The sequence below is a fragment of the Paenibacillus algicola genome, assembly GCF_005577435.1.
In the GTDB taxonomy this organism is placed as follows: domain Bacteria; phylum Bacillota; class Bacilli; order Paenibacillales; family Paenibacillaceae; genus Paenibacillus_AQ; species Paenibacillus_AQ algicola.
Genome location: NZ_CP040396.1, coordinates 598,872 through 655,982, shown reverse-complemented (window position 1 = coordinate 655,982; position 57,111 = coordinate 598,872). Strand labels below are relative to the sequence as shown.

Annotated in this window: 60 protein-coding genes and 2 pseudogenes (2 of these 62 running past the window's edge); 24 read left to right on the top strand and 38 right to left on the bottom strand. The window is 50.6% G+C overall.

Annotated features, from left to right (window positions below; translation table 11 throughout):
* Positions 1-351 carry the 3' end of an NAD-dependent malic enzyme gene (locus tag E6C60_RS02990; protein ID WP_138227601.1) on the top strand. The gene continues 1,065 nt to the left of window position 1, outside the view, so 351 of the gene's 1,416 nt are visible here — the last part of the coding sequence; its start codon lies beyond the left edge, outside the window; it ends in the stop codon at positions 349-351.
* Positions 352-463: 112 nt separating this feature from the next.
* Here the strand turns inward: E6C60_RS02990 and E6C60_RS02985 are convergent, their stop codons facing one another.
* Both E6C60_RS02985 and E6C60_RS02980 read right to left on the bottom strand, forming a co-directional pair.
* Positions 464-1,222 (bottom strand): MerR family transcriptional regulator, encoded by a 759-nt coding sequence (locus E6C60_RS02985; RefSeq protein WP_138224429.1) that lies wholly within the window; start codon positions 1,220-1,222, stop codon positions 464-466.
* 153 nt (positions 1,223-1,375) lie between these two features.
* Positions 1,376-2,182, bottom strand: a complete 807-nt coding sequence (locus tag E6C60_RS02980; RefSeq protein WP_138224427.1) for a hypothetical protein — start codon at positions 2,180-2,182, stop codon at positions 1,376-1,378.
* A gap of 256 nt (positions 2,183-2,438) precedes the next feature.
* On the opposite strand from E6C60_RS02980, the gene E6C60_RS02975 reads away from it, so the two are divergent.
* The 4 genes from E6C60_RS02975 to E6C60_RS02960 all read left to right on the top strand — a co-directional run bounded on the left by E6C60_RS02975 (position 2,439) and on the right by E6C60_RS02960 (position 6,492).
* Entirely contained in the window at positions 2,439-3,602 is a 1,164-nt protein-coding gene (locus E6C60_RS02975; RefSeq protein ID WP_138227600.1) for a Gfo/Idh/MocA family protein, read from the top strand.
* A 21-nt stretch (positions 3,603-3,623) separates the two neighbouring features.
* Positions 3,624-4,352, top strand: a complete 729-nt coding sequence (locus tag E6C60_RS02970; RefSeq protein ID WP_138224425.1) for a ThuA domain-containing protein — start codon at positions 3,624-3,626, stop codon at positions 4,350-4,352.
* Between the two features lie 38 nt (positions 4,353-4,390).
* Positions 4,391-5,455, top strand: coding sequence for a Gfo/Idh/MocA family protein (locus E6C60_RS02965; protein WP_138224423.1), 1,065 nt, complete (start codon positions 4,391-4,393; stop codon positions 5,453-5,455).
* A 191-nt stretch (positions 5,456-5,646) separates the two neighbouring features.
* The gene (locus E6C60_RS02960; RefSeq protein WP_138224421.1) at positions 5,647-6,492 is read left to right on the top strand and encodes a helix-turn-helix domain-containing protein; all 846 of its coding nucleotides are present in this window, start codon (positions 5,647-5,649) and stop codon (positions 6,490-6,492) included.
* A 23-nt stretch (positions 6,493-6,515) separates the two neighbouring features.
* Here E6C60_RS02960 and rbsB read toward each other — a convergent pair whose 3' ends face one another.
* Genes rbsB through E6C60_RS02930 form a run of 6 tightly spaced genes read right to left on the bottom strand, consistent with a single transcriptional unit; the run spans position 6,516 to position 12,178 of the window.
* Positions 6,516-7,433 carry a ribose ABC transporter substrate-binding protein RbsB gene (gene rbsB, locus E6C60_RS02955; protein WP_138224419.1) on the bottom strand — a complete coding sequence of 306 codons (918 nt, stop codon included), beginning with the start codon at positions 7,431-7,433 and terminating at the stop codon, positions 6,516-6,518.
* Positions 7,434-7,447: 14 nt separating this feature from the next.
* Entirely contained in the window at positions 7,448-8,416 is a 969-nt protein-coding gene (rbsC, locus tag E6C60_RS02950) for a ribose ABC transporter permease RbsC (RefSeq protein WP_138224417.1), read from the bottom strand.
* Position 8,417: 1 nt separating this feature from the next.
* Positions 8,418-9,899 carry a sugar ABC transporter ATP-binding protein gene (locus E6C60_RS02945; RefSeq protein ID WP_138224415.1) on the bottom strand — a complete coding sequence of 494 codons (1,482 nt, stop codon included), beginning with the start codon at positions 9,897-9,899 and terminating at the stop codon, positions 8,418-8,420.
* A gap of 17 nt (positions 9,900-9,916) precedes the next feature.
* Positions 9,917-10,315: a D-ribose pyranase gene (gene rbsD, locus E6C60_RS02940; protein WP_138224413.1), complete on the bottom strand. Its 399-nt coding sequence runs from the start codon at positions 10,313-10,315 to the stop codon at positions 9,917-9,919.
* Between the two features lies 1 nt (position 10,316).
* A complete protein-coding gene (rbsK, locus tag E6C60_RS02935) occupies positions 10,317-11,195 on the bottom strand; it encodes a ribokinase (RefSeq protein WP_138224411.1) in 879 nt (292 codons plus the stop codon).
* Entirely contained in the window at positions 11,195-12,178 is a 984-nt protein-coding gene (locus tag E6C60_RS02930) for a LacI family DNA-binding transcriptional regulator (protein ID WP_138224409.1), read from the bottom strand. Before E6C60_RS02930 ends, rbsK begins: the two co-directional genes overlap by 1 nt.
* Positions 12,179-12,606: 428 nt before the next feature.
* Here E6C60_RS02930 and cyoE point away from each other — a divergent pair, with 428 nt between their 5' ends.
* A complete protein-coding gene (gene cyoE, locus E6C60_RS02925; RefSeq protein ID WP_233281205.1) occupies positions 12,607-13,530 on the top strand; it encodes a heme o synthase in 924 nt (307 codons plus the stop codon).
* A 92-nt stretch (positions 13,531-13,622) separates the two neighbouring features.
* Here cyoE and E6C60_RS02920 read toward each other — a convergent pair whose 3' ends face one another.
* Positions 13,623-14,507: an exosporium glycoprotein BclB-related protein gene (locus tag E6C60_RS02920; RefSeq protein ID WP_233281115.1), complete on the bottom strand. Its 885-nt coding sequence runs from the start codon at positions 14,505-14,507 to the stop codon at positions 13,623-13,625.
* A 188-nt stretch (positions 14,508-14,695) separates the two neighbouring features.
* Between E6C60_RS02920 and E6C60_RS02915 the strand changes: the two genes are divergently transcribed.
* Genes E6C60_RS02915 through E6C60_RS02895 form a run of 5 tightly spaced genes read left to right on the top strand, consistent with a single transcriptional unit; the run spans position 14,696 to position 17,321 of the window.
* Entirely contained in the window at positions 14,696-15,058 is a 363-nt protein-coding gene (locus E6C60_RS02915) for an alpha-helical endospore appendage domain-containing protein (protein ID WP_138224405.1), read from the top strand.
* Positions 15,024-15,347, top strand: coding sequence for an alpha-helical endospore appendage domain-containing protein (locus tag E6C60_RS02910; RefSeq protein ID WP_138224403.1), 324 nt, complete (start codon positions 15,024-15,026; stop codon positions 15,345-15,347). Before E6C60_RS02915 ends, E6C60_RS02910 begins: the two co-directional genes overlap by 35 nt.
* Positions 15,348-15,383: 36 nt before the next feature.
* Positions 15,384-15,767, top strand: a complete 384-nt coding sequence (locus E6C60_RS02905) for an alpha-helical endospore appendage domain-containing protein (RefSeq protein WP_138224401.1) — start codon at positions 15,384-15,386, stop codon at positions 15,765-15,767.
* A 39-nt stretch (positions 15,768-15,806) separates the two neighbouring features.
* Positions 15,807-16,364 carry a hypothetical protein gene (locus tag E6C60_RS02900; protein WP_138224399.1) on the top strand — a complete coding sequence of 186 codons (558 nt, stop codon included), beginning with the start codon at positions 15,807-15,809 and terminating at the stop codon, positions 16,362-16,364.
* A 24-nt stretch (positions 16,365-16,388) separates the two neighbouring features.
* Positions 16,389-17,321, top strand: coding sequence for an MBL fold metallo-hydrolase (locus E6C60_RS02895; RefSeq protein WP_138224397.1), 933 nt, complete (start codon positions 16,389-16,391; stop codon positions 17,319-17,321).
* Between the two features lie 37 nt (positions 17,322-17,358).
* Here E6C60_RS02895 and E6C60_RS02890 read toward each other — a convergent pair whose 3' ends face one another.
* The 5 genes from E6C60_RS02890 to E6C60_RS02870 all read right to left on the bottom strand — a co-directional run bounded on the left by E6C60_RS02890 (position 17,359) and on the right by E6C60_RS02870 (position 22,333).
* Positions 17,359-18,438, bottom strand: coding sequence for a glycosyltransferase family 2 protein (locus E6C60_RS02890; protein WP_138224395.1), 1,080 nt, complete (start codon positions 18,436-18,438; stop codon positions 17,359-17,361).
* A gap of 51 nt (positions 18,439-18,489) precedes the next feature.
* The gene (locus E6C60_RS02885; RefSeq protein WP_138224393.1) at positions 18,490-19,515 is read right to left on the bottom strand and encodes a sugar phosphate nucleotidyltransferase; all 1,026 of its coding nucleotides are present in this window, start codon (positions 19,513-19,515) and stop codon (positions 18,490-18,492) included.
* Positions 19,512-20,510, bottom strand: a complete 999-nt coding sequence (gmd, locus tag E6C60_RS02880) for a GDP-mannose 4,6-dehydratase (protein ID WP_138224391.1) — start codon at positions 20,508-20,510, stop codon at positions 19,512-19,514. Before gmd ends, E6C60_RS02885 begins: the two co-directional genes overlap by 4 nt.
* 187 nt (positions 20,511-20,697) lie before the next feature.
* Positions 20,698-21,039: an alpha-helical endospore appendage domain-containing protein gene (locus tag E6C60_RS02875; protein ID WP_138224389.1), complete on the bottom strand. Its 342-nt coding sequence runs from the start codon at positions 21,037-21,039 to the stop codon at positions 20,698-20,700.
* Positions 21,040-21,211: 172 nt separating this feature from the next.
* Positions 21,212-22,333: a glycosyltransferase gene (locus tag E6C60_RS02870; protein ID WP_233281114.1), complete on the bottom strand. Its 1,122-nt coding sequence runs from the start codon at positions 22,331-22,333 to the stop codon at positions 21,212-21,214.
* A 144-nt stretch (positions 22,334-22,477) separates the two neighbouring features.
* Here E6C60_RS02870 and E6C60_RS02865 point away from each other — a divergent pair, with 144 nt between their 5' ends.
* Both E6C60_RS02865 and E6C60_RS02860 read left to right on the top strand, forming a co-directional pair.
* Positions 22,478-25,735, top strand: a complete 3,258-nt coding sequence (locus E6C60_RS02865; protein WP_138224385.1) for a glycosyltransferase family 4 protein — start codon at positions 22,478-22,480, stop codon at positions 25,733-25,735.
* Positions 25,722-26,531, top strand: a complete 810-nt coding sequence (locus E6C60_RS02860) for an FkbM family methyltransferase (RefSeq protein ID WP_138224383.1) — start codon at positions 25,722-25,724, stop codon at positions 26,529-26,531. The genes E6C60_RS02865 and E6C60_RS02860 overlap by 14 nt, the downstream gene beginning before the upstream one ends.
* A gap of 139 nt (positions 26,532-26,670) precedes the next feature.
* Here the strand turns inward: E6C60_RS02860 and E6C60_RS02855 are convergent, their stop codons facing one another.
* Positions 26,671-27,894: a TraB/GumN family protein gene (locus E6C60_RS02855; protein ID WP_138224381.1), complete on the bottom strand. Its 1,224-nt coding sequence runs from the start codon at positions 27,892-27,894 to the stop codon at positions 26,671-26,673.
* A 191-nt stretch (positions 27,895-28,085) separates the two neighbouring features.
* Here E6C60_RS02855 and E6C60_RS02850 point away from each other — a divergent pair, with 191 nt between their 5' ends.
* The 5 genes from E6C60_RS02850 (at position 28,086) to E6C60_RS02830 (ending at position 32,646) form a co-directional block, all read left to right on the top strand.
* Positions 28,086-28,520 carry a hypothetical protein gene (locus tag E6C60_RS02850; RefSeq protein WP_138224379.1) on the top strand — a complete coding sequence of 145 codons (435 nt, stop codon included), beginning with the start codon at positions 28,086-28,088 and terminating at the stop codon, positions 28,518-28,520.
* 23 nt (positions 28,521-28,543) lie between these two features.
* The gene (locus tag E6C60_RS02845) at positions 28,544-28,921 is read left to right on the top strand and encodes a hypothetical protein (RefSeq protein WP_138224377.1); all 378 of its coding nucleotides are present in this window, start codon (positions 28,544-28,546) and stop codon (positions 28,919-28,921) included.
* Positions 28,922-29,057: 136 nt separating this feature from the next.
* The gene (locus tag E6C60_RS02840) at positions 29,058-30,290 is read left to right on the top strand and encodes a glycosyltransferase family 2 protein (RefSeq protein ID WP_138224375.1); all 1,233 of its coding nucleotides are present in this window, start codon (positions 29,058-29,060) and stop codon (positions 30,288-30,290) included.
* A complete protein-coding gene (locus tag E6C60_RS02835; RefSeq protein ID WP_138224373.1) occupies positions 30,287-31,402 on the top strand; it encodes a glycosyltransferase family 4 protein in 1,116 nt (371 codons plus the stop codon). The genes E6C60_RS02840 and E6C60_RS02835 overlap by 4 nt, the downstream gene beginning before the upstream one ends.
* Complete coding sequence (locus E6C60_RS02830) at positions 31,399-32,646, top strand: sialidase family protein (RefSeq protein ID WP_175415162.1); 1,248 nt, start codon at positions 31,399-31,401, stop codon at positions 32,644-32,646. Before E6C60_RS02835 ends, E6C60_RS02830 begins: the two co-directional genes overlap by 4 nt.
* Positions 32,647-32,667: 21 nt before the next feature.
* Here E6C60_RS02830 and E6C60_RS02825 read toward each other — a convergent pair.
* From E6C60_RS02825 to E6C60_RS02815, 3 genes and pseudogenes are all read right to left on the bottom strand, one after another.
* A pseudogene (locus tag E6C60_RS02825) lies at positions 32,668-32,886 on the bottom strand (helix-turn-helix domain-containing protein); the annotation flags it as partial.
* A 72-nt stretch (positions 32,887-32,958) separates the two neighbouring features.
* The gene (locus E6C60_RS02820) at positions 32,959-33,567 is read right to left on the bottom strand and encodes a hypothetical protein (protein WP_138224369.1); all 609 of its coding nucleotides are present in this window, start codon (positions 33,565-33,567) and stop codon (positions 32,959-32,961) included.
* A 1-nt stretch (position 33,568) separates the two neighbouring features.
* Positions 33,569-34,105 (bottom strand): hypothetical protein, encoded by a 537-nt coding sequence (locus E6C60_RS02815; protein ID WP_138224367.1) that lies wholly within the window; start codon positions 34,103-34,105, stop codon positions 33,569-33,571.
* 578 nt (positions 34,106-34,683) lie between these two features.
* On the opposite strand from E6C60_RS02815, the gene E6C60_RS02810 reads away from it, so the two are divergent.
* A complete protein-coding gene (locus E6C60_RS02810; protein ID WP_233281113.1) occupies positions 34,684-35,049 on the top strand; it encodes a phytanoyl-CoA dioxygenase family protein in 366 nt (121 codons plus the stop codon).
* Between the two features lie 58 nt (positions 35,050-35,107).
* Here the strand turns inward: E6C60_RS02810 and E6C60_RS02805 are convergent, their stop codons facing one another.
* From E6C60_RS02805 to E6C60_RS02775, 7 genes are all read right to left on the bottom strand, one after another.
* A complete protein-coding gene (locus tag E6C60_RS02805; protein WP_138224363.1) occupies positions 35,108-36,526 on the bottom strand; it encodes a hypothetical protein in 1,419 nt (472 codons plus the stop codon).
* Positions 36,527-36,772: 246 nt separating this feature from the next.
* The gene (locus E6C60_RS02800; protein ID WP_138224361.1) at positions 36,773-37,690 is read right to left on the bottom strand and encodes an NAD(P)/FAD-dependent oxidoreductase; all 918 of its coding nucleotides are present in this window, start codon (positions 37,688-37,690) and stop codon (positions 36,773-36,775) included.
* A gap of 58 nt (positions 37,691-37,748) precedes the next feature.
* Positions 37,749-38,243, bottom strand: a complete 495-nt coding sequence (locus E6C60_RS02795; protein WP_138224360.1) for an RrF2 family transcriptional regulator — start codon at positions 38,241-38,243, stop codon at positions 37,749-37,751.
* A gap of 266 nt (positions 38,244-38,509) precedes the next feature.
* Positions 38,510-40,087, bottom strand: coding sequence for a tetratricopeptide repeat protein (locus tag E6C60_RS02790; protein ID WP_138224359.1), 1,578 nt, complete (start codon positions 40,085-40,087; stop codon positions 38,510-38,512).
* A 17-nt stretch (positions 40,088-40,104) separates the two neighbouring features.
* Complete coding sequence (locus E6C60_RS02785; RefSeq protein WP_233281112.1) at positions 40,105-40,785, bottom strand: ABC transporter ATP-binding protein; 681 nt, start codon at positions 40,783-40,785, stop codon at positions 40,105-40,107.
* 24 nt (positions 40,786-40,809) lie between these two features.
* A complete protein-coding gene (locus E6C60_RS02780) occupies positions 40,810-41,784 on the bottom strand; it encodes an ABC transporter permease (protein ID WP_138224358.1) in 975 nt (324 codons plus the stop codon).
* Positions 41,785-41,802: 18 nt separating this feature from the next.
* Positions 41,803-42,894: an FtsX-like permease family protein gene (locus tag E6C60_RS02775; protein ID WP_175415161.1), complete on the bottom strand. Its 1,092-nt coding sequence runs from the start codon at positions 42,892-42,894 to the stop codon at positions 41,803-41,805.
* A gap of 391 nt (positions 42,895-43,285) precedes the next feature.
* On the opposite strand from E6C60_RS02775, the gene E6C60_RS02770 reads away from it, so the two are divergent.
* From E6C60_RS02770 to E6C60_RS02765, 3 genes are all read left to right on the top strand, one after another.
* A complete protein-coding gene (locus E6C60_RS02770) occupies positions 43,286-43,657 on the top strand; it encodes a hypothetical protein (RefSeq protein ID WP_138224356.1) in 372 nt (123 codons plus the stop codon).
* Positions 43,658-43,694: 37 nt separating this feature from the next.
* A complete protein-coding gene (locus tag E6C60_RS21555; RefSeq protein WP_407669145.1) occupies positions 43,695-43,919 on the top strand; it encodes a S8 family serine peptidase in 225 nt (74 codons plus the stop codon).
* A 547-nt stretch (positions 43,920-44,466) separates the two neighbouring features.
* Positions 44,467-44,892: a hypothetical protein gene (locus tag E6C60_RS02765; RefSeq protein ID WP_138224355.1), complete on the top strand. Its 426-nt coding sequence runs from the start codon at positions 44,467-44,469 to the stop codon at positions 44,890-44,892.
* A 187-nt stretch (positions 44,893-45,079) separates the two neighbouring features.
* Here the strand turns inward: E6C60_RS02765 and E6C60_RS02760 are convergent.
* A pseudogene (locus E6C60_RS02760) lies at positions 45,080-45,444 on the bottom strand (NUDIX hydrolase).
* A 111-nt stretch (positions 45,445-45,555) separates the two neighbouring features.
* On the opposite strand from E6C60_RS02760, the gene E6C60_RS02755 reads away from it, so the two are divergent.
* On the top strand, positions 45,556-46,671 hold the full coding sequence (locus tag E6C60_RS02755; RefSeq protein ID WP_138224354.1) for an IS4 family transposase: 1,116 nt from the start codon (positions 45,556-45,558) through the stop codon (positions 46,669-46,671).
* A 195-nt stretch (positions 46,672-46,866) separates the two neighbouring features.
* Here E6C60_RS02755 and E6C60_RS02750 read toward each other — a convergent pair whose 3' ends face one another.
* Complete coding sequence (locus tag E6C60_RS02750) at positions 46,867-47,493, bottom strand: type 1 glutamine amidotransferase family protein (RefSeq protein WP_138224353.1); 627 nt, start codon at positions 47,491-47,493, stop codon at positions 46,867-46,869.
* A 110-nt stretch (positions 47,494-47,603) separates the two neighbouring features.
* On the bottom strand, positions 47,604-48,566 hold the full coding sequence (locus E6C60_RS02745; protein ID WP_138224352.1) for a helix-turn-helix transcriptional regulator: 963 nt from the start codon (positions 48,564-48,566) through the stop codon (positions 47,604-47,606).
* 254 nt (positions 48,567-48,820) lie between these two features.
* Between E6C60_RS02745 and E6C60_RS02740 the strand changes: the two genes are divergently transcribed.
* A complete protein-coding gene (locus E6C60_RS02740; RefSeq protein WP_138224351.1) occupies positions 48,821-49,318 on the top strand; it encodes a hypothetical protein in 498 nt (165 codons plus the stop codon).
* 360 nt (positions 49,319-49,678) lie between these two features.
* Here the strand turns inward: E6C60_RS02740 and E6C60_RS02735 are convergent, their stop codons facing one another.
* The 10 genes from E6C60_RS02735 to ctaD all read right to left on the bottom strand — a co-directional run.
* A complete protein-coding gene (locus tag E6C60_RS02735) occupies positions 49,679-50,980 on the bottom strand; it encodes an ABC transporter permease (protein WP_138224350.1) in 1,302 nt (433 codons plus the stop codon).
* Complete coding sequence (locus E6C60_RS02730; protein WP_138224349.1) at positions 50,973-51,875, bottom strand: ABC transporter ATP-binding protein; 903 nt, start codon at positions 51,873-51,875, stop codon at positions 50,973-50,975. The genes E6C60_RS02735 and E6C60_RS02730 overlap by 8 nt, the downstream gene beginning before the upstream one ends.
* Positions 51,876-51,893: 18 nt before the next feature.
* Positions 51,894-52,796, bottom strand: a complete 903-nt coding sequence (locus E6C60_RS02725; RefSeq protein ID WP_138227596.1) for an ATP-binding cassette domain-containing protein — start codon at positions 52,794-52,796, stop codon at positions 51,894-51,896.
* The gene (locus tag E6C60_RS02720; protein ID WP_138224348.1) at positions 52,777-53,199 is read right to left on the bottom strand and encodes a GntR family transcriptional regulator; all 423 of its coding nucleotides are present in this window, start codon (positions 53,197-53,199) and stop codon (positions 52,777-52,779) included. Before E6C60_RS02720 ends, E6C60_RS02725 begins: the two co-directional genes overlap by 20 nt.
* A gap of 55 nt (positions 53,200-53,254) precedes the next feature.
* Positions 53,255-53,980, bottom strand: a complete 726-nt coding sequence (locus E6C60_RS02715; protein ID WP_138224347.1) for an ABC-2 transporter permease — start codon at positions 53,978-53,980, stop codon at positions 53,255-53,257.
* 260 nt (positions 53,981-54,240) lie between these two features.
* On the bottom strand, positions 54,241-54,708 hold the full coding sequence (locus E6C60_RS02710; protein ID WP_138224346.1) for a DUF420 domain-containing protein: 468 nt from the start codon (positions 54,706-54,708) through the stop codon (positions 54,241-54,243).
* 54 nt (positions 54,709-54,762) lie between these two features.
* A complete protein-coding gene (gene ctaG, locus E6C60_RS02705) occupies positions 54,763-55,674 on the bottom strand; it encodes a cytochrome c oxidase assembly factor CtaG (protein WP_138224345.1) in 912 nt (303 codons plus the stop codon).
* Positions 55,675-55,864: 190 nt separating this feature from the next.
* Positions 55,865-56,188, bottom strand: coding sequence for a cytochrome C oxidase subunit IV family protein (locus tag E6C60_RS02700; protein WP_138224344.1), 324 nt, complete (start codon positions 56,186-56,188; stop codon positions 55,865-55,867).
* 3 nt (positions 56,189-56,191) lie between these two features.
* Positions 56,192-56,818, bottom strand: coding sequence for a cytochrome (ubi)quinol oxidase subunit III (locus E6C60_RS02695; RefSeq protein WP_138224343.1), 627 nt, complete (start codon positions 56,816-56,818; stop codon positions 56,192-56,194).
* Positions 56,815-57,111 carry the 3' portion of a cytochrome c oxidase subunit I gene (ctaD, locus tag E6C60_RS02690; RefSeq protein WP_138227595.1) on the bottom strand. 1,551 nt of this gene lie beyond the right edge of the window, so 297 of the gene's 1,848 nt are visible here — the last part of the coding sequence; the start codon falls outside the window, past its right edge; its stop codon occupies positions 56,815-56,817. Before ctaD ends, E6C60_RS02695 begins: the two co-directional genes overlap by 4 nt.

Genomic DNA, 57,111 nt, shown 5'->3' with positions numbered 1-57,111 from the left:
CCGGTCGTCTTCGCCATGGCGAACCCGGTGCCGGAAATCCAGCCGGAGGAGGTTGAGGACATCGCTGCTGTCATTGCAACCGGCCGCTCGGATTATCCGAACCAGATCAACAATGTACTGTGCTTCCCCGGCATTTTCCGCGCTGCACTGGATTGCCGGGCGTCCACCATCAACGAGGAGATGAAGCTGGCGGCGGCGGAAGCGATTGCCTCTGCCGTTCCTGCGGAAGAACTGAATGCCTCGTACATCATTCCGAGCGTCTTCAACCAGAATGTGGTCAAGGCCATTCGCGAGCGGGTGGTCAAGGCTGCCGTGCAGAGCGGCGTAGCGCGAAGAATTCCGCGGGAATAAAGAGGCCGTTTCTCTTGTAATCCGCCTCCCCTGCAAGTGTAAAGCTGATATAGCCCTCCTTGGCCTGCCTGATGATGACAGGCAGGCCAAGGAGGGCTTTTTAAATACTGATTTATTGACCGGTATAGACCAAGATCGCGTCTCTCAAAAAAGCCGCCGTGCCCGGCTGCTCCTGATCATAGTAGGCGGTGAACCGCTCGTCATCCACATACATCTGTGCAAGCCCTGCATGGGCCTCCTTGCTGTAGCTGTCCCAGTAAAAGCACAGCCAGCGCTTGTGCAGCTCCGCTGCCTGCTGAGCCTGCTCTCCGGCCGGGTCACCCGACTGGATCGCTGTCGCCAGCGTTGCCTTCAGCTGCTGCTCCAGCGCTGTTACGGCTTCATATTGCTCCGGCGACATGCCCTGAAGCTTGTGATTGGCCCGCGAAACCGTCTCCTCCCCGTACTTCGTCCGAAGCTCTTCCCCGTATTTCCTCTCATTCTCCTCCACCTGCTGACGCTTAAACCCTTCAAATTTGTCTACATCACGCATCGTCATGCTCCCTTCTGCTGCAGCAATGCTGCGCTCTACATTCTGAATCAAGAGGTCCAGCCGCTGCTTCTGTCCTAGCAGCTGCTCCCGATGTCCCTTCAGCGCGGCGAGGCTGTCAAAGCCCGGCGCATCCAGCAGCTCCTGGATGGTATCCAGCGGCAGAGAGAGCTCGCGGTAAAACATAATCTGCTGCAATCGCTCGACCTCCCTGCGGCTGTATATCCGGTAGCCGGAGGAGCTGATCCGGTTCGGGTGCAGCAGCCCGATCTCATCGTAATATCTCAAGGCTCTGGTACTCACACCCGCCATCTCCGCGAGCTTCTGTATCGTATACTCCACTCTCGATCACCCCCTGGCTTTGATCATAAACCTTGACGCTGCGTTAAGGTCAACCCTTCTTTTTTATCGTTTATGTTTCCCTCTGAACAGAAACAAAAGGACCCCCGCTGGAATATCCAGACGGCGGTCCTCTTGGTAATACTTATCATCGGTTTACAGTTGTTCGTTTTCAGCGGCTTCAGCTTCAGCCCCGGTCTCCGATGCTCCGCGCTTTTTGTTTACCCACTTCTGCAGAGGCTCGGTCATCTGCTCCTTCAGCTGCTCAATCAGCTGCGATTCAGAGATGCCCTTGGCTTCAGCCAGCTCGGCCAGAGATTTGCCTTCCTTCAGCCCGGCCTTCAGCTCCTCCTCTGTCATGCCGAGAATGTCTGCAGCCTTAGTCAGGCTGCCGAATTTGAAGCCGCCCTTGCCGTGACCCCGGCCAGCCTCTCCTTTATCCTGGGCAAAGCCGGCCTGATCCACCATTGTTGCAACCCGCTCGCTGAGTTGCTCCTTCTGCTGTGCAGCCTGCTCCTCGGTAAGCTTTCCTTCGCTTTGGCGTGTGTCAATTTGTTCTGTGAATGCTGCAGTCAGCTTAGCCAGCAAATCCTCCCGGGCAACTCCCTGTCCGTCCGCAATCTCATTCAGCGTCTTGCCGGCTTTCAATTGCTCCATCAGCGCGCTTTGCTCCAGGCTCAATGCAGCCGCTGCCGTCTCAAGCATATTCATATGTCCGCCGTGGCCGCCTCGCTGGCCCTCCTGACCTCCCTGGAAGCCGCCGCGCTTCATGCCTTCTCTTGCAAAGCCTCTTCCCTCGCGCTCTATGGAAGCCTCTCCGCTGCCCGAATCCGTTACGGTCGTGCCTTGTTCCTGTACTGCTGCCGCAAAGGTCTGATTCTGCATATATCCAGCTCCGCCCAGCAACAATCCCGCCGCCATGGTTCCCGCCAATACTTTCAAGCTCAATGTTTTGTTGTTCATGTGAATCTCTCCTTTAGGGTTGAATGATCTTACAGTTCACAGTATAGGTTTCCAACCTGAAAAAAAGCTTAACGAAACCTGATGCCTTCCTTAACAGAAGCTGAATGTTTACTGAATGTCTGAAACCAGCAATTTTTGTCCAATGCCCAGCATAAAGTGGCGAGCGGATGGCGGAACGTTTTTTTATAATGAAGACGTTATCATGATATTGCCAGTGCGCTGCAGCCTATAGACATGCTTGAACGATAAGGAGGAGATGCTTGTGTCGCTGCGAGTTGGAATGATCGGTTATAAATTTATGGGTAAGGCCCACAGTAATGCATACCGGGCGCTGCCGATGTTCTTCCCGAAGGCAGCCAAGCCGGAGATGGCCGTCATCTGCGGCCGCGACGGTCAGGCCGTACAGGAGGCGGCAGACCGCTTCGGATGGGCGGAGTCCGAAACCGACTGGCGGGCCCTCATTGCCCGAGACGATATTGACATTATTGATATTAATGCGCCCAGTGATGCCCACAAGGAGATTGCTTTGGCGGCCGCTCAGGCCGGAAAGCATATTTTCTGTGAGAAGCCGCTGGCGCTAAGCCTGAAGGATGCCCGGGAGATGCTTCAGGCTGCGGAGACTGCCGGCATCAAGCACATGACGGGCTTCAACTACCGCTTCTCCCCGGCCGTACAGCTGGTCAAAAAGCTGATTACAAGCGGACGTCTGGGGCAGATTTATCACTTCCGGGCCTGGTTCCTGCAGGACTGGATTCTCGACCCCAGCTTTCCGCTCGTCTGGCGCCTGCAGAAGGAGATCGCCGGCTCCGGCTCCCATGGTGATCTGGGGGCGCATCTGATCGATCTTGCCCATTACCTCGTCGGGGATCTGGAAGAGGTTATCGGCATGAGCGAAACGTTTATTAAGGAGCGTCCGCTCGCCGCCGAAATGACCGGGCTGAGTGCCAAGGGCAGCGCAGACGGTCCCAAGGGCGAAGTCACCGTAGATGATGCGACACTGTTCCTGAGCCGGTTCAAGAACGGCGCACTGGGCAGCTTTGAGGCAACCCGGTTTGCTGCAGGACATCGCTCGACCAATGCCTTTGAGATCAACGGCAGCCTGGGCAGCGTACGATTTGATTTTGAGCGGATGAATGAGCTGGAGGTTTATTTCACCTCGGATGCCGAGGACGTGCAGGGCTTCCGGCGCGTGCTGGCCACCGATCCTGCCCATGCGTATGCGGAGGCCTGGTGGCCGCCGGGTCATACGATCGGGTTCGAGCACACCTTTATCCATGAATTCCTGGAATTCACGACAGCTATTCAGGAGAATCGCCAGCCCGAGCCGAGCTTTGCAGATGGTGTGAAGTGTCAGGCTGTGCTGGAGGCTGTGGACCGCTCTATCGCGGAACGCCGCTGGGTATCCATTTCGGAAATGTAGAACACAGGAGAGTGAAACGACATGAAAAAAGCATTGATCGTATGGGGCGGCTGGGATGGACATGAGCCCGAGCAGGTCGCAGGTATTTTTGAAGAAATCTTGAAAGAGCATGAGTTTGAGGTCGAGGTGTCCAACACGCTGGATGCCTTCGCAGATGCCGCCCGGCTGAAGGAGCTGGATCTGATCGTTCCGGTCTGGACGATGGGCGAGATTAAAGAGGAATATGTCAAAAATGTTTCGGAAGCCGTCCAAAGCGGCACCGGACTTGCCGGCTGCCATGGCGGCATGTGCGATGCATTCCGTACGAATGTAGACTGGCAGTTTATGACCGGTGGACAATGGGTAGCACATCCCGGCAATGACGGCGTTGAGTATACGGTCGAAATCCGGCACAGCTCAAGTCCCTTGGTGCACGGAATGTCCCACTTCAAGGTCGTATCCGAGCAGTATTACCTGCACGTCGATCCTGCAGTGGATGTTCTCGCCTCTACCCGATTCCCCCTGGCAGACGGCCCGCACCGCCTGAATAACCCGGTCGATATGCCGGTTGTGTGGACCAAGCGCTGGGGCGTTGGACGCGTGTACTATAACGCGCTGGGCCATCAGGCAAACATCGTCGAGATGCCGCAGGTGAAGGAGTTAATGAGACGCGGCCTGCTGTGGGCAGCGGAAGGCAAACAGGCACCGGAAGCCATGGAAGCCGCCCAATCTCAAGGAACCTACACCGGGATGAGCGACAGCCAGCTGTAAATGCATTACACCTCATTCATTTAGGAGCTGAAATCAACATGAGCAAATTAAAGACAGGTATTATAGGCTGCGGCAACATCAGCGGCATTTATATGGAGAATATCCCAAGCTTTGATTCACTGGAAATTGTAGCCTGTGCGGATCTTGATGTGGAGCGGGCTCGCAGCCAGGCGGAGAAGTACGGGATCCCGGCAGCCTGCACGCCGCAGGAGCTGTTGGATCATCCCGATATTGATCTGATCATTAACCTGACCATTCCCGGCGCGCACGGCGACGTATGCCTGATGGCTCTGGAGGCCGGCAAGCATGTGTACGTCGAGAAGCCGTTGACGCTGACACTAGAGCAGGGGCGTCAGGTGCTGGAAACGGCCGCAGCGAAGGGCCTGTATGTAGGCGGCGCTCCGGATACCTTCCTCGGCGCCGGACTGCAGACCGCACTGAAGCTATTGAAGGATGGCGTGATCGGACGTCCGATCTCGGCGACCGCTTTCATGATGGGCCGCGGTCACGAGCACTGGCATCCCGATCCGGAGTTCTATTATGCCGAGGGCGGCGGTCCTATGTTTGATATGGGACCGTACTACCTGACCGCACTGGTGCAGCTGATGGGACCGATTCGTACCGTAGCCGGCATGACCAGCAAAGCATTTGAGAAGCGTGTCATTACGAGTGAGAAGAAAAAAGGGGCCGAAATCCCGGTTGAGATTCCGACCCACGTGACGGGGACACTCGCCTTTGAAAGCGGGGCGATTGCGACGATGATTACGAGCTTTGATATATTCGGCGGCAGCTCGCTGCCTCCCATCGAGGTTCACGGAACCCAGGGCAGCCTGAGAGTGCCCGATCCGAACTCGTTCGGCGGCACCGTACAATACAAGAAGCTCGGCGATGAGGAATGGACCGAGGTGCCGCTGATCGAAGGCATGGCTGCAAATGGCCGCGGGCTGGGCCCGGCCGACATGGCACAGGCTATTCTGGAGGGACGGCGGCATCAGGCCAGCGGTGAGCTGGCGTACCATGTGCTGGAAGCCATGTGGGCCTTCCATTTGTCTTCAGACTCCGGCAGCTTCTACGACATGAAGAGTTCATATACCCCAGTATAAGGAGCATGTATAGCGCACGGCGGTGACGGGATTTCTTCCTGAAGCTGCCGTGTTTCTTTGTGTGGTGATTGTTCTGGCCGCCAGCTACTGGACAAAAACGCCCCTGCTCTCTATGATGGAATGGACATGGTTAACAAGCAGTATTGCCCACGAAATGATGCGGAGACGATGCGAAAAGGCGGGAGAGCGGCATGAAATTCATTTACGAGAACTGGAAATTTGACAGTGAGCTTCCCTTAAAGATTTTCAGTCACAATAATATCCAGTTCTATGCCCACTGCCATCCCGAGGTCGAGATTATTTACGTTGAATCCGGCAGTCTGCTGCTGGGTGTCAATGAGGAGAAGCGGGAGGTTCATGCGGGAGATTTCGTGATCTGTAGCAGTAACGACATTCATTCCTTCGAGTATGGCGGCAAGGAATCCAGAGCGACGGTACTGGTCTTTAAGCCCGAGCTGCTCGGCTCCTCCCGGACATGGCCGGGCGACTTCCAGTTTACCTCTCCCTACTTCACCCCCGCTGAAAAAGACCGGAAGCGGCTGTATGGACTGCTGCAAGCCATCTACCAGGAATGCGAGGGCGGCGGAGCCGCTGCTCCCGCCTCGGCGCTCATGGTCCGCGGCCTCACGATGCAGCTGTGCGCAGACCTGCAGCGCTGCATGCCGGTGGCTCCCAAGGCTAAAGAGCCTTACGAGCAGCGGGCTCGCCTGCAGAAGATGCTGTCTTATATCGAGGAGAACTGCCGCACCGAGATGACGCTGGAGTCGATTGCCGGGCATTTCAATATGGATCCCTTCCATTTCAGCCGGACCTTTAAATCGACCCTGGGCCTGTCATTCAAAACCTACCTTAATATGGTGCGGGTGTCGCTGGCCGAAATCAAATTGGAAAACACCGACGACAGCATTATGGAGATCGCTCTGGAATGCGGCTTCAGCAGCATCCGCACCTTTAACCGGGTGTACAAGTCCATTAAAGGGCGGACACCGTCCCATTACCGCAAGCAGGGGGCTGCTCCCCAGGATTTCAAGTCCTGAAGGAGACAGCCCCCTGCTCTTTATTATTCTTTAATCACCAGCTTCAGCGGTGCCGGAATGACCTCCTCCACCTCTTTGCCGGAGGTGACATCCACGGCGGCCTGTACAGCCAGCTGACCGATCAGCTCTGGCTGCTGCGCAACCGTAGCCGTCAGCTTGCCGGCCTCAATGGACTTCAACGCATCGTCATTGCCGTCAAAGCCGATGACCATGATGTCCTTGCCGGAGCTTTGAATCGCTTCAATGGCTCCCAGCGCCATCTCGTCATTATGAGCGAAGACCGCCTTCACATCCGGGTTGCCCTGGAGCAGATTCTCCATAACGTTCAGTCCCTTCGTCCGGTCGAAGTCAGCAGCCTGCTTGGCAACGACATCCAGCTCCAGGTCGGCTACATCATGAAAGCCCTGACCGCGTTCGCGGGTAGCGGACGCTCCCGGCACTCCTTCCAGCTCAATGACCTTCGTGTTCTTGCCCAATTCTTTTACAATATGCTCTGCCGCCATCTGGCCGCCCTTTGCGTTATCGGAAGCGACGAGCGCTTCCACCTCACCCTGGTCCGCGGAGCGGTCAAGCGTGATCACAGGAATGCCGATGCTGTTCGCAGTCTGTACTACGGTCGAAATGGCCGCCGAATCGGTTGGATTAATGAGCAGGACATGAACGCCCTGCTGGATCAAATCATCCACGTCATTGCTCTGCTTCGCAGAGTCGTTCTGTGCGTCGACGACAATGACCTCCATCCCCTGCTTGGCGGCCTCCTCTACAACACCATCCTTCAATGAAACGAAGAAGGGGTTATTCAGCGTAGATACGGACAAGCCAATCTTGAGATCCTTCACATCGCCGCTGAGCTTGGGCTTGGCCCATTCAGGCGGCTCCATGGAACAGCCGGTGATGAACACCAGCAGGAGCGACAGGAGAAACAGGTTCGCTTTTTTCATCAGGAATTTCCTCCTTATACCGTTTTCTTCCGGTCGAGCAGAACGGCTATCGCAATAACAACGCCCTTGACGACCATCTGATAAAATGAATTGACGCCCAGCAGGTTCAGGCCGTTATTCAGCGTTCCGATAATCAGTACGCCGATTAATGTACCCACAATCCGGCCTCGACCTCCGGTCAGGCTGGTGCCGCCAAGCACTACGGCTGCGATAGCGTCCAGCTCATAGGAGGTGCCCGCTGTCGGCTGTGCCGAGTTCAGACGGGACGTCAGGATCGCTCCGGCCAGGGCGGACAGCATGCCTGCCAGGGAGTAAATCATAATTTTTACACGAGATACCTTGATACCGGACACAATGGATGCTTTCTCATTACCGCCAATGGCATAGGTTTTACGTCCGAAGGAGGTCTTGTGCAGAATGATCCACAGCACGGCGAAGGTAAGAATCATGGTAATCGCCGGAACCGGAATGCCGAGCAAGTAGCCGCGTCCAAACAGCTGGAACGGAAGGCTGTCGCCAAGGCCGGTAATCGGGTTACCCTCGGTATAGACCAGCGTGAGTCCACGGAATATAGTCATCGTCGCGAGTGTAGCGATAAATGGAGCCATTTTGCCTTTCGTAATGAGCAGGCCGTTGACCGCACCCATGATCCCCCCGGCTGCACAGCCGATAATAATCGCGAAGATCGGGTCCACGCCTGCGACCATCAGATTGGCAACGAGTGCGCTGGAAAGCGCCAGGATGGAGCCTACGGACAAGTCGATCCCGCCGGTCAGAATTACGAATGTCATCCCGAACGCGATCAGGGCGTTAATCGATACCTGACGCAGCAGGTTGAGTATATTCAGCGGCTCAAGAAAGCTTGGGTTCATGACAGAGACGATCACAATCAGGATGATCAGTCCGAGCAGCGGACCGAGCTTCTGGGTGAATTGGCCAAGCTTGAAGTTTCTTTCCGCTTTAGGTTCATTGAGGGTTGTCATGTTACTGACCTCCTGTAGCTAGTGTCATAATCTGTTCCTGGGTAGCTTCGCTGCCCTTCACTTCTCCGGCAATCCGGCCTTCATGGACGACCAGAATGCGGTCACTCATGCCGAGCACCTCCGGCAGCTCCGAGGAGACCATCAGGATGGCAACCCCGCGCTCGGTCAGCTCGTTCATCAGCTGATAGATTTCACGCTTCGCGCCGACATCTACCCCGCGGGTTGGCTCGTCCAGAATGAGGACGCTCGGGCCAATCCCGATCCATTTGGCGATGACCACCTTCTGCTGGTTACCGCCCGATAGACTGCCAGCCGGCGTTTCAGTCGTATGCGTCTTGATCTGCAGCCGCTTCACGAGCGTATCCACGAACTCCTGCTCCTTGCGGGTGGAGATAAAGCCCTTCGAGGAGAAGCTGAACAGATTCGGCAGTGCCATATTCTCGCGGACTGAGAAATCCAGTACGAGGCCCTCATCCTTCCGGTCCTCCGTAATCAGGCCGATGCCATGCTTTACGGCATCATCGGGCTTGCGGATGGACACCTTTTTGCCGCGAATCCACACCTCACCGCTGCTCAGCGGATCGAGCCCGAAGATAGCCCGCATCATCTCGGTGCGGCCTGCTCCCATCAGCCCGGATACGCCGACGATTTCTCCGGCTCTGACCGAGAAGCTGACATTCTCAAACCGGCCTTTGCCGCTGATGCCCTTGACCTCCAGCACGGTTTCGCCTGGTGACGGGCTGCGCGCCGGATAGCGCTCGGTCAGCTCCCGGCCGACCATTTTGCGAACGACCTCATCAAAGCTGGTGTCCGGGATGGGCTTGGTGTCCACGGTTTTGCCATCGCGCATAACGGTAATCCGGTCACACACCGCGAAGATTTCCTCCATCCGGTGGGAGATGTAGACGATGGACACGCCCTGCTTCTTCAAGGAGTCAATGACCTCGAACAGCTTGCGGATCTCCCGCTCGGTCAAGGCGGCGGTAGGCTCATCCATAATAATGACCTTGGCTTTCGTCATCAGCGCTTTGGCAATTTCAATCATCTGCTGCTGACCAACCGAGCACATTCCCGCCTCCTGGGAGAGAGGAATGCTGACCGACAGTCTGGAGAACTGCTCCTCGGCCATGGCCTTCATCTGCTTCTGGTTCAGCACCCCGAGCCGGGACGTAATCTCCTTCCCGATAAACAGGTTGTCCAGCACGGTCATGTCCGGCCAAATGTTTAGCTCCTGATGTATAAATGCAATGCCGTAATCCTCCGCCTCCCGCGGGCTGGAAAAAGCAATCTCTTGCCCGTCAATCGAAATGCTTCCCTGATCCCGGCTGTGAAGGCCGGTCAATATATTCATCAGCGTCGATTTACCGGCGCCGTTCTCGCCCATCAGGGCGTGAACCTCTCCCCCGGTCAAGTCAAAGTCGACACCGGTCAGCACCTGGTTTGTGCCGAAGGCTTTATGAATGTTGCTCATCTGGATATGCATAATGGTTAATCCTCCTCTTATCCAAAATGAACGCCCGACTGCAAAATACAATTCGCATAGGGCCTGGCTTCCCCGGTTCGGATGATAGCCTTCGCCTGCCGGGTCAGCTCCTTGAATTGCTCATGTGGAACCTGGGATAGGGTACTGTCCGGAAAGGCTCCCTCTATATATTGCATGGTTTCCATATTTACAGAATTTATCTCCTCAGCGACAATAACGCGTTCCACCACCATGTCCGCCGCCACGACGCTCACGACGTCCTGAAAGCCCGGAGTCCCTTGCGTCAACGCCAGGTCAATCTTCAGCACGCCCGGAGGCACCGGGAGCCCGAGATCGGCAATGACAATCAGATCGGTATGGCCAAGATCGGCCAGCACCTTGGCAATATGGCTGTTCACCATGCCCTGCTTCTTCATCTTAAAGGCTCCCTTCGACGTCGCTGCGCTGCGGCATTCCGCCTTGAGCGCCAAACTTGGTTACCGACAGCGCTGCTGCCCTGTTGGCAAACCGGAGGCTGTCCTGCAGACTCTGACCTTCCGCGAGTGCAGTGGCTAACGCCCCGTTAAAAGTGTCTCCTGCCCCTGTGGTATCTACCGCTTTCACCGCATATCCGGGCACGACAACCTCCTGCTCCCCATCAAAATACCGGACGCCCGCTTTGCCCTCGGTAACAATCAGCTTGTTCGGGTAGCGCCGCAGCACCTCGCCAAGCGGCATTCCCTGGAACAGGATGGCTGCCTCATGCTCATTCGGCGTAATATAAGCGGCACGCTCAATGACAGACGGCGGCACCGGACGTGCCGGAGCGGGGTTCAGCATCAGCGGCACGCCGTACTCCTGACACAGCTGACTCACATGAACGACCGTCTCTTCCGGAATCTCCTGCTGAATCATGACGATGTCTGCATCCCGGATCGCTGCGGACGCCCGGTCCACGTAAGCCGGAGTGATGCAGTCATTCGCGGCTTTAACGACGACAATGCTGTTATCACCTTCCGCGAGCACAATATGTGCTGTACCGCTCTCCATACCTGTAACCGGTTCCACATAGTCCGTATGAATCCCGTTCTCCTTGAAGTTATTCAAGATGATCTCACCTAGATGATCATCCCCGACACAGCCGACCATCGTAACGTCTGCCCCCAGTCTGGCCGCTGCAACGGCCTGATTCGCTCCCTTGCCGCCGGGCACCGTCTTGAAGCTGTCGCCCAGCACCGTCTCCCCGGCACCGGGGCGCTTGCTGGAGGTGACGACCAGATCCATTGAGGAGCTGCCGATTACCGTTATTCTTGCCATTACAATTCCACCTTTCGGGTTGTCTGCCGCTCGATAAAAGAGACTGCAAATTGGATATTTCTGCGTTCTACATAGGCTTCCTCGATCAAGGCAATGATCAAATCTGCCGCCGCCCTGCCCATCTCATAGGCCGGCTGATGAATCGTCGACAGGGAAGGGGTTAACAACCGGCTCAGCGGAATGTCGTCAAATCCGATGATCTGCACATCCTGCGGCACCTTCTTCCCAAGCCGTACAGCCTCCTGCAAGACAGCAAAGGCTACAATATCATTACTTGCAATAATGCCATCACTGTCCGGATATTGCCGGAATAGCTCCTGTGCCCACGCTTCTGCTTCTGTAAAAGAGAACGAGTCTGTCTTCAGCACCTGATAGGATGCTCCCAGCTTCTCAAGCTGCTCCGCCGCTCCCTCATAACGGTCCATGGCTGTCCTTACAGCAGCAGGTCCCTGAATAATGACGATTCGGGCGCTTCCGCGCTGAACCAGCTCACGGGCAGCCTGCCTGCCGCCCTCTCTGCCGTCTGCATAGACGCTCGGGCTGTCATTCACAGTCCGGTCCAGAAACACAACCGGGATCTTGAGACCTGTATACATTTCATGGTCAGGCGCATGGGTTGAAGAAATAACACCTACCACATTATTCTGCAAAAAGGTTTGAATATATTCCGTTTCCTTCTCCCGGCTTTCATCACTGTTGCCGAGAATAACCCGGTAGTCCTGCTCCTGCAGCCGATCCTCGACTCCACGGGCAAGCTGGGGAAAGTACGGGTTCGTGATATCAGGGAGCAGCAAGCCGATCAGCTTGGATTTTCGCTTGTACAGGGACCGAGCTACCTCATTGGGCGTATAATTCAGCTCCCGGACCGCATCCTCTACTCTGCGCCGGGTATCTTCATGAACGTAACCGCTCTCGTTGATGACCCGGGATACGGTTGCTACCGACACCCCCGCAGCCTGAGCCACTTGCTTGATCGTTGCCATCCTTGTTATCACTCCGTTTATAGGCATGTTTCATTCCATAGGTACGTGTGTCGTTACAAGCACGCTTCAACATACTATTCTCTATGTAACCCGTTACACACTGAGCGAAACTGAGACTGTAACCGGTTACAGGTATAAGTTAACACAATTGTTTTCTTGATGCAAGCGTTTCATTGATGGAAGATTCAACCTCTATTGGATCGAGAGCTATGTGCTTTTTGCGGAGCACGGGCTGCCAAATATGAAGCTTCATGCAAGAAAACGCTACTGCACTCCCTATACTTTGTGGTAAGATATTGATATTTGGGTAAAATGTCGGCTTAAAATTGACATTATTATTAATATTGTGACTTTATCGCAAAAAGCCGAAGCCGGAATGCTATAATTGTAAAGCACACGAATATTCTAAAATGGAAAGTGAGCAGATGATGATAAATAATAGATCACAGGCGAACCTTACACTAGAGTACAAGCCTTTCTCCAAAGCTCTAGGCGAAACCGTCAAAACCGGAATTATCCGCTCCAATATGATCGCCGTGTTTACCGGCCTGTGCATGGCGCTTTATGTTTATGATGCCTCCATTGGGGAGCACTGGCTCGCTATTCTCGCCTCCCTGGTCGGCTCCTCCTTCATCATTGGAGCTGCAGGTGCCTTTAACAACCTGTATGACCGGGATATTGACGCGGTGATGGAGCGCACCCGCAACCGGCCTACGGTCACCGGACAGGTCGACACCCGAACCGGTCTGGCGCTGGGGATTTTCCTTACCGTTGCCGGAACATTGCTGCTGCTGTTTGCCTCACCGATGGCTGCCTTGTTCGCACTGCTCGGCCTTTTTCTATATATGATTCCCTATACGATGTGGACGAAACGCCGCACCGTCTATAATACCGAAGTCGGAAGCATTTCCGGCGCAGTCCCCCCTTTGATCGGCTGGTCGGTCATTTCGCATGACTATGCCCATGCCGGAATCTGGGCGCTCGTGATTACGATGATTCTCTGGCAGATGCCCCACTTCTACTGTATCGCCATCCGGCGCTTTGACGAGTATAAAGCGGCGGGTGTCCCGATGCTGCCTGTGGTGAAAGGGATCAAACGCGCCTATACGCAGACGAATGTTTATCTGGTCCTGCTGAGCGCGTCCAGCTTCCTGTTCTGGTCGTTCAGTCCCATCGTAGCTGTCATTGTCCTCCTGATTAACCTGGCTTGGCTGGTAACCAGCTTCAAGACCTATAACCCAGCGGAGCAGAAGGCCTGGGCTACGAAGATGTTTATCTTCTCCATCCAGCACTTGATTCTCGTGTACCTCGTCATTGTGCTGTACTCCCTGATTGCTAAAGCGCTGCTCTAATGACGGACAGGCATACAGAATAAGCTCATCCTGCAGTTGATGCGGGGATGAGCTTATTTTTGCGGGGATGAGCTTATTTTTGCGGGCATCAATTAATTAATCGTAATCCCTGCTCCGGCATAGCCGACGACCAGGTTTATCAAGCTCAAGCCCGATGCTGTTGCTTCAAAGGCCAGCAGCAGCCGATCCTCAGCGGCAACCGGAATGGCCAATCCGGAATTCAACCCGTTGCTCGTCGCTCCAACCGCAACCGCGCCCGATAAAGCCGGTGCCAGCGTCACGAAGCCTCCTGGAATCGCGACAAAGGTGTTGCTTGGCGGCGAAGCTCGGTACAGCTGAGCTGTAATGGTAACCGTGCTGCCGATCAGGTTCAGGGCAACCGTCGTACTAAAGAAAGCCGCAATATCGGTAATTGTCCCTGCACGCGGAGCCGAGAATGCAAAATTCAGCAGGTTGCCGCCAACCCCTGTCAAATCTATAGTTCCGCCAAGCGCACTGACCCCGGACACGGAGCTGCCAAAGCCAATTAATCCGACCGTGCCTACAAGCCCCCCTGCAACCGTCGTCAGCGTGACTGGCAGCCCAGAAGCGTACGGAATGACCGCTCCGGCGCCCGGCGCCCCGGTTGCTCCGGTAGGTCCTGTCGGGCCTGTTGCTCCGGTAGTCCCTGTTCCCCCTCCTGATTCGACAGCACCTAATACACTTTCCAGCTTGTGCTGCAGCAGCATTTCCTTTTTGAGCAATTCCTGCATTGTACTCTTAACGCTGGAATTCACCGCAATCAGATCATTAATGGTGGAGGGCACGGTAAGTCCCGGAAGTGTGCCGACCGCGTATTGAATTTTTTCAGCCTCGGCATTAATGATGTGTCCCAAACCTAATTCTTCTATAGCAATGGAAGCAAGAAGCAGATTTAACGCTTCGTCTCTTGTGACTGTGATACTCGGCGTCACATTAGGAATATTCGCTTGCGACAAGGCCAGTCACCCTCTTTCGGTAAGATATTTACGCTATACGGTATGCTGCATCTGTCCATCAGGCTTGAGCCATTGTCCATATAAGCCAACAATAAATACTCGCAGCAGTAATAATCTGCCTGCTGTAAGACATAGGTATAAGTGCTTGCAGTATACGGTTATGGTACCCGAAGAAAGAGGTGAACCGCTTGTCACAGCCCAGCCTCTCTAATGCTCCTGATTCCGCTGTCAACGTCAGCATTACCATTCATGAGGCCGAAGCTTTATGTCTCATCGCCATTGCACTGACCGAGCTCTCGCTAGCTCACGTTATGCATTCAGAAGCGAAGAAGACTCAACGTCTGCTGGCAGCATACCCCCAGCATGAACAGGTTCAATCCCGGGAGCTGTGCAGGCTCCTCCTGAATGATACCGCGTCTCTGGACATGATGCAGAGCATTATTAAGCAAGAGATGCTGCTGCAGTCCAGGGTAGAAAGCATCGTGGAGCTTTACACAGAAAGAGAGGTGATCAAGCATGTCCATGCCCAACATTCCGGATATACGTCCTGAAATCACATTGAAGAGGAAAGAAGCGATCAACCTGCTGCTGTCCTCCATCGCTCTGGAAGAGATCGGATTGTCCCATATCATTAACGCTGAAGGCGAGAAAATCCAGCGCTTTGTAAAAGATCACTGCGTGGATCTTGAGGACATTTTAAGAATTAACCGCAGTGTCGAGCTCATGCTGCGCAATGTGATCAAGAACCAGATGCTCCTGCAGTTCAAGCTGGAGGATGTCATGCTACTCGATCTCAAAGAGCATATTGATTATGATGACGACTGCTACCCGGAGGAGTAGTACAAACGATCAGCCTAGTAACCAGGAGGTCATATTATGCCGTTCGATCCTTCCCTCCGCGAATCCGGGCACTGGGATGAGGCGGCAGCAAAGCTGCTGTCTTCTATTTCTGCCGAGGAGGAAGCTCTCGCTACTCTGATGAACGCCGAAGCTCAAAAAATTCTTGCCTTTATTCATCAGGATCCCGCCCTCTCTAATGCACCTTCCAGCCAAGAGTATATTCAATTTAATTATGCCATTACGAGAATGATGGATACGATCCTGATGACGAAATGGATGTTAATGAAAAAAATGGATTCTATTCTGTTTTTCCAGTCCTCTGAAAAAGAACTTAAGGAGTCGGGCAGAGCCATCCCGGACCCGAAGCGGATGCCGGAATACTGGGATGAGCTCGCCCGGGATGAAGGAATGGACTATTAAACCCTTCTTTGAGCTTCGTAATGTAAGGTGGGGAAATTATTGAACGATTCTCATCACAACAAGCCGAATTCCAGCGCATCTGTTTACGCGGAGGCTATTCTGCGCTGGGTCGGGCACTATGCCGACAAAGCCTCGGCGCTGCATGAGCAGGATCAAGTTATCGCCGTTCGCATAAGCACCAGGCAGCTGAGCTTACTCGAACGGCTTCTAGATTTACATGCTGTTCAAGCTCTACCTGGACAGGAGCCTCCTACGTGGAACGAGGGTTCACTTCTTGAGTTGAGAACACTTTGGGATCAATTAACGGATGATACCGGCCTGTTAAGGCCTTGCAGGTCTTTCTGGATCTCCATTCAACAGAAATTAAATATCCCGGCTGCAGTCAACAAGCCAAAGATAAGCTCACCCTCTTCCGCCAAGCCCGCCAAGCAGAGCAGCCCGAAGAAAAGTTCAAAGGCAAGGCCTAATCCCAAGCCTCCTGCAGCCCTGTTTATATCCACCCTTGGAGGACCATCCAAAAAACACAATCCGGACCGGAAAGAAGAAGCTGCGTTCATGGCCATGATAGGTTCAAAGAAATATAACATCAAATATTAATCTGATGGACAGGAGCGGAAGAAAATGTCTAAGCCTACTTTCATTCAAGTCGCCGGCAATACGTATTGCTGGTCTGGAAAATATGCGATCGGAGGATATCTGAATCCCTCAACCCGCGAAGCCCATTTGATTGACAGCGGTCCGGATTTTAAGACGGCCGAGCTTATAGAGCAGGATCTCACGGATAAGGGATATACTTTAAGCAGCATTCTTTTAACCCATGCTCATCTGGCGAGTGCCAAGGGAGCCTCTTATTTGAAAGAGAAGCATCCCTATCTGAAGTGCTATGCTTCCCCTCTCTCGGCTACCATTGTTAACGATCCCGGTGCCAGTGCAGTGATGAACATGCTAGATTATGCCCCGCAGCAGCAGGATGCCAGAGCGGAAATTCTCGTAACAGAAAGCATACCTTACCATGACGGCGTGTTTTTCATTCAGGGAGTCAAGTTTTCATTTGTGACCTTGCCCGGACACTTTCCGGGAATGTTCGGTATTCTAACCCCGGATCAGGTTTTATTTTGTGCCGACGCCCTGTTTGGAGCCCGAACCTTGTCCAAGCAGAAGCTGCTTATGTTTACGGACCCCGGTAACGCCAAGCAGTCCCTTCAGAAGCTTAAATCCATCCGGGCCAGCCACTATGTGCTGTATCACGGAGGGCTGGAGAAGGATATAAGCAGCCTGATTCAGCAAAATCTGCAATGTATCGATGATATGTATCAGCAGATCCAGGATATCATCAAGCATTACCAAGGCCAGACCTTTGATATTATTGTACAAAAGCTCATGCAGCGCTATGGCATTGATGACCATGAGGACCATTACGAGCTTGTAAGAGTGATCGCACGCTCTAATATCAACCAGCTGCTGAAAGAAGGCAGAATCCGTAAAAAGGTCGCCGGAGGCATCCTGATGTACAGTACTGAGCAGCCAGTTTACGATGGGGCCCCTTCTCTGTAGCTTCATGGAAGGGGCTTATCATACTGGGTATCCAGGTTCAATGACCCGCCTTATCCTGCATCATCTGCTTCATAAAATGATAATTGTACATAATAATAGGATGCTCCGGTTGATAGCTTCTTGCTTGTTCGTTGTGGAAATAAGCCTCGTCGAGCTTACCCATACAGCTGTAGGACAAGCACAGCTTGAGATGAGGAATCCATGTTGAATACGCTTCATTCACGAGAGACATATGCTCCTTAGGCAGCTCATAGGAAAGCGCCTGCTCAAACCAGTACGCTGCCGTACGATATTCACGCTTTTCCAGCAAATGCTCCCCGAATGCACAGCAAAACTCCGGCCGGGGCTGATCGTATTCCAGTGTCTGAAGCCAGGATTGCAGCGATTTTTCCTTCTGCCCCAGCTTTTGATAACAATCTGCTTTACGCATGCAGGCCTGAATTTGGTCCTCCACCCACCCCTGCTGCTTCAAGAAACGGTCATAATATTGTATGGCTTTCTCATGCTGCCCGTGCTCGCTTAATTCGTTACCGAAATAATACATATCTCTTGAGGAAAAAGGCAGGTTCTCCTCTTCGCGCTTCAGATATATCCTCAGATTGCGGTCTGAATGGCTCTTCATCTTCCCATGAACGATTGCTGGAGAAGCGTGATAGATGTTGCCTGACACCTCCAGATATTCATGCACCGCCCCAATCCATGTAAAACCGCGGTCTGAGCGCACGAGCCGATTACGGCGAAGAGAGGTCGCAGCGCCCCCAGAGGGATTCATGCTTAGATAATAGGGAAGTGTTACACTGTCAATGTCCTCAGGTAGCTGCTTCAATGCAAGAAAGGCCTCTTCGTCGCCTTCCTTCAAGTAATCATCGGCATCCAGCCAGAGAATATATGGCATAGTGGCGAGGCTGAAGGCATAATTCCGGGCGGCAGAGAAATCATCGATCCATGTGAAGTCGACAACCCGGTCTGCAAAGACTGCCGCAATCTCCTTCGTCCGGTCTGTGGATCCCGTATCAACGATAATGATTTCATCTACGAGGCGGTGAATGGAGCTTAAGCACCGCTCCAGCACCTCTTCTTCATCCCTGACAATCATGCATAGGCTGATCTGAATCATGTCCTCTCCTCCCCATAAAAGCTTCTTTATTTCCCAAGCCCTGTACGCACATCAGGGCTTGGGATCTTCCGTGATCTCGGGCTGCTCGGCGAGCAGCAGCTTGATGTCATCACAGGCCTCTCTGGAAGTTACCAGAATACCATGGTCCGTAGCCACAATCATCAAGTTTGACACACCTATACATACGACCGGAACATCCGTCAAATTCATGGCGGTAACAGCCTCGGTGTCTCTCCGGTAAACCTTGCTTTCAAAATGCGGGTGGCCCATCGTATCGACCAAGCGATCCAGACTTCCGATATCGGTCCATCGGCCATGGAACGGGACCACTACAATATCCGGGGTTTTCTCCAGCACTTCGTAATCAAAGCTGATGGCAGGCAGGCTGCTATAGCTGGCCAGGCAAGCCGGATAGCTTGCGGGATCCCCTTTGCTCTGTACATATTGCTTCATAAAAGACAAGCGAAACATAAATACTCCGCTGTTCCACAGCGCTCCCTCTGATATGAGCTCAGATGCCCGGTCCAGGGCCGGCTTCTCGACAAACTGCGAAATGCCATAAACCGGTCCTGCCGGATGAGCGGTTTCAAGCTGTGGAACAATATAGCCATATTTCCCGGAGGGCTCAGTCGGCTCAATTCCAAGCAGGGCAATGTTCACTTGACACCAGTCCAGCCGCTGCGGCATGGCAGCCAGAAGGTCCACGAAATCTTCTTCTATATACAAGTCGGCAGGACAGAAGCAGACCAGCTCATCCTCCGGCAGCTTCAGCTCATCCAGCAGATACAGCGAGCTCAAGCATATGCTGGGAAAGGTGTCCCTTCTTTCCGGCTCGACAATGATGCGGGGACCCCATGGCAGGCAGCTGGAGATCTGCTCTTCATGCTCCGCCATGGAGGATACCAGCACATCATCAGGGCTGAATTTCTGCAGCATCAGCCGGGCATTTCGGGCGAGAATCGCTTCCATATTCCCTGCTTCGTCCTGAAACAGAGGAATAAATTGCTTGGGCACCGACGATCTCGATAGCGGCCATAGCCTGCTTCCGGTACCTCCCGACATAAATACGACCTTCATGAGTCGTGGCAGCCTTTTTTCAGTTTCAGCTCCTCCTTGACCCGCCTCAGATCGCTCTCCACCATCATCCCTGCCAGCTGCTCGATGCGGGTTCTGGCCTTCCACCCCAGCTGCTGCTGTGCTTTCGAAGCATCACCGAGCAAAATATCGACTTCAGCAGGCCGATACAGCTTCGGATCCACCTGTACATGCTGTTTCCAATCCAGATTCACATAATCAAATGCCATTTTGCAAAAATCCTGCACGGATGTCGTCTGGCCGGTCGCAATCACGTAATCATCCGGCTGGTCTTGCTGCAGCATCAGCCACATCGCTTCTACGAAATCGCCGGCAAAGCCCCAGTCTCTCTTGGCCTCCAGATTCCCCAGCTGAACCTGATCCATGAGTCCGCAGCTGATTCTCGCCACGGCATCGGTAATCTTCCGGGTTACGAACTGAATGCCCCTTAACGGAGATTCATGATTAAACAGAATGCCGCTGCAAGCAAATAAGCCATGGCTTTCCCGGTAATTCACCGTCATCCAGTGGGAGAACAGCTTGGCTACACCATACGGGCTTCTGGGATAAAAAGGCGTCCCCTCCGTTTGCTGCTGATGCTGGATTTTACCAAACATCTCACTGGAGGAGGCCTGATAGAACCGGCAATCCGGTCTCACCAGACGCGCAGCCTCCAGTAAATTCAAGGCTCCCAGGCCTGTAATTTGAGAGGTTAGAATAGGCTGATTCCACGACGCCCCTACAAAGCTCTGGGCCGCCAGGTTATATATTTCGTCCGGCTTGTAGACCTCCAGCAGCTTGATGACCGAGGAAATATCCACGACATCTCCTTCTACAAGCTTGATCTGATCCAGAATGTTCAGCTCCTGCAGCCTCCACAGGTTCGGAGTGCTGCGCTGCGGATGCATTCCGATGACCTCATAGCCTTTGGATAGCAGTAATTGAGCCAGATAAGCTCCGTCTTGGCCGGTAATTCCCGTAATGAAAGCTGTTGTCATCGTGGTCCTCCTTCAATAGGCGTATGTGTATCAAACATCATCTGTTTACTTTATGCGCAGTAGGCGCCTGGTGTGCGGGAGCTTCTCCGGCAGTGGTGGTACAAAAAAAAGACCTGCATGTGTCAGCCATGCAAGCCACTCTCATAGGTTAAGCTGTGATGCCGTCAGGAACAGAGCCGCTTAAAGCTTAAGTTCCGAGAACGGGGTTCCCAGGGGAAATCTGAATCAAGTCCAGGACATTCTCGAACTTGAATTGCAGCAGCATTTCTTTTTTGATGACATCCTGCAATGTTCTTCTGACACTGGAGTTGACGAGCAGCAGGTTGGATATTGTAATATCTCCAGGAGCCAGCGTGGATGTGGTTGGTGTCAATGTGCCCAACACGAACTGAAGCTTCTCGGCTTCAGCATTAATAATATGTGCCAGGGCCAGTTCCTCCAGAGCAATGGAAGACAACAGTAAAGGTACCGTCTGGCCCAGCGTAATGCTGATGCTAGGGGTAATATTCGGGATGTTTGCTTGTGACATAACTCTACACCTCACTCAGTTTTTTTTACATGCTATTCAGGCTGTACGCAACGGGTGTACACTTATCTACCACGGCATTTGCGGAATATTGAGATACGAGCTCAGCTGCTGCTTTAGCACTCTGCATTATATTCCGCTTATGCAAAGATGACTTGGCGTTTGCCCAGAAGCGTCATTTTGATTTCAGCTTCAGCTTGTTTAAAGCCTCTATCGACTCGGCATGCTGGGGGTAGATCATTAGCGCCTGCTCATAGCACTTTTTCGCCTCTGGGTTATTTTTCAGGAGCTCCTGACACATTCCCTTATAATGCCAAGCCTGAAAGCTTCCCAGACCCTTCTGGGTGAGATGCGCCAGATTGGAATCCCCGATCTCAAGGCACTGCTCAAATGCCTCCAAGGCCGCTTCGAATTTCTTCAGCTGCATCAGTACAACGCCCTTGTAAAACACAAGATCCACATAATCCGGATACAGCATAATCGCCTTTTCAATCGCGGGATACGCGCCATCATAGCTCCCTACACTGATCAGAATGGAGTATTTCAGTTTGTACAGCAGCGAAGGCGGAGTCAGCCTGTTGCTCAGAAACGCCACGATCGAGCGATTGGTGTGCTGAAAAGATTCGTTCAGCTTCTTCAGCCGGTAGCACTCGGAGGCCATATGATAATGCAGCCAAGGGTCCTCCGGGTTATCGGACAACGCCTGCTGCAGCAGCTGCAGGTTTCGTTTGGCTTTATCCTTCACCTGGACCTGTGACTCCAGATAGCCGTAGTGCCACAGCGTTACCGGTGCATTGCCCATACGCTGAAGCATCTGACTGCCGCTGCCGAACACTTCTTCCACATTAAGTGCCTCATGGATTTTGTTACGGAATTGAAATCCGAGGCCATTCCGGAACATTCGGGGATGCGAGATCTGGATAATATGATGTTCATCCACTTCAGTGCCGTAATAATTGTTCAGTTCGAAAGAAAACAAATCATATTCCGCCTCCGTGGCCAGCTGCTTCAGCAGCTCGCCTCCTTCGCCCAGCTCTTCATCGGCATCCAGCCAGAGAATCCATTGTCCGCGGGCTTGGTGCAGCCCGAAATTTCTAGCCTCTGCAAAATGCTCATTCCATGTGTAATCAAGCACTTTCGCGCCATACTCCTTACAAATCGCCGGAGTGTCATCCGTTGAACCGGTATCCACAATGATCATCTCATCCACATAGGGGCTCACGCTGCTTAAACATCGGCCGATACAGTCCGCTTCGTTTCTGACAATCATACAAAGCGAGATTACAGGCGTCTCCACAATCAGTTCCTCCTCCTTTTTGTGTTATTTAGTTTATGTGCTGAATAACCATGAAGTGTAGATATTCGGAAATTAGCTCTCTAGTGTGATGAAGCCGCACTTCAACTGCCAGCCCGATCAAAACCAAAAGAAGGTGAAAAACCTGTGAGTAGAACCCTGAGCATAACTTGGGAAGGTGACTTCTCCAAAACCAACAGCCTGGCTCTAGTGAATGCCCATATCTATGAGCAGCTGGTGGAGGATTCCCGCTTTCAGCTGCATCGATTTCCGGAGGATCGGCCTGATCCGGCGGAAATCCATATTTCCCACTTATGGCCGCCCAGACTGAAGAGGCCGCCGGGCGCAGATTACTGGATCAGTATCCTGCCCTGGGAGTTTGGCGCCGTCCCTGTGACATGGTATATGCCCATGAAATACGACATGGATGAGATTTGGGTGTACAGCCAGCATAACAAGAACAGCTACATAGCATCCGGCATTCCGGGAAACAAGATTCGTGTGCTGCCCTTGGCGGTGGACCCGGGCATCTTCAAGCCGGAAGAGAAAGAAGAGTCCTTTGCCGCTATAGACACTTCCTTTCGCTTTCTGTATGTTGGCGGCAGCATTGCCCGGAAGGGCTTTGACATTTTGCTGGATGCGTATCTGGAGGAATTCAGCCCGGAAGAGCCCGTCAGCCTGATTGTGAAGGATCACGGAAACACCACGCATTATCATGGAATTTCCATGCAGCAGCGCGTGCTGGATGCCAAAGACAACCCGCACTCTCCGCAGATTCTGTATACCGATCTCCACTTAAGCAGCCAGCAATTAGCAGATCTGTACCGGAGCTGTGACTGTGCGGTGTTTCCGTTTCGGGGAGAAGGGTTCGGCCTTCCCATTGCGGAGGCTGCTGCCTGCGGCACTGCAGTCATCGTGCCGGACCAGGGGCCTGCCTCTGAATGGCTGAACCATGATGAGGCTATATTCGTTCCCTCCAGGCTGTTTAGACATCCGGAAGCGAAGATTGGGGATTTGGCGACACTGGATGAACCCACCTGGATTGATATCGACAAAAAAGCGCTGCAAGCTGCCATGAGATATGCCTTTCAGCATCGTGATACCATCCACTTGAAGGGCAGGCTGGCCAGCAGCAATATACGCTCCAGCTACACCTGGCAGCAGACTGCTTCTCTGGCAGGCCGCTATATCCTAGAGCTCTGGTCCAGGCAGTCTTCCTGGTGCGGTCCATCTGCAGAACAGCAGCTTCGGCGGGAGCTGTCAGCTGTAACCGCCTGCAGCCAACGGGAACAGGAGGTCAAGGCTGAGGGCCTGCTGGCCGCCCTCGTCCAGCGGTATCCTCACTATGCCTCTCTTCATATGCAGCTAGCCTCAAAATATATTGCAGCACGCCGGTTTCTGCAGGCGATATCCCTGCTCGTACCCATTACAGAACAAGCTACAGAGGAAGGACAGTCCCGTTATTCCGATTTGACGGATGAAAGCACCGGAACCGCCTGGATGCTGCTGGGTATCTGCTATAGTGAAATGCAGTCCTGGTCCCTCGCTATTCACGCCTTCAATGAGGCCAAGAAGCTTCATATTCCGGTGCATTCGTTACAAATCCCTTATTTTCAGGTGGCTGTAAGAGCGCTCCGGCTTCTACTCGGGGAGCTGCATAAGGAGATGGGGGAAACGTATCTTGATCTCAATGCCGATGTGAACGCGGTAGAGGAGTTTCAGAAAGCCCTGGACTGCGCTCCCGGGATGGAGAAGGCCGTGCAGCGTCTAGAAGAAGTGAAGGAGCTCAGAGAAGCCGGAGCCAAGAAGGTCTCCTCGTTATTTACCAATAATGGGCAGCTTCTCTCGGCGGCAAAAGGGGACTGCGAAAAGGTTCAGTGGGTCTGGTCTTCGCATTCGGAGGTTTCTTCAGACATTCAGCCTTTATGGGAGAAGGCCGCCATGTCGTGGTTTCATCCCGGTCAACAGGTCCTCTGGGCGGAGGCCGGACAGTCGCTCGCGGAATATGACGCCGCAAGCGTAAATGCTTCTGTTGTCCTGCTGCTGAGTGACGGTGTAGACACCCAGGAGCTTATTGACTGGACCACTTGGTGCTCCAGCCGCGCTGCCGCTGGCAGTACGCTCATCGTATACCAGGGTCAAGCCGCTACCGAGTCATTTAGCGCCGTATGCTCGCTGCTGGAATATGGCATCTGGAGCCTGAAAGGCCAAGGCACCCTTCATAACCCTGAGGATGGCCGGCTGAATGCCTACAAAGCATTTCAGCGTGAAGAGATTGGTATTCACTGGGACTGCCCGTTCTATAATGCGACTGGATATGCTTCGGAGCAGCGGCATTTTATCGAGAGCTTGAAACCGTACCCCTACCTGATCAAGGTCCGGGCTATGGATGCGGCAAGCTCTGTACCTGAACCGCCGGAAGAGCAGATCGGGAATGCGTACGCGGTATTCAAGCAGCCTCCGCTGATTCACATGCAAGCTGCCCCTGCCCACTTATTCAGCATGCCCCGCGCCCCGATCAGCATTGGCCGGACCATGTTCGAGACGGACCGAATTCCGGCAGATTGGGTTCAGGTGCTCAATACATTGACAGAGGTGTGGGTGCCTTCGCAGTTTAACTTTGATACCTTTGTAGCTTCCGGTGTGGATCCTTTGAAGCTTCAGGTGGTACCCGGTGTGCTGGATGAACGAAAATATTCTCTTACTTCACTACAACGCTCAGCTATTCCCGGAGCCCGCAGCTTTGCTTTTCTTTCCGTATTTGACTGGAGCATCCGTAAAGGCTGGGACTTACTGCTTCGAGCTTATTTATCCAGCTTCACAGAGGAAGACGATGTCACTTTGGTGCTGAAGGTGAGCCAGATTAATGAGCCCAATGCTCGAATATCCCAGCTCATTGAACAGTTTACAAGGGAGCTCCAGCTTCATTCTCCTCCGCATGTGCTAGTCCTTGATGCTCGCCTGACGGAGCAGGAAATGCTGGAGCTGTACGCTTCCTGTCATGCTTTTGTCCTGCCTACACGAGGTGAGGGCTGGGGGCGGCCCTACATGGAGGCTATGGCCCTGGAGGTACCGGTCATCGGGACGAATTGGAGTGCTCAGCTGGAATTTATGAATGAGCAGAACAGCTATTTAATTGATGTCGAGCGGCTGGTTGAAGTCCCCTCTTCCATGCCTGCTCACTTCAAGGGCCATCTGTGGGCAGAGCCCAGCATTGAGCATCTGATCCAGCTACTGCGCGATGTATATCGCCGCTATGATCAAGCCAAGCAGCGGGCGCAGATCGGAAGACAAAGTATTTTCCCTAAGTATTCTACACAGAGCATCGGCAGAATCATCCACCGGAATCTAGAGCGGGTCATCACCCAATATTACGAAACCGAGGTGTATCATGAGCAGAGTTAGCGCTTATCTTGGAGATTACACGTATCTAACCCAGCTGGAAGCAGGGCCCAAAATTTATGTCGATACCCGCGAGCTGTCCATGAGTGCCCATCTGATTGCTGATGGCTTCTGGGAGTCCTGGATTTCCAAGCTGTTCACCGCCTCCCTCTCTCCGGGAGCAACGGTTCTGGACATTGGAGCCAACTGCGGCTACTATTCGCTGATTGCTGCCCTGCATACAGGACCTGGCGGCAAGGTCCATACCTTTGAGCCTAACCCTTTCCACCACCAGAATTTATTAAAAAGCAAGCTTATTAACGGGTTCTATCATATGGAAATTCATAAAGCTGCACTGAGTGATCAGGAAGGCACGCTGTCTCTGTATTCTCCAACCATGCTGACGGCTTCAGCCAGCATCATTGAAAGCCTGGTTTCGGCCATTAAGGATACAGATCCTCTCCAGGCCATTGAGGTACGCACGGTCCGGCTGCGGGATTACCTGCCTGACATTGCTGCCGATGTCATCAAGGTTGACATCGAAGGTGCGGAGCCGCTCATCCTCGATGATCTTGTGGAAATTCTGGAACGAAAGCCGGGCTCCAAGCTGTTTATGGAATACAACCAGAAGGCGTGGGAGATGCAGGGCTATGACTGTCTCGCACTGCTGGACAAATTTCGAAGCAGGCAGTACAGCATTTATATCATCGGTCACGATCAGCTGCTGACGCTGGTATCGCCGGAGGAGCTGATTCAATTGACCGCAAATGCGACTCATTTCGACTTGTTCATTACCAAGCCGGCCAGCGCGGCTGGCTAAAGCGGTTGCGAGGAGATCTATATCGTTAAAAAAGGAGTCGCCATGGCAAGAGTATCTTGCCATGGCGACTCCTTTTACATATTGCTCCGCTATGCGTATATCGATCGTCTACATTAGAATATGATGCCCGTCTTGCACACTACTTCCGCTTCACCGTATAGCCCTTGTCCTCCAGCAGCTTGATGATTCCATGCTCACCCAGATAATGCGCTGCCCCAACGACAATGAAATACTCCTCATTCTTGCCGTTCCGGAGATAGCCATCAATCTTGTCGGCCATTCCAATGTTGCGGTCAATCAGCATCGCCTGAACATACTCTGCATCCTCCGAGACACTGTTTGTCAGCTCCAGCAGCTGCTCTTCGTTGCCCGTTTTCCACATCTGGGCCATCTGCTTCACACTCTGGTCCAGTTGGTTGAACTGCTCCAGCGCAGTGTTCAGGTTGCGCTCCTGCAGCTCCTGGGAGAAGCCGTTAAACATGCTCAGCTGGGATTCGTAGGATTCAAGCTCCAGCACAGGAATGCTCTTCTCCATGGCCTTCTGAACAAAATACAGATCAATCCCCGCTGCAGCCTCATAGCCCGCCGCCGACGCCTGCAGGCTGCCCAGCGTGCTCTCTACCACCCACGGCTTGAAGACATCCAGTGCATCCGGCGCAATACCGCTCTGACGGAGCACTTCTCCCAGCTTGGCATACGTATCTGCGGAGATATGATCCTTCAGGGTGGTGCCATCCTGGTACATACCGAGCTTCATGATAAGCTGCTGCTGAGCCTCATCCGCCGCTTTGCTTACATCAATCTCGACGCCCAGATAGTCCGCCTCGGCAAAAGCTTCATCAAACTCCGGGCGCAGCGGATAGAAGCTCTCGTCCGCAATATGCATGGAGCCGACCAAATATACGGTATTGCCACCGCTCTCTACCTCCCACATAAATCCGCGGCCCGCAGCAGCCTGTACCGCGTCCTTGACCGAAGCCGTAAGGATGACCGTACGGGTCTTGGCATCCCAGGCTACCGCATAGCCGGCAGCCTCTCCGACCACCCGGATCGGAGCGTAGGTGACACCGTTCATCTTCAGAAGCTTGGCTTTCAGAATCTTGGAATCTCCGTCCGTAATAACGTAGATCGTATCCTCCGAAGCCTGAGCCAGCTTGACGCCCAGCTCCTGCAGTGTCCATCTCAGGGGTACATACGTTGTACCCTTCTCCACCATCGGCTTGCTTGTGCTGTACTCCAGCACCTGTCCTTCCATACTGACAACCGGAGATACGGGTGCGGCAGCAGCCGGGGCTGCGGCCGTTGCCAGCAATCCGGCTGAGATCATCAGCGATAGCAACGCCTGATTCCAATTCTTTTTCATGAGGTACGCTCCTTTTCCTATGTATCTTCTATTAGACCCTGCTATTTTACCATATCCTTCATCGTCTTTCATTTGGGTGCATTGCCTTACGAGCTATCAAAGTCTATTAAATTGTACGCATTGCCCGCGATGAACATCCACGCTTTGTCTTGACCAGAAGCATACGATACCGAGAAAGGAGATGATCACTTATGCCTGCACAGTTTCTGGATTCAAAGACATCCCAGAATGCCAGCTACGCCAATTCCATTTCTATTCCGCTGTCCGCACTAGGTGCACCTGACCTCATTGCCCAGCAGACGCTTGATCTTTCAGCAGGTGCCTCCGGCTTGACCCGGGTTGAATTTTCCGGTGTGCTTGCCGTCCAGCTTCCGCTGCTGCCCGTAGCCACTACTGTAACCGTGTTTGTAACCCGGGGATTGACACCATCCGACACCATCGTATTCTCGGCTGCCCGAAGCCTGGATCTCTCAATCCTGGGTCCGCAATTAATTGCCTTCTCCGGTTCGGACTTCAATGCGCCCAATACGACAGCTGCTGCTTATTCTGTATTTGTAAGCACCACCGCCCTTGGCGTTACGCGTGTCGGACCAGAAAGCTTCAATTTCACCGGCACCTCGGACTAAAGTGAAAAGAGGAGGTCTGTACCATGGCGACCTTTACAACCAGCTTAATTACCAATACCCGGGCAACCGGAACTGCGGCTACGAACCTGATCGTTAACTCCAGAAACCTCGGCTCTTCCAGTGCCTCCATTGTAGTTGTCGTGTTTGGCGTTCCGGAGTCCACGCTGATTCTGACTCCCCTGTACGTCACCGGCTTTACACTGCCCGCCAATTCAGCAAACATCCGCCAGTTCTTCATTGCCGGCAATGTCTCTTATGAGGTTCAATACAGTATCACATCACCGTTCAGCCAAGTCGTGATGTCCAGCTATGGCATCGATGAGTTCGGAAATCTCGTTACAGACCAGCGGGTGCTGCAGTCCGAGCTGACTCCAACCAACAGCTTGTCGATCCCGGTCTAGGATTCACCTCGAAGAGAGCAGGCAGCTGCAGAGCATCCTGCTCTCTTTCTCATGAAGAGACGATTCGCACAGGCATCTTCCTGTGGCTGCCGTATACTGTGCTGTAACTGAATGTATAAAAAAAGAGGTGGCTTGCATGATCGACGTAGGTGTTGTGATGCCATTATACAAGCAAGAGCCCGAATTTCTACGAGCGGCTATAGACTCCCTTCGCAGCCAGCGCTACGAGCATTTTATCGTGATCGTAGTCATAGACGGGGCTCCGGAGATGGAGCCGCTTGTCCGGGAATATATCGGTGAAGACGACCGTTTCGTTCTTCTGCCGCAGCCGGAGAACCGAGGAGTTGCTGCAGCCCTGAACAAGGGCTTCGAGGAGCTGTTCACCTTTCCGAACATTCGATATGTAACCTGGGTCTCCAGCGACAATATTTATTATCCCGATTTCCTGCAGCGGCTTCGTCAGCGGCTGTCAGAGGGACCAGAGGAGCTGGGCCTGGTATACTCCTCCTTTCAGTCCATATCGAATGAGGGGACGCCCTTGCACAGTGAATATCAGCTGGCGGCCCAGCGCAAGTATCAATCCAGCGCTAAAGACAAGCTGCTGGATGCCTGTATCATCGGCGTGTCCTTCATGTACAAGGCTCAATATGCGAAGTGTATTGACGGATATCATATGGTACCTGTAGAGGATTATGAATATTGGCTGCGTCTGACCGAGCATTGTGATATCCGCTATTTGCCTGTAGAGCTGATGGACTACCGCGTTGACTCCACCTTCAGTGTATCCGCCTCCCTGAAGGACGAAGCCCGGCATCGCCAGTGGAGATATACGTACCATCTGGCACGCCATCAGGCACGAGTGCGCCAAGGCATTCCGCATGCCCTCACGGTTATCTACCCCCTGTCCACCGTCAGTCCTGTGGACGTGGCAAGAATCGAGAATTTGTATGATCAAAGCTTCAGCAATTACGTCACGGCCATTCTGGATTTAAGTCCAGATGAAAGTGTATCCGCCGCTCTATCCAATATTCCGCATCCACTGACCAAATTCATGTGGCTGCCGGGGGAACGAGAAGAGCAGGCAGTCTATTATGCAGCACAGATGATCGAGACTCCCTTCGCCATGATGATCGGCACTGAGCCTTTTGCTGCAGTCACTGATCTGGAGGTGCTCACGAAGCAGCTGCTCAAAGCTCCGGCCGAGGTGGAATCTAATTACTACAACAGCACTCATTCCGATGTCGATTACCGCTATCCGGGTGTGCCGTTTCAGTTTCGTGCGATCCAGCACGAGCTGTTTCGGACCGACTCGCTTCGGGCCCGGCTGAAGACGTACATGATGTCACAAAGACAGGAGGGCTTGCTATGAAGGTGCTCTTTACCTTTTTCAATCCCAGCGGCGGCATGGAAACCTTGAATCGGGTGCGTTGCAAAGCCTTAATGCAGCACGGCATCGAATGCCATTTGTTGTACACCCATGATGGAGAGGGACGAAAGAACATCAAGGGCATTAAGACCTTCATTCTGTCTAATCCGGAGCAGATTCAAGCTCTAATCCGCCGGGAGCATTACGATACCATTGTCATCTGTTCCGATATTCAATTAATGGAATGGATGCATCAATGGGGCTATACTGGCCATCTCATTTATGAAATCCAGGGACTCGGCACCGTGGAAACGGCCCGGGAAATTCTGGTGGATTACCAAGCCCGCATTGAAGCTTATGCAACGGCGCTGCTCTATCCCCGAACCTCTCATATTCAAAATATGATGAAGGAGCTCTTTCCCGGCAAGCTGCACTTCTGCTTTGACAACCCGCTCGATACCGAGCGCTTTCATTACATTCCTTATCCGCCTAAGCCCTTTCCTATTCTGGGATGGATCGGGCGAATTGAGAAGAACAAGAACTGGAGAGATTTTCTGAAGCTCGGCGCGGCCTTGAAGCAGCGGTATCCGGATATGTATCTATGGATGTTCGGCGATGATACCCTGTTTCATCCCCAAGAGCAGGCGGCGTTTCAGCAGATGGTGGCGGAACTGCAGCTGTCCGAAGCATTGATTCAGTACTCCAACGTCCCGCATGAGATTATGGCCGACTATTTATCCATCATTGGCGACTCCGGCGGTTTGCTGTGCTCGACATCCATCACGGAAGGGTTCGGATATGCAGTAGCTGAAGCGATGCTCTGCCGATGCCCTGTGCTGGCTACAGATTCCGATGGCATCAGAGCCTTTCTCTATCCCGGCAAAACCGGACTGTTCTACGAGATGGGGAATATTGAGCAGGCGCTACGTTCTGCTCTGTTGATGATGGAGAATGCTGTTCTTCGAAGCCTCATTGTAGATAGCGCCGAGGCATTGATGCACCAGCGATTCTCGGCTGCGCATTATGTCCGTCATTTTAATTCCATGCATAAGGTGCTGTCCCGAAAGCGCCGCGGAGAAAAAGACCACCCTAACAGAAAGGTGCTGGATCCATGACCATATTTAATTTTCAAGTGACTCCGGGCGGCCCGCCCCGCTTCGAGCCTACGATTGCTGTCAATTTGCTCAGTGTTAACAATATGGTGGCGACCTCCGTTTATTTTGAAGGCAATATCCCCTTGGTCGGGGCGTATACCTCGTTTGACGGCGGCGGCACCTGGAATGTGCAGGTTCTGCCTTTACCAGATGGCTTCACCGGTTCCGAGGCGCCATTTGTCGCCTATGCGTTCCCTTCTACCTTCGTCATCGCGGTGCACGCGTTTCCCGGCGCTTTCAGCGGCACGACGGTGGTCTACCGTTCTACAGATAACGGAGTCACCTTTTCTCCTCCGGTCACCGTAGCTCCGGGCTATGGGCTGTACATCAATAATGATGAGCCGGCGATTGAGGTGGACAATGCGACGGCCAGCCCTTTTATCGGCAATTTCTATGCTGCTTATAACCGCCAGTTCAACATTGAGGCCAATGCCCGATCGGTCGCTTTCTTTCAGCGTTCTCTCGATCAGGGGGTAACCTGGGAGCAGCCAGTGCTGCTGTCCAGCCCCAGCGATGTCGTAGAACGTCCTGATATTACCGTAAGCCAGACCGGCAGTGTGTTTGCAACATGGATTACGACGAATCCTCCCTCGCCTACCTTTTTTGTAAGGAGATCTCTGGATGGGGGGCAGACCTTTGAGCCGTCCGTCGTGATCTCCCCCGTGGATCTGGTGCCGATCGTGCTGCCGGTCCCCGGATACGGATTCCGCGTACTGACCTTTCCTAATATTGCAGCAGATATTACAACGCTTTCGACCTCCGGCAACCTGTATGCCGTCTGGCAGGATTTCCGCTTGGGCTATTCGGATATTTTCTTCTCGAAATCTACCGATCAGGGACAGAGCTGGTCTCCACCGGTTTCGATCACCGGGGCACCTGCCAATTCCCAGAGCTTTTTTCCGGCATTGGATGTGGATCCTTTAGTCGGTGTCGTGAATGTCATTTATTACTCAAACCGGATCGATGGCTTTGACCTGGATGTATTTACTGCGCGTTCCATTGACGGCGGCAATACGTTTACCAATCAGCGGGTCACCGCTCAATCCTTCAACCCCAACGAAGGCAGCCCTACCCCGGTTCCGCTCATTGGAGATTATATCGACATCAAAAGCGTCCCTCCCTACGGCTATATCGGCACCTGGACCGACACTGTAACGGGAACGCAGACGATTTTTGCCGGATTTAACACAGATCCGGTAGCTTGAAGCGAGCGGTTAATGAGTGCATTACAGGTGCGGAGATGAGCCTTGCCTGCGATACTTTCCGGGCGAGAGGCCCATGCGGGATTTGAACATTTTGGAAAAATGATGGACGCTGGAGAATCCGCAATATGCCGCGATTTCCTCCTGGGTCCAATCAGACTGCCGCAGCAGCTCGCAAGCGTGCTGGATGCGCATATGCAGTAAATACTGATGCGGCGACATGCCGTACTGCAGCTTGAATACGTCATGAAATCGGAATTAAATAATAAATTTAAAGCCCTAATCATAGGATTAGGGCTTTTGTAATACATAAAACTAATCAAATAATTGAACTATCTCTTTGACTATTAATTCTTTTCTGGTGACAAATTTATTTATGCTTGTAAAGAATAGCCTACTTGTATTCTTTGGAAACACTTTTTCAGGTTGTTTGAATAATAAAATTAGGTATAGAGAGTTTCCTTCACTAACCCCAATGTTTTTCTTGTAAAGTTCTTCCCAGATCTGATCAGAAATTTTTGGAACAAATAGATCCGTATAGTTTTCCATATAAGCCTTAATTCCATACTCGGACCACCACCACAAAGAGAAAGCATCCCACACCATTTCAGATGTATCAGATCCTGTATTATCTCTGAATAGTTTTGAATAACATTGTTTGAAATGAATCGAACTATGAGGATTCCCAGTTTTTTGTTGCTGTTTTAAGTCAACTATACTCTCATCCCAACACATGTTAAGAATTTCTGCAAAGCTATCAGATTGAAGTAATTCAGATTCATTTAAATTAAAATGTTTCCCTGGAAAAACGTCCTTTTCTTCATGAAAGCAAGTATAAACGCTCTCAATAAATAATAGAAAATTCAAATCCATTGGAAGTATATTTGAAATATTTAATTGCTTATGATGACGTGAAAGTGTCATATTAAATACTCAATCCTATTTCGCATGGTGGAACTACCCACGAAAATAGTCCAGAAGCATCTCTCGCTGTACCAGTCAAACTAATACTATATGATCCACTACTCAAACCCAATGGAACATAATCATCTCCACAGGCTCCACCTAATGCTCCAGTACAACTTACGGGTATAGTATCATTTAGTATAGGAAGTACTCCATAATACTTATACACCACAATAGCACCTGAAAACGTGTGAAGAGTAGAGAACCGTGGGTTAACCTCCCAACTGATTGCACCTCCTGGACCGAAAGCAGAATTTATACGAGCATATCCTCCACTTCCAGAACAAGTAGAAAGAGGATCAATTTGATTAACTGATACAACGGCCTGAGTATCGTCTACACAAACATATTGACCCTCTATTAAGTTATATTCATTAAGTAATGCAAAGTCCTCTGGGGCTTCCACTTTAGGTGACATATTATTTACTTCAGCGGCAAAAGCATTAATAGGCATAACTAATACCATAACCAACAATAATCCGATCATTTTCTTCAAAAGTATCACTCCTCGACTTATTTAGTGATGTGCATATCTACAAGTTAAAACTTTAGTATTAAACTATTATGTATAGACACTGGTGCAACTTCATACTTTGCCATTATCACTTACAGTTGTAAAAAAGCTTAAGCAGATATAATACATTATCACCCTCTAACTCTATTTATTTACATTTAAAATTAAAATATATTAAAATAGTTGTGAATGTCAATGAAAAAGTTGACTACTACGCTAATCAAAAAGTTGGGCTCATGGCTTCGCTATAGAATATAGGCGAATCGAAACAAAATATAACGACTCATGTGAAGACAATCCTTTAGACGCGGTCTTGTCGATCCCCTTCCTGGACTGGACTGATGAATAAGACGAACGCCAAAAGGCACCCCCGCGGCAGAGGATGCCGTTTTAGTTTATTATTGGGGAATATTTGTATGAAAAATACTGGCAGGTGGATATGTTCAAGGAGGCGGCCATACGCCGGGGCACCAGGACCAGATCTACTGGCCTTTGGATACGGGGCAAATACCATTACCATGTGGATGCCTCTCGTTCCGGTTCCGCAAGAGGTCGGCACGATGACATTTGCTTCAGGAAGCCACAAGCTGGGCTATGTGAGCCGCAAGGAAATTTCCGATGAGTCCCACACTACACTGGGTCAGTTCATTGAGGCCAAGCACATTCCGCAGGTCAACTACGGGGCGATGACTGCCGGAGATGCGACCTTCCACGCGGGGTGGACGATCCATAGCGCTCCCGGTAACCCGACAGACCAGATGCGTAAAGTGATGACGATCATTTATGTAGCTGACGGTACGGTGATCGCCAACCCGGAGAGTAAGGCGCAAGAGAGCGATTTGAACAAATGGCTGCCCGGACTGGCTCCTGGCGACCTCGCTGCCAGCCCCCTTAATCCTCTCGTCTATCAAGCGGACAGCAAATAAGCTGGATCAACCAAGAGCCGGAGCAGGCCTGCTCCGGCTCTTCCTGTTCAGAACCTGCTCAGATGAGAAAAATCGCGGCGGCTGTTGTCACCAGCAGCCCGATCAGCACCGGCTTGAGATTCCGGCGCGCCAGCTCAAACGGACTGACTCCGCAAATGGCGGCCGCAGGGATCAATGCCCATGGCACGAGCGTACCGCCGCCCACCCAGATTGCGGCCACCTGGCCCAGTGCCGTTAAGGTTGCTGCATCTGATCCTGTAGCTGCAGCAAAGAGCTGGGCAATAGATCCCGCGAGGGAAATGCCGGAGAAGCCGGAGCCGTCCAGCCCGGTGATGACTCCGGTGATCGTCAGCGTCACTGCACCGACGGCACCGTTCAGCGGTACAACGCCGGCCAAGGCCATCCCCAGATCGTTGACAATGCCCTGCGAGCCTTCCGGCAGGACGGCGCCATACAGCTCCGTCAGGGCCGCATCGCCAAGATAGAAGAACGCCGCGATCGGGATAACAGGGCCGAACACCTTGAAGCCGAATACCAGCCCGTCAATCATATAAGACGTTACCTTTTCCAGACCCTGGTTCCGATGTGCCAGCAGCGTGACCCCGACCAGAATGAAGACGGCCGTCCCGCCCACCAGCGCAGTCGCATCCCCGCCCTGGAGCCGAAACATGAACATTGCGGCGACATCGGCCACAAACAGCAGTGGAATGATCACAGCCAGAGCGCGCCGGAGATTTCGCGTGAGCACGGGCGGGGCTCCCTCATCCTGATCACTGCCGCGAAGCGCCCCGGCTGCTGACGGCACTGCTACCAGCCCATCCCGCCAGGTGCCGTTCTTCAGATCCCGCCGCATCATCCAGAAGGCTACGCTCGTAGTCACCAGCCCCATAATGATGACCAGCGGTACGCTTGCCTGAATGACACTGGACACCGGGAGTCCCGCAGCATCTGCCGTCAGCTTCGGAGCGCCCTGGATGATGTAGTCACCGGACAATGCAATCCCGTGGCCGAACAAATTCATCGCTACGGCCGCTCCTAGCGCAGGCAGGCCAACACGGGCTGCTACCGGGAGCACCACCGCTCCAATCAAGGCGACTGCCGGAGACGGCCAGAAGAAAAAGGAGGTCAGCATCATAATCAGACCAATCCCCCAGAAAGCCATCGCCGGGGTCTTGATGAAGCTCGTCAGCGGAGCCACCATCGTCTCATGGATGCCCGTGCGGATCAGCACCCGGCTCATGGCCACAATGATGGAAATGATCATAATGGTGCCCATTAGCTCCTTGGTAGCATAGATGAACGAATGAAATACCCCGGACACCGATCCAACCAGCGTCTCGGCTGCCAAGAATCCCAGAGCAAATAATCCCGCCACACAAATCATTGTTGTATCCCGCCGCCGGATCATTAGCGTCAGAATGAACACGATAAACGCCAGATATACATAATGAATGCCCGTTAATGAAATACCTACCACCCCGGTCACACCCTCTCATCATTCAAAAGTGGTGCTATACCGTATGCTTGGGCATAGGCAATGGTTCTTCATTTACGGGAGCATGGGCATTCGCTGATCCTGAAGAGAGATCAGCACCTTGCCGTAGCGTCCCCCCTCCTGAACCGTAACGGTGCCCGATTCATTCGCTTTACGCGCATGCTATCCAGCTTGACGTCACTCTCATCTTTCCAGGCTTTCCCCACATAGCATCACCGTAAAAATGGTTCATGCCTCTCTCCTCCAAGCCTCCATATTCAGTTCATTATTGAGGATCACCGCGGCCAGAGATCCTGACGATGCGGCAGCAATGGTCTGATGGAACGGGGATGCGGCATCGCCGGCACTAAACACCCCGGGAAGGCTCGTTTTGCCGAGCTCATTAACTACGACCGCTCCGGCCTCCGTCATCTCGCACCCGATGCTTTGCGGTAAATCCGAGCCTGTCATCAGCTGAGGCTTGAAAAAGATCCCCCGGCATGCCACGGCCGTTCCGTCTTCCAGCACCACCTCCTGCACAAGGCCGTCACGGGATTCAATCCTCCGGATTGGCGAATCAAACAGCGGCACCCCTTTTCTCTTCAGCTCCTCTCGCTCGGCATCTGTCAGCTCATCCGGTCCATTCGTGCAGACCGAGAAGACATCTGTCCATCCTGCGATCACAGGAGCAAAATGCAGCAGCTCCTTCCCTTTCTGAATAATAACGAGCGGCTGGTCTCTCAATTCCCATCCATCACAGTAGGGGCAGACAAAGGCGCTTTTTCCGTACACCTCCGCAAGTCCTGGAATGTGCAGCGGAGAGTCCTTCATTCCTACAGCGAACAGTATTTTTTTGCATTTGAATACTGTGCCTTCCGATGATTGAAGCTGGAACGCGCCGTCTGCCCCAGAGATTGACGTTACGCTTTCCCCGTAAATGGATACCGAAGGATAGGCGCCCAGCTCTTCTCTGGCCATTCTGCGAAATTCGCTCGGCGCAACGCCGTCACGGGTTAGAAAGCCATGCATCCGGGAAGTTACCGCATTCCGAGGGCGTTCTGCATCGATAAGTGCAACCTCTTTCCTTGCCCTACCCAGCACGAGAGCCGCGTTCATTCCGGCCGGACCGCCGCCAATCACAACAACATCCACGTGAATATTCTTCATTTTTCTCTAACCTCCAATATAGATCTATAATATCCATAATTAAAGCGCAAGAAGCTCATTACTTCTTGTCTTCTTGCGGGCTGCAGGAAGTCAGTGCCTCATCCAGAACCGACTGGATGGTATGCTCCTGCAAATACTGGTACAGCTGCTGTTCGGCGCCGAGCATGACTTTCTCAACCAGGCATACCTTCGGTTTGTGGCGACACTGGACATCCTCCGTGGCTGCACCCGGCTCCTGCCCCACTAGTAATTGGTGCTGCTGGGATCTGGAGTTCGAGCATTCAAACAGCTGCTGCCGTCCTTCGATCACCAGAATGACATCCAGAAAGGAAATCTGTTCTGCCGGCCTCGCCAGCTCATATCCGCCATTCACTCCGGGGACCGCACGAATGATGCCATCCTGCCTCAGCTTGGACATAATCTTGGACAGATAGCTTTCGGAGACGCCCAGCGTGCTGGACAGGGCCTTGATCCCTACATTCTGACTTTTCCCGGAAAGTCCCAGGTGGATTAAGGCATGCAAGGCATAGTCTGTGCTTTTGGAAAACTGCAAGGGTCTTCTCCTTTCCGTGTTACGTCGATGACTATTATAGATAGCTAGTATCCATAATATATGTTAGCAGGGATCGCGTCAACAGGATTGCCCGGCTGGTTGATGTGGCGGGACCGCGGGGGATAGCACAACCGCGGGGTATGGCTGTACCGGTGAGTATGGGGGGAGGTCATGCTTTTCCAGGTGAAGGTCAGGGTAAACACATAGCCGTTTGTAGCTTCGGCCTCGAAGCTTCAAACGGCTATGTAAGGATGAATCTATGCTTGTTACATACTCAGATCGGTCGATGGCTCGAAATGGTCAAGCAAGGCTAAAGCCTCCTCGTGATCCGGCTCCAGCTCTAACAATTCCCGCAAATACTGCACTGCCTCCTCCATCAGATCCAGCTCAAAGCAGCAGATCGCCAGGCAATAATAGACGGTGGATGGAACCTCATCATAGCGCTGCTGGACGGATATCTCCAGATAGCGCTTGGAGTGCTCATACAGTTCCATCTCAAACAGGATCAATCCCGCATCCAGTGCTACATCGTAGCGCTGTGCCAGAACGTAGTAGGAGGACCACATGCGTTCAATGCCGCTCAGCAAATCCTGCTTCTCCTCATCGTTCGCGTCCGGCAACAGCTCGGAGAGCCGTTTGGTGCTCTGCACGAAAAACTCTGTGTCATAGCCTCCTAGACGCCAGAAGCTGAAGATCTGCTGTAAGCCCATATGATCCAGACGGACATCCACCCATTCCTTCAGACTGAAAAACTCATCCGGACCAAAGCGTTCAATGCTTCGACGGTATGCTAAACGCGTATGTGCGTACTGCTTGGGATTGTTCAGGCTGAGAATACAGCCTACATTTAAATTCTTGTAGTGCTGAGAGGGAAATAACGCTTCTCCTCCTCTCTCCTCAAACACATGCTGAAACGCGTGGTAGTTCGCCGTCAAAGAAAAGCTGCCATGCAATGTCAAAATGGGCGGCTCTGCAAATTTCCAGCTATCAAGGAGATGATCTCCCTTATCAGCCGTTATGAGCAAAAAGCCTTGCTCCGATAACCGGGATAAACGCTCTAAACAATCCAGTCCGGCAGCAGGAAATAAAATATGCGAGTCCTCCAGCTCCTCCTGATACAACGCAATCGTACTGCGGTACGGGTAAGAAAGATGCTCGTACTTCGGTTCCCGCCGGTGCTCATAGCTCAGCGTGATTTGATCCAGCCACTCGGAAGGACGCAAGGAATTCGCTGACTGTACAGGCGCTTCAATATACACATCCGCTTCATAGATGCTCCCATCGCCAACATAAATCAGCTCTTGCGGGATGCTGTCAAAGAAGTAGTTTCCGATAATAATTAACGGCTGCTTCACATCCCCCGGATGCAGGGTAGCTCCCGATACAATCAGGTTCAGCTCGGTATCCCGGACAGCATCAAAGCGCGCAAAATCCAGAATTCCCTCAGTAATAAAAGACTGCAAGGCGGGATGCTCCCTCCAAGCCACCACATTACTCATGGGCAGATCTGTCATAATATACTGGAAGGGAGGCAGCTCCATTCCCGCATAATCCCGGAGCTCACATAATTCCTGCAGCACATGATAAGCCAGGCGTCCGGCGCCGGCGCCAAGCTCCACAATGTACACTACGGAGTCCGCACCGTCTTCCTGATTCATCCGATCCTGAAGGAATCCCAGAATCATCTCTGCATAGGCTCCGGCAATCATCGGATTGCTCGTTACATATTGAGGAACCTGGTCATTTCTCCAGGCCTCCGTGCCTTTCTCTTCATAATACTGTCGCTGCACATTCCATATAGGTGCTTCACTAAACCGGTAACGCTGCTTGCTTAAATCTGACATGTACACAATCCTGCTTTCTACAATAGGTTTAATCCTGTTTCACTTAAACGATACACTTTATTGGCCCGCTCAGCCACCTCTATGTCGTGGGTAACGATTACAAGGGTCAGCTTCTCCTCCTGATGCAGTCTTTGGAGAAGCTCCAGAATTTCATGGGTTATGTCAGAATCTAAATTTCCTGTAGGCTCATCCGCAATGAGCAGCTTCGGCTTATTGACCAGTGCTCTTGCAATGGCCACCCGCTGCTTTTGTCCTCCGGAAAGCTCACTCGGGAACACCCGCTCTTTATCCGATATTTGTAACTGCTCCAATACATCCATAATCCGCTGCCTCCGCTGGTGCTTATTCAGCTTGTTGGCATAAATCAACGGGATCTCTACATTTTCAAAAACGGTCATATCCGTAATAAGCTTGAAATCCTGGAACACGAAGCCGATCATTTCATTCCTTACCTTGGTATACTCTTTATTAGATAAAGTGTCAACAGCCTGATCATGAAGCCAAATGCTCCCGCGATCCGGCTTGTCCAGCAAGCCGATAATATGAAGCAGTGTAGATTTTCCCACTCCAGAAGTACCTAGAATCGCAATATAATCGCCTGACTTAATTTCTAGTGTAATGTCCTCCAGTACCTTCAAGGAGCTCTTTGGATTGCTGGTATGAATATAGGACTTGCATATATGAGAGAGGGTTAACATAAGCAGACCTCCTTATTCTCGGCTTCACGATAGATGGCTGATCAGTGGAGTATTTTTAAATTTGAAGAATGGCAGGATAGATAACAACGTCATGCATGTCAATACCAGCAGAGCAGCTAGAACGGTCCAGGGCAGCTGCTGTACATAATCAGGCTCATAGTAATAGACAACGAAGGATGACAATATGGTTGAACATAGTAGTATAGGCAGAGACATCATCATAAACTGCAGATTGTAGCTCAGTATAATATGTGTTCTGGAGGCTCCCAACAGCAGATGAATCGCCCAATTACTTTTGTTTCGCAAGTAGTCTAATAACACGGCTCCCAGATGACCGATGGCGAAGCATACCATAATCGATATCGTAAAGATCAGGAACACTAACGAAAGTCCTTTCGCGGTATTGAGACTTTCCTGGCTTGCACCCAGGACATTTTCCAAATGGAAGTACAAGTCTCCCCCATGCTGTCCCAGAATTTGAAGTAATGTACGCTTGGTTTCAGGGTTTACCTCCCCTTGGATCCAGGCATAAGTGACACTTGAGGAATGATTCGGCGGGAGTGAAGTCACTTCAGTGCTCTCCGATAAATAACGATAGCCCAGCCTCGATAATAGATCCCATTGGTTCCCTTTGCCTGATACTACTGTTTTGTAAAGCTCTTCGCTTAGTGATAGTATTGTCTTGCCGTCTTGCCGTGCTTCAAAGCTGCCAATGTAAACCTTGATCTTATCTACGCTCTGCAGCTGTGTCATCAGCTCACTGCTGAACTGAAACGGCTGCCTGCCGCTTTCTGAGGTCGCTCTGCCATGGACATTAATGGTGTATAAATCCGAACCAAATGCATGCTTGTACATCCGGATACTATGTTCCACACCAAGGTATATGGTGAGCACGGTAACGAAAAGCGTCAAAGCCATGCCCAATTGAAAAGCCGATAGCAGCGTTTTGGCCTTGGAGCGCATAATTCTCCGCCAAGCCAGTTGGAAGGTATACAGCAACTTCGATGCTCCTTTTCCTTAATGAAAATGTAATTCCTTGTGCAGGTTTCTTAAGTCAATGCTCCGAATCCAGATATAGCCGAAAATAATCGTAATCCCCATAGCAATAGCAATGATACCGCTAACTACAGACAGACTCATGTCCAACGGAATGTTCACCTGTTCCATGACAAGCTTGAGCACATACAGAAGCGGCAGCATAAGGATATACGCACAAAACGTATACACAAACAGCTCCACATATATCTGCCTGTACACACTTCTCTTACCGCCTCCAAACACAAACATCAACGACCACTTCAAATGATCCCGCTCAAACTTATACACTAGCAGGGAGATAATATTGACCAGAGTGAACAGCCATAACAATATGCAAAGAACGATAGCAATAGCATGGGATTTGTTGGCTTGTGCCATCTCTTCAGCCTTAAACGCCTCATAGCTCGACAGCGAGGCATCCGGATTATAGGACTTCAGCACGTCTAGCACTTCATCATACACCGATTGGGAAAAAGAACTGAACTGAATGACCGCCGTAGTCATTGTTGGTGATACGTTGTCCGGGCTTACCAGCATATTGGATTCTAGAAGTGTGTCAAAGCGAACAGCCTTTTCATGGTAGACTTCTTCGACCAAAAGTGACTCCCCAAGAAGCTCCAGAGCTTCTCCTTGGGGATGTATTGCGGGCAATAACTTCTCCGCGGTTTTCGGAGTAATATGTATTCGATCACTATGAGTCTGGAGTACGCGGAGTTTCTCCTTGTCTACGCCTTCGAATAAGAGCAGATCTTCATTAGCCCAGCGAACAGGCAGCTCCTCCACCGTATATTTTGAAAACACTTGTACTGCTGTATTACCTCCATACCCGAATCCGAGCACGCCTTCGATCTCCAGGAGCTTCTGATGGAGACCCCGGGCATTAGCCCAGCTCAAAGTCGATATACCATCTTCATTGAGCAGATAATAGTTCTCCCCTTGATAAAAAGAGCTTTGCTGATCCTGATAGTTACTATACACATTCATCAAAGTAGCTGAAGGAAACAGCATCGCAGCGACTAAAACGACAATGATCACAATGCTGAACACTTTGTTTCTCACTATGCTCTGCATTGCACTCCTAAATTCATAATATAATAGGTTTTTCATCTTCCATATTATAGCAATGATTACAGGTATGATCAACGATAACTCCTTATTGAATAGAGCTCATCAGCTCATAGAAACAGCCAGGCTGTGAGTGTATTTTTGTCATCTACATAATCATGCCATAGTGTAGCAAATCCGTTATTGAAAATTACAGGTATCATATGTTGATTCTACTAACCGCGTAAGAGGTACGCATATTTATGCAGGTAATTTGAACGCAGCGCTTGCCAACTAACCGACAGCAAGAGCGGTAATTGGTGGTACGGTTTATTACAGGTGATTAATAGTTTAAAATACCAATATAAGTAATATAATTAAATACTTCCTAAGAAGTAAGATTAGGAGTAATTGCCCTATGGAAAAGAATAAAGAAATTGTCTTCAATGCTACTATTTTTTCTGCAATACTAGCTGTAATTGTAGGATGGTTTATGGCCTCCGTCAGTGCTAGTAGTCAGGGGCTAAATCCTGATGATCGGTTTATTCCATTTATTATTTTATTCCTGATTTTGTACGTCTTCAATGTAGTTGTTAGTATTATTAATTATGTGCTAGGACGGATAATTAATAGTTTAGCAGTACGCCTCCTGATCTTTAATGCATTTGGGATAATTATTATTTTAGGAATCAGATATATCCTTGATGATCCCATCTTTTTAGCAGCATATTCAACATTCGTGTTGTTTTCTTTTATCACGGTGTATTTTACTAAGTCAAAAAAAATATAATCTTCAAAAAAAGGCAGCTTCGGAGTGATAACCGAAGCTGCCTTTCCTGAATTCACTTACCACAGATATTCTGATATGTGTTCTAAAAAAAGCTATAGATAGTGGGATAATAATCATTACTTCTGCAGGAAATGATATGACTAAGCAAGACCTATATCCTTCCGTATACCTAGGAGTCATAACTGTGACGTCTTTAGATAAAGAAAATAACCATTTATATACAAATAATTTTAATGATCATCTAACAGTGCTCCTGGAGTAGGTATTTCAACCTCTTTAGTAGTTAAGAGAAAAATGAAGTTACTTTGTCTGGAACTTCCGCTTCGAGTGTGCTGGTGTCAAGCTTGATAGTACTATTAAAATAAAAACAATAGATCCAGATTTGGAAAATCAAGAACTATTAGATATTTTCAACTAGACATATGTTGATATTGGAAAATAAGGAAAATATCCACATTACGGTTATGGTATAATAAATGTCAAAAGATATTTGAATATATGAATAATAACTAAAATAAAGTAATATAATTGAGCATTTTGCATAATTCTAATTTTGACGTAAAGACAGCAGGGTTCACTCGGATCAAAGCGGATCCAGTAGCTTGCTTCTAAAAACCCCGTCATTGACATGGGCCGGCATGACTTCTAGAGAGCAGCCAAAAGTGCACGCAAAATGCCTTCTCTGCAATGCCCGCCAGCCCCTCGGGTGAACGACTTCTCAGTTCTTTCATGTACGGACGAAGACCAGACTTTCTTGGAAAATATAAACATTTATAACCTAAGACAATACATTAAAGGGGGAAACGAAGATGAAAACTAAGTTTTTATTTATATTGTTCAATTCACTTTTTATATTTTTATTGCTTGTATCATGCAGTCCAGATAAAGACCAAACGGAGTTAGACCTATTGATCGATGCTATGCATGATTCAAGCTTGAAGCTTGAAAAAAATCACCCTTCTATTGAAACCACACATTTTGCATACAATTCTGATGAGAACACATTTTATTTAGGGTTAACATTTAAAGATGACAAAGTCCCGTCACTTGACCAACTAAAAGCTATATTTGATGAATACTTATTTAAAGCAGCCGAAGTAACAAATGAAAATGACTGGAAGATTGCCTTTGAGAATTATGCTATTAATTTTGAACAGTTGCTTACAGACAACAAAACAAAACTTCTTGCAATCAAAAAAATCAATTCTGAAGAAATTGAATTACAGAGTAATTAAAGCTTGCTTCCTCGCTACACTAAGTGGCTAAAGTCTGATTGAGTATGAAACCGCCTCCTTGTAGCATGGCGGCGGTTCTATACAATATATGACACATACAAGATAACTGCTTCTTCGCTCTTCCTGATGTTTAATAGCAGACTCTGGATGGTTCCTGTACTAAATTATAGATCTAGATTGTTAACACTTAACACTCACCTTGAAAAGTGTAGGGAGATGACGATTTCAGCAGTCCTTCCACTCCATTTTTATGGTAAGGCATTAAGTGGTTAGCAGTATTTATATCCACCCATCTCATCTCTACAATTTCATTCTCGTCTTCGACGGTGACTTCTCCTTCGATGACTTTCGCACGGAAGGTAATGATTAGAGCATGATGTCCTTGATTTCCGTGTTCTAAAAAAAAGCTTCATTAACCGCAATTACATTCCCTACTTCGATTGCTAAACCAGTTTCTTCTTTCGTTTCTCGAATAACTGCTTGCTCTAACGTTTCCCCTTTTTCTACAGCCCCACCTGGTAGAGACCATCCGCTACCTTTGTTATGTACCATTAGAACCTTTTCTACCCAGGCCTGTTGATTAACCACTAAATGGTAGAAAAAGAGCCGTCAACCCGATAAAATGTTTGTACCCCTACAAACAATTGGGAAGGTGACGACTCCATGAAAAATACTAACACGATTCTTCCCATTCTACAAACACTCCTTACGACTGAAGAAGTCGATCATATCGTCCAGGCGACCGGTTATGTGGATAAAGCTCGAAAGTTCACGGTTCATCATTTGCTTCAATATTGGTGCGCCGCAGCGAGTGAAGAGTGGTCAGGATATCGCTCTGGCGCAGATCGCGCCGTCCGTAGCGGCTTAAGCCCTGTTCATTATTCCTGTTTCTCGGGCAAAGCAGCAGAGGTTCCATTTGAAATATTCAAAGAGCTGTTTCATCTACTTGTCCGTAAATGTAACCGTGAAACACGGCGAAAGCTCGCCCTCCCAAAAGAACTGCTACTCATTGATTCGACAACCATCACGGTAGGGAAAACTCGCTTGCCATGGGCTCCCTATCATGGAGAACGAGCGGCGGTTAAATTACATGTAGCATTACGTGCCCTCAACGGGCAACCGCTTAGCGTCACAGAAACCGTTGGTTCAAAGCACGATAGTCCTGTGTGCGAAACGCTGGAAAACATTGATTTTATTTTGGTTATGGACCGAGCCTACGGCAAGTTGGAGCGGTTGGATCGTTATAAACAAGAGGGGCAATCCTTCGTCATCCGTCTTCGTGACAATGTTCATATCGAGAAACCCTACACCTTGCGGCGTCAGTCCCAGGCCGATTCTTCAGTGATTGGTGATTTCACCTGTCAACTCGGAACGCCTCAGTGTCGCTCTACACAACGTCATCGTGTAGTCATCTTTAGGGATTTTGAAGGAAGAGAGATTCGCGTCGTTACTGACTTGATGAGTATAAGTGCGGAACAGATTGCTTTGATCTATAAAGCCCGCTGGCAGATTGAGGTGTTCTTTCGCTGGATCAAGCAACACCTTAATATTCCGACGTTATTTGGCACGACAGAAAATGCCGTTTATGGCCAATTGTTCTGCGCGTTGATCGTCTTTGTGCTACTCAAATGGTTGTTTGATGGGACCCGTCATGGAGTTCCTCGTCATGCTAACCTTAGTTTCGTTCGGTTCGCTCGCTTGCTGCTCTTGAACGACTTGTCCGCAGAGTGGCTGATTCGAATACAACGTTTAATGTCGTGTTTTTCCAGGCTGAGTTAATTACATATATTGGTTAATCAACAAGCCTGTTTTCTACCCTATCATCATAGATCAACGCATAAACAACATCTACTCTCTTCAAATCATCCACGCCTTCAATTCTATTCATCTTGATTAAGATGGTTTATGATTTATGCTATAAAATTTATATTCCAGATTATAGCGATGATTACAGGTATGATCAACGATAAATCCTTACTGAATAGAGCTCATCAGCTCATAGAAATAGCCAGGCTCCTGAGTTTTATTCAGATGATACCAGGCATGTAGGGTTTGGGGTGACCATACATTTAACGCCGTTAATACATGCAACGAGAATTCTAGTGGAGCTACGCCGGAGGCCGTGATTAACATTCCATCTGTGACAGCAGACTCCGCTTTGTAATAGGCTTCGCCTGTATAAGAAGGACAAATCATCTTCAGGTAGGACAGATCATTGCTAGTGTGTGCACGTGAGTCTAACAAGCCTGCTAGAGCCAGTCCCATGGTAGCACCGCAAATGGCTCCAACTAAGATATTCTTCCTTAAACACAGTTCGGCTATCTCTAGGATGGGAGCGTGAATAGCTTCTGTCCACGTATTCCCACCAGGCAAAATCAGAGCATCTATGCTTGTTACGCTGCACTCATCTACGGTGAGATCAGGTACTATGGTCAATCCCCCCATGGTGGTCACCGGCGTCTTCTCGATCCCTACCGTTACTATTCGCGCCGGGGTCACCCCTTGTCTGAAGTATCTTCCGGAATTCAGCTCCGCGGTTACATAACCGATTTCCCAGTCAGACATCGTATCAAATACATAAAGATATACCGTATGATTCATTTCCAATTCTCCTCATCAAGTTCGTTGTATGTACAGCACCATTCATCAGTCGTGAGTGGATGTTATCATCATAAAACAACTTCACTGACAGCTGCTGTCAGTGAAGTTGTTTAGCCTTGATAATATTCCATCAAGTCTGAGGCAACCTCCACAAGTTTATTTTTCAAACCCTGCGGCTCTATGACTTGAATGGATTTCCCGTAAGGAAGAATAATAGATGGAACGTAGGTATACAGTGCCTCTTCTTCCAGTACAAACACAGCTTGCGTGGATGTCCGCTCTAGTAGATGATGCTCCAAAAACCAATGCATACATAGATTATCCAGCGCTCCGGCCCTGCCACGAATCTTACATGCAATGTATCCGGATTTATCGACTGCGTCAGGCAATAGATTGTTCATAAAAAAAGAACGCACCGAGAAATCCTGAGGACGCCTGAAGCTGCAGTCCGTGGAGGTAACGCTCAGAATACATTCAACTCGAAAGCTGCGAATCTCCTTTCGCAGGCGGCAAAACGCAATGATGTACCATTTATGATTCCAATTAACGACGCCATAAGGGTCGATTACCCGATTAGGAGACCGCTCTTCATAACGGTTACGATAAGTAATGTCTACAGACCTTTCATGGGCGACAGCTTGCTCCAATTGCTGCAATACCGGCTGTATAGCCGGGTTCCCCTTGCGGTTAATAACTTCAAATCCGGCTAAATGGTGGCTAAGTATATGTTCCTGCTCATGATTGGAGTACATTTTCAGCTTGGATGCTGCCTGCTCTAAGGCCTCACCTAAAGGGTACCCGGCTTCTTTGGCAAACAGAGCGGCCTGGAGCAAGGCCTTGTTCTCATCCATACTGAATCTCAGTGGAGATTGGATGAAATGATGCAGCAAGCTGTATCCACCATGATGCCCGGCATCAGAAATGATCGGAACACCGCTGGCACATAGTGCATCAATATACCGGTAAACGGTTCTAATGTTGATCTCCAGCTTTTCTGATATTTGCTTTGCAGTACATTTCTTTCCCGAATTCAGCATCCATAGAATGGCCAGCATGCTATCATTTTTTGGCATAAAATAAACCTCACATGGTTTCCATTGATTCTTCTATATCCATCATACTACTATATCCTCTTTCATTAAGACATCGATTTCTATGCAGCTGAGAGCATAAGTGACCTGTAAGTTTTGATGTCGATCAACAAAAGTCAGTAGAATCAAATCACATTTTCTCCCAATATATGGTATGATAATCACGCATATAAATCTAAATCGGTATATTACAATTTGTAAAGTTATTCTCAAAAAATTGTTAAGGAGCAGATTGAATGAGAAAATCTATTTTGTTGGTGCAGATGATATTATGCAGTATGCTTCTGATCTCATGCTCCGTTCCAGAGCGCACAAATCAAGACAATGAGTCAGAAGAAGTTTTGTCAGGGATAAATATATCGATTTACAACGATAATTCGATTAAGCCACAACCTGAGTTATTTGATGTCGAATCCGAAGCAAACCTATTAAGTACTACCGTTCGTGAGATCGAAAACGCTGATCCTGCCCCAGTAACTATACCAACGATAGATGAAATAAATAGAATTTTGATTCTCGAATTTACCTATGAGAAGAAAGGGAAGACTACTTCTAAGACAGACTACTACATAATGATTTGGGATAATAGCGAAAAGTACTATATTAAAAAGTTTACAATGACACGTGATTTTTATTACGATAAATACGACGAACAGGCGAAAGAAAAGATCCTCCAAAGCGTAGGTTCTGATAACTGGAGATCCATTCTCCCATTAACGATATTGACGAATTAAGTTTGAATCAGCAGCTTACTGGGAAGTTCGTGTTCAAGATCAGCAAAGTATGACGATCAGGACCCTCTTGCGATGAGCAGGGGGTTCTTGTGTTGGCGGCTATTCTTGTTTCCGGTATTTCAGTATAATGGAGGCTACGTTTTACCAGATACCCCTTTCCACTACTTTTTGCATTGAGCCAGGATTAAACAAGTTATTTTATATTTTGTTCTGAACATAAAAAAGACCAGCTAGATCAAGAATCTGAATAAGCTGGTCTTTCCATTTAGTCTCATTTTATTAATGATATAAAAAGTCTCATTTAAAACTAAACTCTTACTCTTTGATAAAAATTACTCACAATATATTACACCACACCGCCTAAATCTTATACGCCTTCATCGCCTTGCGCAGCTCTTTAAAGCTCGGACGCTTGCCGTACATGAGGACGCCGGTCCGGTAGATTTTGGCTGCAAGCCAGCCGAAGACCAGGATGGAAACCAGCAGAATGCCCAGGGATACAAGAACTTCCCACAGCGGGGCATCGCCCAGGCCAATCCGTACGATCACGGAGGTCGGGGAGACGAATGGAATGTAGGAGGACACCTTCATCAATGTAGAATTTGGAGCTCCCAGGCTGAAGATGGCAATGTAAAAGGCTGCCAGGGACAGCATGGTGATCGGCATAATCGCCTGTCCCAGATCCTCGGTGCGGCTTACGATCGAGCCTACGGCTGCGAACAGCACCGCATACAGGAAGTACCCGAAAATGTAGAACAGCAGGCCAAAGACCAGCAGCATCGGATCAACTGCACCGAAGTTGAGATCCAGAGAAGCCATAGCGTCTGTATTGTGCGGCAGCATCAGATTCACTACGGCGACAATGACAAAGGTCAGGATTTGCGTAAGCCCCAGCAGGAACATCCCAATGATTTTGCCAAACATCTGGCTTAGTGGTGAGACGCTTGTGATCAGAATCTCCATAATTCGGGAGCTTTTCTCCGTTGTGACCTCGGAAGCAATCATATTGCCTGTGCTCATCAGGGTGACGAAGAACAGAATGACCAGTGCATACACGATAATGAAATTAATCGGCTCATTGGATGCGGCTTCCTCCGCTTCTGGCTCGCTGTTACCTGCTCCCGCTTCCTCTACACTGCGGGTGCTAATCTGAACCGGCGTGTTAATCTCCTGAATCTGCTCATCACTCAAGCTAAGATCATTCAGCACCGCACGAGTCTTTGCGCCTTGAAGCGCGGCCTGCAGAACCGCCTGCAGCTGAGGCTCCAGCACGTCATCCTCCGAGCTGTAGATGACCGCCGGGAAGCTTTGACCTTCCTGGGCCTCAAAACGGATATAACCGTCAATCAGCCCGCTCGAAACGTCGGAATTCAGCATCGTCTCGTCGAGCGTATCATACTGGATCAGCTTATACTGTGCCGCCATCTCCTCCATCGTGCTTTGGAGCTCTTCGGCGATGGCTGCCTGCTCACCATAGACAAGCCCAATTTGCTGCGGGGCTCCGCCCTGGTCTTCCTGATCACCGCTGAACAGCTGAATGAAGAATGGAATATTAATACCAATCGTAATTAACAGGGCAAAGATCAAGGTCGATACCACAAAAGATTTCGTTCGAACCTTATTCATAAACGTAAACCGGATTACCGTCCACATGTTATTCATTGGATTCACCCACCGCCTTGATAAAGATTTGATTCAATGTCGGCTCCTTCACCTCAAACCGGTGCACCGTACTCTGCGCCATCGCCAGCTGCAGTATCTCCTGGGCTGCGCTCTCTGCTTGAATGCGAATCAGATAGCCGTCCTCCAGCCGATCAACCTGGGTAACACCGGCAATCTCGTCCAATCCATTAACCTCTCCCGACGTGCCTAGTGTAACGTCTTCTCTCGGATACCGGGATTTGATCTCCTTAATGCCGCCCTGAACAACCGTATTCGACCGGTGCAAAATCGTAATATTCCGGCACAGCTCCTCAACATGCTCCATACGGTGAGTCGAGAACAAAATGCTGGTGCCTTGATCCCGCAGCTCTCTCACCGTAGACTTCAGCAGCTCTACGTTCACCGGATCCAGTCCGCTGAAGGCTTCATCCAGAATCAGAATTTGCGGCCGATGTACGACTGCGGCAATAAAGCCCATCTTCTGCTGATTGCCCTTAGACAGCTCTTCGATCTTCTTGTTGTAATACTCCGGAACCTCAAACCGATCCAGCCAGTAGCGGATGCTCTGGTCGGCGTCCTTGGATGACATCCCCCGCAGCTGAGCCAGGTACGAAATCTGCTCACTGACCTTCACCTTGGGATACAGACCCCGCTCTTCCGGCAAATAGCCCATGATCTGGCGAAGCTCCTTATTGTAAGGCTGACCGTTGTACAAAATCTTCCCTTCATCGGGGTAGATCAAGCCAAGCACCATCCGCATCGTTGTCGTCTTGCCGGCTCCGTTGGCACCCAGCAGCCCGTAAATCTCTCCTTCCTCCACCTGAAGTGAGATTTGGTTTACTGCGGTTTTGTCCGCGTAAATTTTTACGACCTCTTCCAATTGCAATCGCTGCATCCTTCTGGTCTCCTCTCTTTATGGCCGAACCGCTCCGGGCTCACTGCCTTGAATCCACAGATCCAGTACTTCATCCAGTTCTAATGCTCTTGTCTTCAGTAGCTTCAATCCTGACGATTGCAGGATCTGCTCCACCGCCATACACTCTGTTGTAACAAAAGAAATCTTCCCTGCGCCCTCCGGCTTCCAGCTCACAATGCCCGGAAGCTCCTCCACCAGCTCAGCGTCTGCACTGATCCAGCATTCCTTCCAATTGTCCAGCAGGCTGTCCTTCTCCACCATCCCGAGCACCTTGCCGTGATGCATGAGCACAATATAGTCTGCCAGGCGGCGCACTTCATCCACGATGTGCGTGGACAGGACAATCGTCGTTTCGCCGCCCTTCATGCATTCCTGCAGCTGATGAATCATCTCTTTCCAGGCGAATGGATCAAGCCCGGAGGAGGGCTCATCCAGCAGCAGCAGTCTCGGCCTTGGCGCCAGCGCGGCCGCAATTTCGAACTTGCGGCGCTCCCCCTTGGACATACTGCCCAGCTTGACCCCCCGGGGCACCCCGAATACCGACAGCAGCGCGTCAAAATAATATCCGTCCCACGTATCGTACCACTGCGACCGGAAGGCCGCGGCAGCCTCCACAGTACTATGCTTCTCTTCCAGACTAAGCTGCTCCGGCACAAAGCCAATCTGCTTGCGAATATGTAAGGGAAGCTCATTACAATGGCTCTCATGAAGCCACGTAATCTCTCCTTCATCCGGAATGACCGCTTGAATGAGCATATTCATGAGCGTGCTTTTGCCCGATCCGTTTGGACCCACTATAGCGACAATATAGCCTTCCGGAATAGACAGTGTAATAGGCCCGATCCGCTTCGTGCGCCGATGCTTCGTTACACCATGCATTTCAATCAGTGCCGGCTCCATCATCCTTCCCCCCTTTTCCCTGGTACTTCTGCTGCAGCATGGCCTCAAACAGGACTCGAAGCTCCTGCTCGCTGCAATGGACCGACAAGGCTGTATTCACGGCTCCCTCTAGCGCCTGAAGCACCGCATCCTGCTTGAACTGCTGCCTTGCCTCCTCACCAACCCCGGCCACAAACGTTCCCGTCCCCTGCCTCGTTCTAAGCAGCCCTTCATTCTCCAAATCCTGATATACCCTTCTGACCGTAATCACACTACAGTTCAGTCCGCTTGCAAATTCCCGAATCGATGGCAGCATGGTGCCCTCCTCAACCTCACCGGTAATAATAAGTGAACGCAGCTGGGTTTCAATCTGGTGATATAAAGGCTCGGCACTGTGCTCATTGATCTGGATCGGGATCCGCACCCATGGTCACCTCTCTTCTATGTACTCTTTAGACAGCCTTGAAGTTTCATCTCATTTACATCAAATCCCGTTTTTTGATCCGGCGGCACGTTAGCCGCAGCGAGCATCCATAGCTGACAAGCCCCGTCAGCACCGTAATATATAGCCATGGAGTCATCAGCCCATACTCCTCTGAACTCGCCATGATTCGATGAATCAAGCTGAAACGCAAACCGGCAGTTTGGATCCCGATCAAGACGAGGACAAACGCGCCAACGACCGCCATGGTCATCCAAAAATACCGTTTGCCGCTCTTCATAAACTCCAGGTAAATATACATGCCGTATACCATAAGCCCGAACCCGATCCAGGTGATGCTGAACAAAATGTACGCACCCAGTGAATAATTCTCCTTGATTCCTTCTCCCGAAAGCAAATACGCAGCCCCGAAAAAAAACACGCCGTTACATACAAAAGCCAGCAAGCCAAGGATGCCCCGACTGAGCACGATCGCTTCTGTTGGGATGGGCAGGCTTTTGTAAAAATAAAGCATTTGCGTGTAGGAGTCCTCGCTCAAATACTTAAAGGCCCTTCTGGAAAGATAGAAGCCCAGCATTGGCGTAAAGATCATAAGCCAAATGTCGTAAAAAGGAAGAGGCGCGGTTTGCTGAAATGCGGTCTTTAGCATGAGCCCGAATGAAGCCCCCGCATACAGCATAAATACGGAAGTCCAAAGCACCATCCATTTATCCTGCCGGAATTCCTTGATGATAATTTGGGTGACCTGCTGCGATAAAGTCAAATTCTTCACCTCCCATTTCCAATAGACTTCAGGTCCGACGGTCCTCCTGTTTCTCAAGCGGTCTCTACCCGATGTGCTTACTTGAAAACTATGTGTGCTTACTGTGTATATCTTTATACACACTATAGATGGCGAACCCAATTCCTGTCAACCTTTAATTGCTGACTCCATTTCTTTGACCTTATACGAATGTAACAAAACAGGCGCTCCAAGAGATCCTCGATCTCTCGAAACGCCTGTACTTGCAAGTATAACCGTCCCTACTCTATGCCAAAAATCACTTTCCACATTGGCGCAGTATGACCGCCCGGGTACAGGAGGTAAAGCAGTACATATACCGCTACGCCTGTAATGGCGGTAATAAACCAGATCACCGAGGTAATGCGGCCCCATTTCCGGTGCTTTGCATATTTTTCCTTGAAGCCAAGCACCAAAGTGCTAATGCCGAACACGGCTGCAACCGTGGCCAGAACAATGTGGAAGATCAGAAACACCTGATAAAATGGCTTGAGATCATCCGGTCCGCCCCAGGTCGTATTACCGACAAATATGGTGCGCGAGCTGTAAATAATAAAGAAAATCACCGCGGCAATCGCAGCCAGGATCATCGTCTTTTTGTGCGCTGCGCGCTTGCCTTTTATGATGAGCCCCCACCCGATCGCAACCAGCACGGCGCTGATCACAATGAATGTTGTGCTGATGGTGGGAAACAAGAAATACAGATCCATGATTATCCTCCTTCGTTATGATGCGGTGATGCCAATTACTCCAGCCTGTCTTGTTTAGCTCAGCATGCCGCTCGCAGATGATACCTCTGCCGGCAGCGGATCATCCTCTTCATTCTCCCGCTTGTACCAATGGAAGAACACGTAAGCCAGCATGGAAGCGAATATAATCTCCTGGAAAAACTTCATGATAATCCCGCCGACTCTCTGATCCACCTTGGGATCCATCACACCGAAAAATTCCGGTCCGCCAAAGCGGTTCAGCAGTGCCGAAGGGTCACCAGATACACAGTATCCCATCGCCTTGGCCCAGATGGCCGGATCACTGTACGTCGCATACATCGGCTCACTTGCAAAAATAATGAGTGCACACGCCGGTGTCAGCAGCACCATATTCAAGAAAATGAAGCCCATCTTTGCAAGCCCTGTTGATCGGTCCTTCTCCGGAATCGGCTGCAGGATCGACCACCACATCAGAATGGAGGCAATGAACAGAATCAGATAGTATGCCCGGTGCACCCAGAAATTAAGCATCACAAAGTCATGGATCGCCGGGAAATGATACAGCGAGAACAAGCCGTTAAACAATACCGCTGATAATACAGGACGCGTTAGAAAGCCTAAGGACCGCCCAAACGGATTGACCCGGTCGAAGGAGCGCCACAGCCACACGGGAATGCCGAGAATCAGCAGCGGTGTCGCCACCAGATAAGACATGGCCATACTTACCATATGGAATGAGAACATCGTATGTCCCAGCAGGCTGACAGGACCGCCCTGCGCGATATACATCGACAGCATCCCGCTGACAAACAGCAGCTTTCGGCCGGCTGATACCGGTTCACTCCCTTGAAACCGGCTTGACAAGGGACCCGTCACCGCGAAATAGGCTGCGGTCAGCAGCAGCATAAAGGCGAGAAACAACGGACTCCACTGCTCTTCAAACGTAAAATATTCCAAGCCCAGCATGTAAAAAACCTCCCCCTACCGGGTCAAATCTGTCGAAATTGTGACAAGGGCCTTTAACGAGAGAGAAACGGTATAGCTGCCATCCTGGGCAGGAACCGTTTCTGTAGAAATGCAGGATCGCTTGTCCTGCCATATCCGTAATCTTGATCTTGAAAAAAAGAGGTGGCGCAAAAGCCCACCTCTTCGTATTTTACCACCAAACCCAATAGATTGCCATGACGATTGCTGTGCTTGCCACAAAGAATCCACCGACCATAAACAGAATTGGCATCAGATGGCCTTTATCCTTCAAGTGCATCCAGTAGCCCATTTGCACGAACACCTGAAGCACTGCCATAACGAGCAGCAGAATGATCGTAAAGGCCGGGTTCACATCACCGGCAGCTACTGCCGCAAAGGCGATCGCGGTGAGCACGATGGAGAAAATGAACACCACAATATGCTTTTGGGGACCTTCTGTACGATGACGATGCCTTACGGCCTGATTCTCCGGTTGCTGTTGATTTGCAGCCATTTCTTAGCCCACCTTTCCAAGAAGGTATACGACCGAGAAAATAAACACCCACACGACGTCGATAAAGTGCCAGTACATGGCGGATACATAAACCTTAGGTGCCGTAACGACAGTCAGGCCCTTTCTATACAGCTGAGCAATCAGCAAGCCGATCCAGACTACCCCGAACGCAACGTGAGCGCCGTGAAAGCCGACCAAGGTATAAAATGCGGATGAGAATGCACTCGTCGTCAACCCGAATGATTCATGTGCAACGTACTCGTAAAACTCATAAATTTCCAGGCCCAGGAACGCCAGACCCAAAGCGACCGTAACGATGAGCCATACCTTCAGCTTCTGAAGATCGTGGCGGTGCATCGCCTGGATGGCGAACACACTGGTCAAGCTGCTGACCAGCAGGATTGCAGTAGCAATCGCTGTGATCGGCAGAGAGAACAATTCCGCAGCCGTAGGGCCGTCATTGTTGGAATTGCGAAGTGCAAGGAATGTTGCGAAAAGCGTACCGAAGAGTACGGCTTCCCCGCCCAGGAAGAGCCAGAAGCCGAGCGTCTTGTTGCGGCCCTCGAGGGTCGCTTTTTCGGGCTCGTGAGGAAGCTCTCCGTTTACGTGCTCTGCGTGTGCGGATGTCATGCTTTTTCCTCCTCTTCCTGATCTTCCGGTTCAATATGATAGCCTGGGTCATCGATCAGGGAACGAGTGATCATAGCCCCGAACGTAATCAGCAGACCGACAATCAGAACAAGATAGTTGTTAAAGATAAACGACATGAATGAGTTATTGAAGCCTTCTCTGCTGAACATGAAACCCAGACCTGCGATGAACAGACCCAAGGACATAATGAACGGCAGAATGGAAGGAGACGGCATATGAATCGAGCCAACCGGCTCCGCAGGCGTCATGCCCTTGTTGCCGGACATTTTCTC

Bases quoted from the DNA above. Each gene is read 5' to 3' on its own strand.
- E6C60_RS02905 (WP_138224401.1), top strand. From the start codon at position 15,384: ATGCCGTTCGATCCTTCCCTCCGCGAATCCGGGCACTGGGATGAGGCG.
- E6C60_RS02885 (WP_138224393.1), bottom strand. From the start codon at position 19,515: ATGAAGGTCGTATTTATGTCGGGAGGTACCGGAAGCAGGCTATGGCCG.
- E6C60_RS02840 (WP_138224375.1), top strand. From the start codon at position 29,058: ATGATCGACGTAGGTGTTGTGATGCCATTATACAAGCAAGAGCCCGAA.
- E6C60_RS02930 (WP_138224409.1), bottom strand. From the start codon at position 12,178: ATGGCAACGATCAAGCAAGTGGCTCAGGCTGCGGGGGTGTCGGTAGCA.
- E6C60_RS02820 (WP_138224369.1), bottom strand. From the start codon at position 33,567: ATGACACTTTCACGTCATCATAAGCAATTAAATATTTCAAATATACTT.
- E6C60_RS02860 (WP_138224383.1), top strand. From the start codon at position 25,722: ATGAGCAGAGTTAGCGCTTATCTTGGAGATTACACGTATCTAACCCAG.
- E6C60_RS02895 (WP_138224397.1), top strand. From the start codon at position 16,389: ATGTCTAAGCCTACTTTCATTCAAGTCGCCGGCAATACGTATTGCTGG.
- E6C60_RS02800 (WP_138224361.1), bottom strand. From the start codon at position 37,690: ATGAAGAATATTCACGTGGATGTTGTTGTGATTGGCGGCGGTCCGGCC.
- E6C60_RS02970 (WP_138224425.1), top strand. From the start codon at position 3,624: ATGAAAAAAGCATTGATCGTATGGGGCGGCTGGGATGGACATGAGCCC.
- rbsD (WP_138224413.1), bottom strand. From the start codon at position 10,315: ATGAAGAAGCAGGGCATGGTGAACAGCCATATTGCCAAGGTGCTGGCC.
- E6C60_RS02850 (WP_138224379.1), top strand. From the start codon at position 28,086: ATGCCTGCACAGTTTCTGGATTCAAAGACATCCCAGAATGCCAGCTAC.
- E6C60_RS02965 (WP_138224423.1), top strand. From the start codon at position 4,391: ATGAGCAAATTAAAGACAGGTATTATAGGCTGCGGCAACATCAGCGGC.
- E6C60_RS02945 (WP_138224415.1), bottom strand. From the start codon at position 9,899: ATGCATATCCAGATGAGCAACATTCATAAAGCCTTCGGCACAAACCAG.
- E6C60_RS02875 (WP_138224389.1), bottom strand. From the start codon at position 21,039: ATGTCACAAGCAAACATCCCGAATATTACCCCTAGCATCAGCATTACG.
- E6C60_RS02745 (WP_138224352.1), bottom strand. From the start codon at position 48,566: ATGCCAAAAAATGATAGCATGCTGGCCATTCTATGGATGCTGAATTCG.
- E6C60_RS02855 (WP_138224381.1), bottom strand. From the start codon at position 27,894: ATGAAAAAGAATTGGAATCAGGCGTTGCTATCGCTGATGATCTCAGCC.
- E6C60_RS02735 (WP_138224350.1), bottom strand. From the start codon at position 50,980: ATGAATAACATGTGGACGGTAATCCGGTTTACGTTTATGAATAAGGTT.
- E6C60_RS02975 (WP_138227600.1), top strand. From the start codon at position 2,439: ATGCTTGTGTCGCTGCGAGTTGGAATGATCGGTTATAAATTTATGGGT.
- rbsC (WP_138224417.1), bottom strand. From the start codon at position 8,416: ATGACAACCCTCAATGAACCTAAAGCGGAAAGAAACTTCAAGCTTGGC.
- E6C60_RS02785 (WP_233281112.1), bottom strand. From the start codon at position 40,785: ATGTTAACCCTCTCTCATATATGCAAGTCCTATATTCATACCAGCAAT.
- E6C60_RS02755 (WP_138224354.1), top strand. From the start codon at position 45,556: ATGAAAAATACTAACACGATTCTTCCCATTCTACAAACACTCCTTACG.
- E6C60_RS02750 (WP_138224353.1), bottom strand. From the start codon at position 47,493: ATGAATCATACGGTATATCTTTATGTATTTGATACGATGTCTGACTGG.
- rbsB (WP_138224419.1), bottom strand. From the start codon at position 7,433: ATGAAAAAAGCGAACCTGTTTCTCCTGTCGCTCCTGCTGGTGTTCATC.
- ctaG (WP_138224345.1), bottom strand. From the start codon at position 55,674: ATGCTGGGCTTGGAATATTTTACGTTTGAAGAGCAGTGGAGTCCGTTG.
- cyoE (WP_233281205.1), top strand. From the start codon at position 12,607: ATGATAAATAATAGATCACAGGCGAACCTTACACTAGAGTACAAGCCT.
- gmd (WP_138224391.1), bottom strand. From the start codon at position 20,510: ATGACAACAGCTTTCATTACGGGAATTACCGGCCAAGACGGAGCTTAT.
- E6C60_RS02835 (WP_138224373.1), top strand. From the start codon at position 30,287: ATGAAGGTGCTCTTTACCTTTTTCAATCCCAGCGGCGGCATGGAAACC.
- E6C60_RS02730 (WP_138224349.1), bottom strand. From the start codon at position 51,875: ATGCAGCGATTGCAATTGGAAGAGGTCGTAAAAATTTACGCGGACAAA.
- E6C60_RS02710 (WP_138224346.1), bottom strand. From the start codon at position 54,708: ATGGATCTGTATTTCTTGTTTCCCACCATCAGCACAACATTCATTGTG.
- E6C60_RS02810 (WP_233281113.1), top strand. From the start codon at position 34,684: ATGACATTTGCTTCAGGAAGCCACAAGCTGGGCTATGTGAGCCGCAAG.
- E6C60_RS02740 (WP_138224351.1), top strand. From the start codon at position 48,821: ATGAGAAAATCTATTTTGTTGGTGCAGATGATATTATGCAGTATGCTT.
- E6C60_RS02775 (WP_175415161.1), bottom strand. From the start codon at position 42,894: ATGCAGAGCATAGTGAGAAACAAAGTGTTCAGCATTGTGATCATTGTC.
- E6C60_RS02695 (WP_138224343.1), bottom strand. From the start codon at position 56,818: ATGACATCCGCACACGCAGAGCACGTAAACGGAGAGCTTCCTCACGAG.
- rbsK (WP_138224411.1), bottom strand. From the start codon at position 11,195: ATGGCAAGAATAACGGTAATCGGCAGCTCCTCAATGGATCTGGTCGTC.
- E6C60_RS02725 (WP_138227596.1), bottom strand. From the start codon at position 52,796: ATGGAGCCGGCACTGATTGAAATGCATGGTGTAACGAAGCATCGGCGC.
- E6C60_RS02830 (WP_175415162.1), top strand. From the start codon at position 31,399: ATGACCATATTTAATTTTCAAGTGACTCCGGGCGGCCCGCCCCGCTTC.
- E6C60_RS02910 (WP_138224403.1), top strand. From the start codon at position 15,024: ATGTCCATGCCCAACATTCCGGATATACGTCCTGAAATCACATTGAAG.
- E6C60_RS02790 (WP_138224359.1), bottom strand. From the start codon at position 40,087: ATGTCAGATTTAAGCAAGCAGCGTTACCGGTTTAGTGAAGCACCTATA.
- E6C60_RS02890 (WP_138224395.1), bottom strand. From the start codon at position 18,438: ATGATTCAGATCAGCCTATGCATGATTGTCAGGGATGAAGAAGAGGTG.
- E6C60_RS02700 (WP_138224344.1), bottom strand. From the start codon at position 56,188: ATGGCTGCAAATCAACAGCAACCGGAGAATCAGGCCGTAAGGCATCGT.
- E6C60_RS02765 (WP_138224355.1), top strand. From the start codon at position 44,467: ATGAAAACTAAGTTTTTATTTATATTGTTCAATTCACTTTTTATATTT.
- E6C60_RS02980 (WP_138224427.1), bottom strand. From the start codon at position 2,182: ATGAACAACAAAACATTGAGCTTGAAAGTATTGGCGGGAACCATGGCG.
- E6C60_RS02845 (WP_138224377.1), top strand. From the start codon at position 28,544: ATGGCGACCTTTACAACCAGCTTAATTACCAATACCCGGGCAACCGGA.
- E6C60_RS02960 (WP_138224421.1), top strand. From the start codon at position 5,647: ATGAAATTCATTTACGAGAACTGGAAATTTGACAGTGAGCTTCCCTTA.
- E6C60_RS02770 (WP_138224356.1), top strand. From the start codon at position 43,286: ATGGAAAAGAATAAAGAAATTGTCTTCAATGCTACTATTTTTTCTGCA.